At 55.8% G+C, this 57,671-nt stretch carries 42 protein-coding genes and 1 pseudogene (1 of these 43 running past the window's edge); 31 read left to right on the top strand and 12 right to left on the bottom strand.

The window, feature by feature from the left end; all coding sequences use genetic code 11:
- Window positions 1-677, bottom strand: the 5' portion of a protein-coding gene (locus H4Q31_RS12800) for an acyltransferase (protein ID WP_185179451.1). It extends 532 nt beyond the left edge of the window; 677 of the gene's 1,209 nt are visible here — the first part of the coding sequence; the start codon lies at window positions 675-677; its stop codon lies beyond the left edge, outside the window.
- A gap of 230 nt (window positions 678-907) precedes the next feature.
- On the opposite strand from H4Q31_RS12800, the gene H4Q31_RS12795 reads away from it, so the two are divergent.
- Together H4Q31_RS12795 and H4Q31_RS12790 are read left to right on the top strand one after the other, a co-directional pair.
- On the top strand, window positions 908-1,495 hold the full coding sequence (locus H4Q31_RS12795) for a bifunctional transcriptional activator/DNA repair enzyme AdaA (RefSeq protein ID WP_185179450.1): 588 nt from the start codon (window positions 908-910) through the stop codon (window positions 1,493-1,495).
- Between the two features lie 27 nt (window positions 1,496-1,522).
- The gene (locus tag H4Q31_RS12790; RefSeq protein WP_281064877.1) at window positions 1,523-2,083 is read left to right on the top strand and encodes a methylated-DNA--[protein]-cysteine S-methyltransferase; all 561 of its coding nucleotides are present in this window, start codon (window positions 1,523-1,525) and stop codon (window positions 2,081-2,083) included.
- Window positions 2,084-2,359: 276 nt separating this feature from the next.
- Here the strand turns inward: H4Q31_RS12790 and H4Q31_RS12785 are convergent, their stop codons facing one another.
- On the bottom strand, window positions 2,360-3,046 hold the full coding sequence (locus H4Q31_RS12785; RefSeq protein WP_185179449.1) for a DNA alkylation repair protein: 687 nt from the start codon (window positions 3,044-3,046) through the stop codon (window positions 2,360-2,362).
- A gap of 191 nt (window positions 3,047-3,237) precedes the next feature.
- On the bottom strand, window positions 3,238-4,791 hold the full coding sequence (locus H4Q31_RS12780; RefSeq protein ID WP_311771729.1) for an ATP-binding protein: 1,554 nt from the start codon (window positions 4,789-4,791) through the stop codon (window positions 3,238-3,240).
- A gap of 193 nt (window positions 4,792-4,984) precedes the next feature.
- Here H4Q31_RS12780 and H4Q31_RS12775 point away from each other — a divergent pair, with 193 nt between their 5' ends.
- Window positions 4,985-6,256, top strand: a complete 1,272-nt coding sequence (locus H4Q31_RS12775) for an alkaline phosphatase (protein WP_185179448.1) — start codon at window positions 4,985-4,987, stop codon at window positions 6,254-6,256.
- Between the two features lie 111 nt (window positions 6,257-6,367).
- On the opposite strand, the gene H4Q31_RS12770 is transcribed toward H4Q31_RS12775, so the two are convergent.
- The 4 genes from H4Q31_RS12770 to fadR all read right to left on the bottom strand — a co-directional run bounded on the left by H4Q31_RS12770 (window position 6,368) and on the right by fadR (window position 10,304).
- A complete protein-coding gene (locus tag H4Q31_RS12770; protein WP_185179447.1) occupies window positions 6,368-7,735 on the bottom strand; it encodes an MATE family efflux transporter in 1,368 nt (455 codons plus the stop codon).
- A 192-nt stretch (window positions 7,736-7,927) separates the two neighbouring features.
- Window positions 7,928-8,911 carry an electron transfer flavoprotein subunit alpha/FixB family protein gene (locus H4Q31_RS12765; protein ID WP_185179446.1) on the bottom strand — a complete coding sequence of 328 codons (984 nt, stop codon included), beginning with the start codon at window positions 8,909-8,911 and terminating at the stop codon, window positions 7,928-7,930.
- A gap of 21 nt (window positions 8,912-8,932) precedes the next feature.
- On the bottom strand, window positions 8,933-9,700 hold the full coding sequence (locus H4Q31_RS12760; protein ID WP_185179445.1) for an electron transfer flavoprotein subunit beta/FixA family protein: 768 nt from the start codon (window positions 9,698-9,700) through the stop codon (window positions 8,933-8,935).
- A 22-nt stretch (window positions 9,701-9,722) separates the two neighbouring features.
- Window positions 9,723-10,304, bottom strand: a complete 582-nt coding sequence (gene fadR, locus H4Q31_RS12755) for a fatty acid metabolism transcriptional regulator FadR (RefSeq protein ID WP_185179444.1) — start codon at window positions 10,302-10,304, stop codon at window positions 9,723-9,725.
- A 280-nt stretch (window positions 10,305-10,584) separates the two neighbouring features.
- Here fadR and H4Q31_RS12750 point away from each other — a divergent pair, with 280 nt between their 5' ends.
- From H4Q31_RS12750 to H4Q31_RS12700, 11 genes are all read left to right on the top strand, one after another.
- A complete protein-coding gene (locus tag H4Q31_RS12750; protein ID WP_185179443.1) occupies window positions 10,585-12,858 on the top strand; it encodes a heterodisulfide reductase-related iron-sulfur binding cluster in 2,274 nt (757 codons plus the stop codon).
- Entirely contained in the window at window positions 12,855-15,257 is a 2,403-nt protein-coding gene (locus H4Q31_RS12745; RefSeq protein WP_185179442.1) for a 3-hydroxyacyl-CoA dehydrogenase/enoyl-CoA hydratase family protein, read from the top strand. The genes H4Q31_RS12750 and H4Q31_RS12745 overlap by 4 nt, the downstream gene beginning before the upstream one ends.
- Window positions 15,258-15,787: 530 nt before the next feature.
- Complete coding sequence (locus tag H4Q31_RS12740; protein ID WP_185179441.1) at window positions 15,788-16,972, top strand: acetyl-CoA C-acyltransferase; 1,185 nt, start codon at window positions 15,788-15,790, stop codon at window positions 16,970-16,972.
- Window positions 16,973-17,238: 266 nt separating this feature from the next.
- Window positions 17,239-19,074 (top strand): acyl-CoA dehydrogenase FadE, encoded by a 1,836-nt coding sequence (locus tag H4Q31_RS12735; protein ID WP_185179440.1) that lies wholly within the window; start codon window positions 17,239-17,241, stop codon window positions 19,072-19,074.
- Window positions 19,075-19,116: 42 nt separating this feature from the next.
- Window positions 19,117-20,796: a long-chain-fatty-acid--CoA ligase gene (locus H4Q31_RS12730; RefSeq protein ID WP_185179439.1), complete on the top strand. Its 1,680-nt coding sequence runs from the start codon at window positions 19,117-19,119 to the stop codon at window positions 20,794-20,796.
- 62 nt (window positions 20,797-20,858) lie between these two features.
- Window positions 20,859-21,281, top strand: a complete 423-nt coding sequence (locus H4Q31_RS12725; protein WP_185179438.1) for a PaaI family thioesterase — start codon at window positions 20,859-20,861, stop codon at window positions 21,279-21,281.
- Window positions 21,282-21,384: 103 nt separating this feature from the next.
- A complete protein-coding gene (locus tag H4Q31_RS12720; protein WP_185179437.1) occupies window positions 21,385-22,620 on the top strand; it encodes an MFS transporter in 1,236 nt (411 codons plus the stop codon).
- 270 nt (window positions 22,621-22,890) lie between these two features.
- Complete coding sequence (locus H4Q31_RS12715) at window positions 22,891-26,355, top strand: carbohydrate-binding domain-containing protein (protein WP_185179436.1); 3,465 nt, start codon at window positions 22,891-22,893, stop codon at window positions 26,353-26,355.
- A 143-nt stretch (window positions 26,356-26,498) separates the two neighbouring features.
- The gene (locus tag H4Q31_RS12710; RefSeq protein ID WP_185179435.1) at window positions 26,499-27,089 is read left to right on the top strand and encodes an XRE family transcriptional regulator; all 591 of its coding nucleotides are present in this window, start codon (window positions 26,499-26,501) and stop codon (window positions 27,087-27,089) included.
- Between the two features lie 27 nt (window positions 27,090-27,116).
- On the top strand, window positions 27,117-27,896 hold the full coding sequence (locus H4Q31_RS12705) for a Cof-type HAD-IIB family hydrolase (protein WP_185179434.1): 780 nt from the start codon (window positions 27,117-27,119) through the stop codon (window positions 27,894-27,896).
- Between the two features lie 258 nt (window positions 27,897-28,154).
- The gene (locus H4Q31_RS12700; protein ID WP_185179433.1) at window positions 28,155-29,057 is read left to right on the top strand and encodes an SDR family oxidoreductase; all 903 of its coding nucleotides are present in this window, start codon (window positions 28,155-28,157) and stop codon (window positions 29,055-29,057) included.
- Window positions 29,058-29,121: 64 nt separating this feature from the next.
- Here the strand turns inward: H4Q31_RS12700 and H4Q31_RS12695 are convergent, their stop codons facing one another.
- Complete coding sequence (locus H4Q31_RS12695) at window positions 29,122-31,452, bottom strand: helix-turn-helix domain-containing protein (RefSeq protein ID WP_185179432.1); 2,331 nt, start codon at window positions 31,450-31,452, stop codon at window positions 29,122-29,124.
- Between the two features lie 115 nt (window positions 31,453-31,567).
- Between H4Q31_RS12695 and H4Q31_RS12690 the strand changes: the two genes are divergently transcribed.
- From H4Q31_RS12690 to H4Q31_RS12665, 7 genes are all read left to right on the top strand, one after another.
- A complete protein-coding gene (locus H4Q31_RS12690) occupies window positions 31,568-33,082 on the top strand; it encodes an extracellular solute-binding protein (RefSeq protein WP_185179431.1) in 1,515 nt (504 codons plus the stop codon).
- A 182-nt stretch (window positions 33,083-33,264) separates the two neighbouring features.
- Window positions 33,265-34,818 (top strand): extracellular solute-binding protein, encoded by a 1,554-nt coding sequence (locus H4Q31_RS12685; protein ID WP_185179430.1) that lies wholly within the window; start codon window positions 33,265-33,267, stop codon window positions 34,816-34,818.
- A gap of 74 nt (window positions 34,819-34,892) precedes the next feature.
- Complete coding sequence (locus H4Q31_RS12680; RefSeq protein WP_185179429.1) at window positions 34,893-35,840, top strand: ABC transporter permease; 948 nt, start codon at window positions 34,893-34,895, stop codon at window positions 35,838-35,840.
- 24 nt (window positions 35,841-35,864) lie between these two features.
- Window positions 35,865-36,740, top strand: a complete 876-nt coding sequence (locus tag H4Q31_RS12675) for a carbohydrate ABC transporter permease (protein WP_185179428.1) — start codon at window positions 35,865-35,867, stop codon at window positions 36,738-36,740.
- Between the two features lie 38 nt (window positions 36,741-36,778).
- Window positions 36,779-37,891: a glycoside hydrolase family 88/105 protein gene (locus H4Q31_RS12670; RefSeq protein ID WP_185179427.1), complete on the top strand. Its 1,113-nt coding sequence runs from the start codon at window positions 36,779-36,781 to the stop codon at window positions 37,889-37,891.
- Between the two features lie 33 nt (window positions 37,892-37,924).
- Window positions 37,925-38,053 (top strand): hypothetical protein, encoded by a 129-nt coding sequence (locus H4Q31_RS21655; protein ID WP_260440155.1) that lies wholly within the window; start codon window positions 37,925-37,927, stop codon window positions 38,051-38,053.
- A gap of 66 nt (window positions 38,054-38,119) precedes the next feature.
- Window positions 38,120-38,824, top strand: a complete 705-nt coding sequence (locus H4Q31_RS12665) for an HAD family hydrolase (RefSeq protein ID WP_221626830.1) — start codon at window positions 38,120-38,122, stop codon at window positions 38,822-38,824.
- Window positions 38,825-39,697: 873 nt separating this feature from the next.
- Here the strand turns inward: H4Q31_RS12665 and H4Q31_RS12660 are convergent.
- Entirely contained in the window at window positions 39,698-40,195 is a 498-nt protein-coding gene (locus H4Q31_RS12660) for a GrpB family protein (RefSeq protein ID WP_185179426.1), read from the bottom strand.
- Window positions 40,196-40,260: 65 nt separating this feature from the next.
- On the opposite strand from H4Q31_RS12660, the gene H4Q31_RS12655 reads away from it, so the two are divergent.
- Complete coding sequence (locus H4Q31_RS12655; protein ID WP_185179425.1) at window positions 40,261-41,082, top strand: hypothetical protein; 822 nt, start codon at window positions 40,261-40,263, stop codon at window positions 41,080-41,082.
- A 308-nt stretch (window positions 41,083-41,390) separates the two neighbouring features.
- Here the strand turns inward: H4Q31_RS12655 and H4Q31_RS12650 are convergent, their stop codons facing one another.
- On the bottom strand, window positions 41,391-42,137 hold the full coding sequence (locus tag H4Q31_RS12650; RefSeq protein WP_185179424.1) for a MerR family transcriptional regulator: 747 nt from the start codon (window positions 42,135-42,137) through the stop codon (window positions 41,391-41,393).
- 128 nt (window positions 42,138-42,265) lie between these two features.
- On the opposite strand from H4Q31_RS12650, the gene H4Q31_RS12645 reads away from it, so the two are divergent.
- A complete protein-coding gene (locus H4Q31_RS12645) occupies window positions 42,266-43,489 on the top strand; it encodes an MFS transporter (protein WP_185179423.1) in 1,224 nt (407 codons plus the stop codon).
- Window positions 43,490-43,530: 41 nt separating this feature from the next.
- On the top strand, window positions 43,531-44,274 hold the full coding sequence (locus H4Q31_RS12640) for a hypothetical protein (protein WP_185179422.1): 744 nt from the start codon (window positions 43,531-43,533) through the stop codon (window positions 44,272-44,274).
- A gap of 232 nt (window positions 44,275-44,506) precedes the next feature.
- Here H4Q31_RS12640 and H4Q31_RS12635 read toward each other — a convergent pair whose 3' ends face one another.
- Window positions 44,507-45,034, bottom strand: coding sequence for a hypothetical protein (locus H4Q31_RS12635; RefSeq protein ID WP_185179421.1), 528 nt, complete (start codon window positions 45,032-45,034; stop codon window positions 44,507-44,509).
- Window positions 45,035-45,461: 427 nt separating this feature from the next.
- On the opposite strand from H4Q31_RS12635, the gene glmS reads away from it, so the two are divergent.
- The 7 genes from glmS (at window position 45,462) to H4Q31_RS12600 (ending at window position 56,689) form a co-directional block, all read left to right on the top strand.
- A complete protein-coding gene (gene glmS / locus H4Q31_RS12630) occupies window positions 45,462-47,294 on the top strand; it encodes a glutamine--fructose-6-phosphate transaminase (isomerizing) (protein WP_185179473.1) in 1,833 nt (610 codons plus the stop codon).
- 296 nt (window positions 47,295-47,590) lie between these two features.
- Window positions 47,591-48,445: a TnsA endonuclease N-terminal domain-containing protein gene (locus H4Q31_RS12625; protein ID WP_185179420.1), complete on the top strand. Its 855-nt coding sequence runs from the start codon at window positions 47,591-47,593 to the stop codon at window positions 48,443-48,445.
- Window positions 48,446-48,448: 3 nt separating this feature from the next.
- The gene (locus H4Q31_RS12620) at window positions 48,449-50,632 is read left to right on the top strand and encodes a TnsB C-terminal domain-containing protein (protein WP_185179419.1); all 2,184 of its coding nucleotides are present in this window, start codon (window positions 48,449-48,451) and stop codon (window positions 50,630-50,632) included.
- Window positions 50,625-52,370, top strand: a complete 1,746-nt coding sequence (locus H4Q31_RS12615; RefSeq protein ID WP_185179418.1) for an ATP-binding protein — start codon at window positions 50,625-50,627, stop codon at window positions 52,368-52,370. Before H4Q31_RS12620 ends, H4Q31_RS12615 begins: the two co-directional genes overlap by 8 nt.
- A 27-nt stretch (window positions 52,371-52,397) precedes the next feature.
- A complete protein-coding gene (locus H4Q31_RS12610; protein WP_185179417.1) occupies window positions 52,398-54,323 on the top strand; it encodes a TnsD family Tn7-like transposition protein in 1,926 nt (641 codons plus the stop codon).
- A 92-nt stretch (window positions 54,324-54,415) separates the two neighbouring features.
- A complete protein-coding gene (locus H4Q31_RS12605; RefSeq protein ID WP_185179416.1) occupies window positions 54,416-56,263 on the top strand; it encodes a TnsD family Tn7-like transposition protein in 1,848 nt (615 codons plus the stop codon).
- A gap of 45 nt (window positions 56,264-56,308) precedes the next feature.
- Entirely contained in the window at window positions 56,309-56,689 is a 381-nt protein-coding gene (locus tag H4Q31_RS12600) for a hypothetical protein (RefSeq protein WP_185179415.1), read from the top strand.
- 148 nt (window positions 56,690-56,837) lie between these two features.
- Here the strand turns inward: H4Q31_RS12600 and H4Q31_RS12595 are convergent.
- A pseudogene (locus H4Q31_RS12595) lies at window positions 56,838-57,648 on the bottom strand (transposase family protein); the annotation flags it as partial.
- Window positions 57,649-57,671: the final 23 nt, after the last annotated feature.

Here is a 57,671-nt window from a genome sequence, read left to right as displayed (position 1 = left end):
TGTGCGGCCAGATATGCCCCGAACATGAAGTAGGCAATGTAGGAAGTGAAGAAGTCGCCGGTCTGGTGGAGCACTTCGGGAATGTTGGTCAGCTTCACGATCACTTCGCGATTGACGAAGTAGTAAGCCCACTGTACCAGCACGCCGGCCAGCAGGATGATCAGCGGGCGTTTGATCTTCTGCATCGCGTACAGCAGAAGCGGGAATAGCAGATAGAACTGGATGATGACAATCATATAGTACAGGTGTGTGTAAGCTTGGCCCGTCAGCAGCAAATAACCGAAGTGCTTAAGGTTCGGAAGCGTTAAGAGATCCGGATCGTTCCGATGCCGAACAAGGTAATAAATCACAGAGAACGCAATGTACGGCACGACGGCGGTCAGCATTCTTTTGCGATAGAAGGTGCCGAGCAGGCGCGAGGTAATTGGCTTTTCCAGATACGAATAGAACAGAACGAATCCGCTGATGAAGATAAACACGGGGACGGCGAAGGCCGATAGGTTCTGCAGGGCGCTGTACGGTAGATAATAGCTGGACGCCTTGTCAAGCTTAGAGAGCATGAATCCGGTCGCGTGAATCATGATGACGGCTAGAATCGCCATCGTCCGAAGAATGTCGATCTCAGGAATGCGGGGCTTCTTGGCTGCAGGTTGGACGCCGGACGGCGATGACGACATGTTGGCAACTCCTCTAATCGGATAGGCTGAATGTGCGGGTAACGGAGACCGTTTGATCCTCATCTAAATTTACTATAATTGCGGGTAGATGAGAATAGAGTTAAAGTCGAATCTGATCGAAAATAATCAGGTTGGCCCGCGTGCTTGATTTCGTTATCTTGCGGATCCATCCCGCAGCCTGCCGCGCGGGCCGCCTTTGGGGTTATACTGTTCGTGGAGGTGAAAGCGGGATGGCAAATACGGATTCGGATGCTGATGTGTTGCCGCTGACCGATGAGAGATGGCGGGCGATCCTCGCGAACGACGCCGCCTATGACGGCCAGTTCTGTTACGCGGTCCGCACGACGGGCATCTTCTGCAGGCCGTCCTGCAAGTCGCGTCCGCCGAATGCCGGGAACGTGCGGCTGTTCCGCTCCGCCGAGGAAGCGCTGAGCGAGAGCTTCCGCCCGTGCAAACGATGCAGGCCGACCGGCCGGCGGCTGCCGGACGACGAATGGATAGCCTCGGTCGCAGCCTACATCGACAGCCGGTTCACGGAGCCGCTCTCGCTGGAGCGTCTGGCGGAGGCCGCTCACGGCAGCCCGTATCATTTGCACCGCACGTTCAAGAAGGTTATGGGAATGACGCCGGTTGAGTATATCCAGCGCAAGCGGGTCAAGCTGGCCCGGAAGCTGCTGCGGGAGACGGGCCTGCCGGTCGCGGAGGTCGGGCTGCGTGCGGGCTGGGCTAATACGCCGTACTTCGTCACCTTGTTCAAGAAGATGACCGGCGTGACGCCGGCTGCTTATCGGGAGCGGCAGAAGCTGGATTCGCGATAAGGATGCTAAGAGAAGGGGGAGCCGACTATGACTAATCTATCCGAGAATACGGAGAAGATGCCAATCTACTGGACGCTGCTGGCCCAAGGGGAGTGGCGGCTTCACGTTGCGGCGACGCCGAGCGGACTTTGCTTCATCGGCTCGCAGAATGGGGGACTGGAGGAGCTGGCGGATTGGTCGCATGCGCGGATGCCGGGCAGCGAACTCGTGCGCGATGAGGACAAGCTTCGCCCCTATGCCGCTGAACTGGAAGAGTACCTGCTAGAGAAGCGGGAGCGGTTCACCGTTCCATTCGATCTGAGAGGAACGAGCTTCCAATTGGCGGTCTGGGAAGCGCTCGGCGGCATTCCTTACGGACAGACCCTGTCCTATTCGGATATTGCGGAGCGCATCCGGCGGCCGTCTGCCGTGCGGGCTGTCGGTGCGGCCATCGGCGCGAATCCCGTCCTGATCACGATTCCCTGCCACCGCGTCGTCGGCAAGAACGGCGCCTTAACCGGCTACCGCGGCGGGCTGGAGATGAAGGCGAAGCTGCTCCAGCTGGAGCGAGGGGGCGGACGGGAGCGAGGGAAGAGCGGCGGAAAGTAGGTAAATAGATTACCTACATTCGCGAGAATCCGGGAGAATGGCGGAAAGTAGGTAAATAGATTACCTACATGTGCAGGAATTCGAGAGAATGGCGGCAAGAAGGTAAATAGATTACCTACATGCGCGGGAATCCGGGAGAACGACGGCAAGAAGGTAACTGGATTACCTACATGTGCGGGAATCCGGGAGAACGACGGCAAGAAGGTAACTGGATTACCTACTTGCGCGAGAATTTCCGGACAGGCGAGGGTAGCCTGTCCGGCTGCCGTTATGCCCTTATTTGCGCCTCATCCCGCGAATCATCGCCTTCGTCTCCGGATCGGTGCGGGATAACTCGGTTATTTTCTGAAGCGCCTTGTTGTAGGTGAACTTGTCGAGAGAGTTGTCGCTGCGCAAATAGCGAAGAGTCGGCTCAGGCAGCTTGGAGAAGCAGATCGACAGCGCCCAAGCGACGGCCATCTTCACGTAATACGCATCATGATCGATTCGGTCGAGCAGCTCCAACACCCGCTCGATATGCGCCTCGTCCACATAATGCATCAGCAGCATGACGGCGCCGAACCGAATCTCATACTCGGCATCGGAAGCCAGATACGGCTGCAGAAATTCCCACACCCGCTGTTGATTCGTCCTGGCGAACTTCAGACCCTGGCAGAAGCTGTCGCATACGGACCAATTGTCAATCTTCGGCACGAAGCTCGCCGCATAACGAAGCTGCTCCTCCACATCCGTCTTCGCATAGCCAATCACCATGCCTTGCAGCATGATCTCCTCGAAGTAGTCGTTCTCCGCCTCCGCCAGATACGCGCGCCAATCGCCCTTCGCCATCTCGATCGCCAGCTTGCGCAAAGCAGGCAGCCGAACGCCCAGCAAATTGTCGATGTTCGGGATGAGAGACGAGGCGAACCGGCGATAATCCTCTTCGGCAAGCTCCTTCAATCGGTCGCGCAATGACATCTCCATTATCACGCCTCCTCATGGTAACGTTGGCGGACAAGCCGCGTTTATAGTCTTACTATACTTTATCCGAAGCTGTAGGTGGCGCTTATCGGCGCATCATCGAATATGAGAGCAAGATAGCGTAACCATAAACAACGTTCGCGGCGATAGCATTGTGCGACGCTTGATTGGAGAATAGCGGCCTTCGGTTGCCTTCAAGTCGAAGCGCTCCACTGGGCGAGATGATCGATCAGCGCATGCTGCAGCGTTCCTTTGGTCGTCGCCTTCGTGCCGAACGTCAGCCCATGACGAATCATCGTCTTGACGATCTCCGGCCGGATTCCCGTGATGACGCTCTCGCATCCCATCATCTTGATGCCTTCCAGGAGGCTGATGAGATCCCGAATCACCCCCGGGCTCATCTCGATGACGCCGGACAAATCAATAATGAGCGTCTCGATCCGGTTGTTGCCTATTTGGCTCAGCACCTTCTCTTCGATGATGGCGGATCGGGACTCATCAACGGCGCCGATGAGCGGCAGAATGGAGATTGACGGCGTCAGCGGGATGATCGGAACGGACAGGTCCGCCATCAGTTCCCTTTGCGACCGGATCAGGTCATCCTTGAACTGCGAGAAGCTCAAGAAGAAGTGGCTGAAGAATAGATCCATCAGATCGTTGATTTGCTTCTCAAGTCCGTAGAACTCCTCTTTGTTCGACAGGTGGTTCGTGATGCGGTCGTAATTGTAGAGGAAGTCCCACATCACGCGCCGGACGGCTTGAATCCACTCGAGCTTGAAGGCGACCGTCAGCGAATGCTTGGCCCAGGCGACACCCTCCGTTCGGGCGAAGGAGATCACATCGTGCTCCTTGCCCTCCACGACGTATAGCACGAGCCGGTACGCATTATCGAGTAGGTTGATGTTGCCGACCGCGAGCAGCTCGTCGATTCGCTCTCTAACGTTTACAGCTTCCGACAGCAGCCTTTCCTCGAACGTATCTCGGTTGTCCGCGAAGAATTCAACTAGATTGGCCGAGTTAGAGACATCTAATTCCAAGCGTAGCACCTCTTTGTTCTTCTTCATTCCAGTCTCGCGCGGGAGGGTGATCGTGAATCGGGTTCCTCGCTGCTCTTCGCTCTCCACATCGACGGTTCCGTTGTGTTGATAGATAACTGAGAATACGAGAGGTAAGCCCATACCGGTCCCATCCTCTTTGGTCGAAAAAAACGGTGTGCCCAGCATGCTGAGCTTGTGCTTGGGAATGCCGGTGCCGCTATCTTGTATATAGACGATCACTTCGCTGTCCGTAGCGTCATGCCCGACCGTAATGGCGCCTTTACCCGGAATCGCCTCGAATGCATTCTTCAGCAGGTTAAAAATAGCTTTCTTCAACTGGTTCTTCTTGCCCCGTATGTATTGCCCCGGGTTGCGGAAGTCGCGAATCAGCTCCACCCGGTAGAATTGATCCTGGAACAGCAGAATCAGAGATTCCAATTCCGCAGATAAGTCGATGGACTCGAACGGCTCCTCCTCCGAATCCGGCCGCGATACTTGAAGCAGATTCTGCAGAATGCCGATCGCGTTCTCGAGCTCCGACTGGGCGATATCGATGTACTGCGGCTCATTGCGCTCCTTCAGCAGCTGAAGGAACCCTTTGACCGCCGTCAGCGGGTTCTTCACCTCATGCGCGATGCCTGCGGCAATCTGGCCGACAGAGGCCAGTTGATTCAAGTGGGCGTTCGTCCGTTGATGGTGCTCCGATTCCACTACTCGACACCTGCCTTTAACTGAAATGATCTTGAAGTAGAATAGGCTATTTCCGCTATATTCTTAATATACAATATTTTCTTAAATGATAGATGCGATTTAACCAAGCGATTACGCTAGACTAATTTTCCGTTTAAAGTAGTAACTTACCATCTATGTGAACAAGAAGACCCAAAGTGAGAAGGAGCGATGGATGGTGAGTAAAGTTCAAACGGCTTTGAAGGCAGCGGCGGTAACGACAGCGGCAGCGGCTCTGATCGCGTCTGGCACGCCAATCTTCCCGGGATCGCATGCGAATCAAGCATCGGCGGCGCCCAGCAAAACGAAGAACGTCATTCTGTTCGTAGGCGACGGTATGGGCTTGTCCCAGCGCAGCGCGATCCGTCTGGCGACGGTAGGCGAGACGGGCAAGCTGGAGATGGACGATATGCCTTACACCGGCATTTTCCGTTCGAGCTCGACGGTTCCGGTCACGGACTCTGCGGCAGCGGCTACAGCTTTCGCGAGCGGCGTGAAGACTTATAACGGCGCGATTGGCGTAGACAAGGACAAGAAGCCCGTCAAGACGATTCTCGAATATGCGAACGAAGCCGGAATGGCAACGGGACTAGTCACGACGAGCCAAGTGACCGACGCTACCCCTGCGGCGTTCGGCTCGCACGTCGAAGACCGTTCGAAGCAGAGCGACATCGCGCTTCAATATTTGACGCAATCCAAGGTAGACGTGCTGCTCGGCGGCGGCGAAGACTTCTGGTATCCTGCGGGCAACCCTGGCAAATACCCGGACGAACCGGCGGAAGATCCAAGCGAGAAGAGCAAGGGTACGCAGGGCAATCTGGTCGAGAAGGCGCAGTCGCTCGGCTATACGTACGTGAACGATCAAGCCAGCTTTCAAGCCGCGAAGAGCGGCAAGGTTCTCGGCCTGTTCTCGAATGAAGAGATGTTCCAGCAGAGAGAAGAAGGCAAAGGCGACATCTATGCTCCTGTCGTCTCGCTGTCCGATATGACGAAGAAGGCGATCGGCCTTCTTGATAAGACCAAGAAGGGCTTCTTCCTGGTGATAGAAGAAGAGGGAACGGATGAGTTCGCGCATAGCAACAATGCGGAGAAGACGATCCAGACCGGCCAGGAGCTGGACAAGGCGGTTAAAGCGGCGAAGCTCTACGCGAAGTCCCACCCGGACACGCTGGTGATCGTGCTCGCCGACCACGAGACAGGCGGCTTCTCGATTGAAGAGTCCGATGACAAGGATGAATCGGGCGACGCGATCTCGAAGGAAGACGGCCCGTTCAAGATAGCGAACTCCGATGCCATGTTCTATGTCGATTGGACGACATCCGGCCATACGGCATCGGACATTCCGGTGACGGCCATGGGTCCCGGCGGCGAGCTGTTCAGCGGAATCTATGAGAATACGGAAGTATTCACGAAGATGATGCAAGCGCTGGGCTTGAAGGCAAAGTAAAATAGAAAGTACTTAAGAGAGCGCGCAAGACAGCACCCCTTCGAAGCATCATGGAATCCCTTGCGGGGAATCGATGAGCTCGAAGGGGTGCTGTCGGCATAGAGGAGTCCCTTAAGTCTCCAACGCGGCCGCCGGCTTCCGCTCCGCCGAGACGAGCGCCTTGCCTTCCCACCTGCGGCTGCGCCAGCGGAAGAACATGATGATGCCGCGCGCCCATTCGTCGGCAGCGATCGCGAGCCAGATGCCGGCCAGTCCCATGTCGAACACGAAGACGAGCACGTAGCCGAGGGGCAGGCTCATGCACACCATCGAGACGATTCCCCAATAGACGGTATACTTGGCGTCGCCTGCCGCCCGCAGCGCAGGGACGAACAGCATATTGAGAGACCGCCCCGATTCCAGCACCAAGCTGAGCACGACCATCTGGGCCGCCAGCTTCAGAATATCCGGATCTTCGGTGAACAAGCCCATGAGCGGATGGCGGACAGAGATGGCGATCAGGTCGATGACGACGGTGATGGATACGCTCCAGAATGCGCTCTTCCAGACTCGCTTGTAGGCTTCCTCCGGCCGTTCGCCGCCGACGAGCCGCCCAACGAGAATGGCCGTGGCCGTTCCGCAAGCCAAGCTGAAGAGGTAGACGTAGCTGGAGATGTTCATGGCGTATTGCCGCGAAGCCAGCGCCATGTCGCCCAGGAACGAGGCGTAGTAGAGGAAGACGGACTGGCAGCAGTGGTACAGGACGGACTCGAGCGCCGTCGGAACGCCGATCGTGAGAATCTTGCCCAGATACTCCTTGCTGATGGTCAAGTAATCCTTCATCCGAATGCGGACATCCACGACCTTGTACATCATCCAGAGGAAGACTACAATCGCCGCGCCGCGGCTCATAACCGTCGACAGGGCGGCGCCCTCGACGCCGAGCGCAGGCATTCCGGCCTTGCCGAAGATCAGCGCGTAGTTGAGCGCGATGTGCACGACGTTCATGCCGAGCGAGACGAGCATCGCTTCTTTGGCATAGCCGTAAGTTCGGATGATGCCCGACAACGCGTTGATGATCGCCTGGAAGAAGATCCAGCCGCCGACAATTCGGAGATACGTCACCGCCATGTCCATCGTGTCCGGCTCGAGATTCATCAGGCCCATGAGCGGCTTGGTGAACGCGATGAACAGCAGGCTGATCGTCAGGCCCGCGAGCAGATTCATCGTCACGGTCAGCGCGGCGATCTTGGAGGCTTCGAATCTTCGGCCGGAGCCAAGGTATTGGGAGATCACGACGTCCGCGCCGTTATTGATGACCCCAATGAGAATGATTGCGATGAAGACGAACTGGCCGGCAACTCCGACTGCAGATACGGCTTTATCAGACACGCCGCTGAGCATCAGCGTATCCGCCGTGCTCATTAGCATAAACAGCAAATTTTCCAGCAGAATCGGCCAGGTTAGCTTGAACAATCTGAGCTCCCGATTCTTGTCCATAGTAGTCACCTCTTGTTGTCGCTGCACTAAACCATACTAGATTAGCATGAACGCGTGTTCACAACAAGAGGGAAATGCAGCCGGAAGAACCTGCACCGAGTCTGACGAGCGCACATCCAGATGGTCGAAAAAAAGGCCTTCCCGCCAGCATGACAATGCCGAGGGAAAGCCCGAATGCCCGGAGCGAAGATATTAGACCAGCACTTTCCTGAACTCTGCCGTCAGCAGCGGAACAACCTCGAACAGGTCGCCGACGATGCCGTAGTCCGCGACCTTGAAGATCGGCGCCTCCGGGTCCTTGTTGATCGCGATGATGACGCGCGATTGGCTCATCCCTGCGAGATGCTGGATCGCGCCGCTGATGCCGCAGGCGATGTAGATCTCCGGCGTGACGACTTTGCCGGTCTGGCCGATCTGCAGCGCGTAGTCGCAATAGCCGGCGTCGCAGGCTCCGCGGGAAGCGCCGACTGCCGCGCCGAGCGTCTCGGCCAGCTCCTCCAGCGGCTTGAAGCCTTCGGCGCTCTTCACGCCGCGTCCGCCGGAGACGACGATCTTCGCTTCGGTCAGGTCGACCTTGCCGCTCATCTTGCGAACGACGTCCTTCACGACCGTGCGCAGGTCGGAGGGAGCGGAGTAGGCGACGCTCACGACCGCTCCCGGCGCGGGTGCGGGCTCCGCCGCCGGAAAATTGTTCGGCCGAACCGTCACGACCCGAACGCCGTCTCCAACGAAGCGCTTCGTCTCGAATGCCTTGCCGGCGTAGAGCGGACGCGTGAACGAAGCTTCCTCGCCGCCGCCGTCCCGCTGAATGGCGATGACGTCGGAGATTTGGCCCGCGCCGAGCCGAGCGGCGATCGCCGGCGCCAGATCGCGCCCGATCGCCGTATGGCCGAGGAACACCGCGCTTGGAGCCAGCGATTCGAGAGCTGCTTCCAGCGCTGTCGCATAGGTTTCGGGATTGTAAAGCTCCAAATCTGGATGGTCGACGACATGCACCGGTCCGTCCGTATAGCCGGCCAACTCGGCCGCCAGCGGCTCCACCGCATGGCCAATCAGCACCGCCGCGACCCGATCCTCTTCCCGCTTGGCGGACCGCGCCGCTTGAACCGCTTCCAACGTTACTTGCCGCAGCTTCCCGCCGCGCGCTTCCGCGACGACAACGTATGTTTGGCTCATCCGAGGTTCCCCCTTATCGGCTTAAATAACCTTCGATTCCGTGCGCAGCAGGTGCACGAGCTCCGCCGCCTGCTCGGCTGCCGAGCCCTTCAGCAGCCTTCCCGCTTGGCGCTGCGGCGGCAGCGAGAGCTGCTCGCGAGCCGTCCGCGGCTCGAGCTCCGCTTCGCTCAAGCCGAGATCGTCCAGCGTCAGCTGCGCGAACGGCTTCTTCTTCGCCTTCATAATGCCGGGCAGTGACGGATAGCGCGGTTCGTTCAAGCCTTGCTGTGCGGTGAACACCGCCGGCAGCCGAACCTCCACCGTCTCGGTGTCGCCCTCGGCATCGCGCAGCGCCGTAGCTGATGCGCCGTCCACTGTCAGCTTCGTGACGGAGCTGACGTGCGGCATTCCGAGCAGCTCGGCTACGCGCACGGCGACCTGGCCGGCGCCGTTGTCGACGGAGAAGTTGCCGCCGAGCACAACGTCGAACGAATGCCTGCCGATATAAGAGGCGAGCGCCTTCGACACGGCGTGCTCGTCGCCGCCGATGCGCTCGTTCGCGATGAGCACCGCTTCGTCTGCCCCCATGGCGAGCGCCGTGCGCAGCGCTTCGGCTGTCCGCTCCGGCCCGACGGAGACGACGACGATCGTGCCGCCCGCCTTGTCACGAAGCAGGATCGCTTCTTCTACCGCATACTCGTCGTACGGATTGATGACGAACTTGACGCCGTCCTCGGATACCGCGCCGTCGCGAAGGACGACCTTCTCCTCGGTGTCGAACGTTTGCTTCAATAAGACGCAGATGTTCATCGAAGAAAACCCCTCTCGCAGGTTATTTGAGACCCCTCAGGAAAAACTCGACCGTCTTATCCACTTGCGCGCTTAGCGAATACTTGCGCCCGGCGATGAGCCAGGACGTGACGACTTCGTCCATCGCCCCGAAGATGAGCAGCCGCGTCAGCTTGACGTCAAGGTCGGGACGGAACGACTTCTCTTCGACCCCCTTTCGGAGGATATGCTCGATTAATTCAATATAGGGCTTCACCGCGAGGCCGATCGCTTTGCGCAGCTCCAGCGAGCTCTGGCGGAGCTCGATCTGGGTCACGTAGGCGAGATCGACGTTGCTCTCCAATTCGCGATAGTGGAGCTCGCACACTTTGCGCAGCGCCGCGTCCGCCGAATCGGTCTCGCGGATGCTCTCGTTGAACAAGGCGACCAGCTCGCCGAGCCGGTTCTGGAACAGGGAGATGAGAATATCCTCCTTGTTCTTGAAGTAGAGATAGATGGTGCCGTCGGCGACGCCGGCTTCCTTCGCGATCCGCGACACTTGCGAGCCGTGGAAGCCGTTCTCGGCGATGACTTTCTCAGCGGCACGCAGGATAAGCGCGTATTTTTCATTTTTTCTACTTGTCATGTCGGCACCCCAGTGATAAAATTCACAGTAACTGAATGAATGATCATTCATTTTTCCTCCATCTTATGAGAAACCTATCCGAAAGTCAAGGATCGCCTCATAAGATTTATATTACGGAGCGGTTGTAACCGTTTACAGACTTCGCAGACGCAACTCCGCAGTCCATCAGCATCGCCACAACACAACCTTATATCCGCGGCAACTTCTCGCAATTGGCTTGACGAAGAACCTGGCATGAAGCTATCGGAACTCGCAGCAGAACGGGAAAGGACGGATGTCTATGGCGTGGCAGATCGCGAATCTCCTCTTATTTCTGGCGGCAGCCGGGTATGCGCTCTACTTGTTCTACCGGGCCGTCTACCACCGCTATCTCTATGTCAAGAAGCTAGGCCAGCCCGCCTCCTTCAGCGGGGGCGGCGAAGGGAGAATGGCCGAATTCCTCTCGCAGGTGTTCGGTCAGAAGAAGCTCCTGAAGGATCCCCGCAGCGGGATGATGCACATCGTCATTTTCTACGGCTTCATTATTGTGCAATTCGGCGCGCTCGATCTCATCGTCAAGGGCTTGACGGACGGCAAGCACGTTCCGTTCCCGGCCTACGGCCTGTTCGGGCTCATGCAGGAGGCGGTCGTCTTCCTCGTGCTCGCCGCCATGGGCTACGCCGCGTACCGCCGCTACGGGGAGAAGCTCCCGCGGCTGAAGCGGGGCTGGAAGCCGAGCCTTGTTGTTTATTTTATTTTCACTCTGATGCTGTCGGTGCTGTTCGCGCTTGGCTTCGAACGCGTCTGGCTCGGCCTTGAGCCTTCGGGCTACGCGCCGATCTCGTCGGCGATCGCGGCGATCTTCTCCGGCATGCCGGTAGGCGCGGCGGAAGCCGTCTTCTATGTCTTCTGGTGGGTGCACCTGCTCGTGCTGCTCTCCTTCCTCGTCTACGTCCCGCAGTCGAAGCACTTCCACCTGTTGACCGCGCCGCTGAACATTTGGCTGCGCCGCCGTGAGCCCGTCGGCCGATTGAGCAAGCTCGACTTGGAGGACGAGAACGCGGAATCGTTCGGCGCCGGCAAGATCGAAGACTTCACGCAGAAGCAGATGCTCGACTTCTACGCCTGCGTCGAATGCGGCCGCTGCACGAACGTCTGCCCGGCGTCGAACACCGGCAAGGCGCTGTCGCCGATGCACCTGATCACGAAGCTGCGCGACCATCTGCAGGAGAAGGGCGCCGCCGTCACGAGCAAGTCGCCTTGGGCGCCGGCGTTCGCGTTCCCCGCGTCGGCGTCGGCCGGAGCGCACGCGATGGCTCCGGCAGCCGTCGCTTCGGGCGTCGCGTGGCGCGAAGCGGCGTCGGAGGCCGGGGAGCGAGAGGCCGCCGCGTCGAGCGCCGACAATGCGGGCGGTCGCAAGGCGGCTCGGGAAGGCGCCGTCACCGACATTCGCCCGACGCTGGACTGGCAGAAGTCCGCCTGGCATCGAGATCCGGCGAACAATCCGCTGGAGCTCGAGCTGATCGGCGACGTCATGACCGAGGACGAGATCTGGTCGTGCACGACGTGCCGCAACTGCGAGGATCAATGCCCGGTCGGCAACGAGCACGTCGACAAGATCATCGACCTGCGCCGCCATCTCGTGCTCATGCAGGGCAGCCTGCCGCACGACGGGCAGCGCGCGCTGCAGAACATCGAGCGCCAAGGCAATCCGTGGGGTCTGAGCCGGGGTGACCGCGCGAATTGGACCGCCGAGATTGAAGGCATAAGCGTGCCGACGGTCAAGGACAATCCCGGCTTCGACTACTTGTTCTTCGTCGGCTCGATGGGCTCCTACGACCAGCGCAGCCGCCGCATCTCGCGGGCGTTCGTCCGCCTGATGCAGGAAGCGGGAGTCAGCTTCGCGATTCTCGGCAACGAGGAGAAGAACTCGGGCGACACGCCGCGCCGGATGGGCAACGAGATGCTGTTCCAGCAGCTCGCCGCCGAGAACATCGAGACGTTCAAGAAGTACGGCGTTCGCCGAATCGTCACCGCTTGCCCGCACACCTTCAACACGCTCAAGAACGAATATCCGGATTTCGGTCTGGAAGGCGTGGAGGTGCTTCACCATACCCAGCTTCTGGAGCAGCTCGTCCGCGAAGGCAAGCTGCAGCCGCGACACGAAGTGCAGGAGCGGATCGTCTACCACGATTCGTGCTACCTCGGCCGTTACAACGGCGTATACGACGCGCCGCGCAACGTGCTGAAGGCGATCCCGGGCGTCCGGCTCGTCGAGATGGCGCGCAATCGGGAGAACGCCATGTGCTGCGGCGCCGGCGGCGGAATGATGTGGATGGAGGAGACGGCGGGCAAGCGGGTCAATCTGGCGCGCACCGAGCAAGCATTGGCCGTGGGTCCCACGGTCGTCAGCAGCGCGTGCCCTTACTGCCTCGCTATGTTTGAAGACGGGACCAAGATGAAGGAAGCTGAAGAGGACGTCCGGGCGAGGGACGTCGCGGAGCTGCTGGAGCACGCCGTGTTCGGCGACCGACCCGTTCGCACATCTGAACCATTAGAGGAGGTCAGAGCATGAACCAATCGATTCGCAAGGCGGCCGTCATCGGCTCGGGCATTATGGGCTCGGGCATCGCCGCCCACCTGGCCAACGCGGGCATCTCTTGCCTGCTGCTGGACATCGTTCCGAGCAAGCTGACCGATGAAGAAGCGGCCAAAGGGCTGACGCTGGAGCATCCCGCCGTGCGCAACCGGCTCGCGACGGCAGCGATCGCTAAGCTGGCGAAGATCAATCCGGCCCCGTTGTACGATCCGGACTTCGCGAAGCGCATCACGCCGGGCAACCTGGAGGACGATCTGGCGCGAGTCGCGGACGTCGACTGGGTCATTGAAGTCGTCGTCGAGAACCTGCAGGTGAAGCGCGAGCTGCTGCGGAAGGTCGAGGCGCATTGGAAGCCCGGCCTCGTCGTCAGCTCCAATACGTCCGGCATCTCGATCGACGAGATGTCGGCGGAATGCGGCCCCGAGTTTAGGAAGCACTTCATGGGCACGCACTTTTTCAACCCGCCGCGTTATATGAAGCTTCTGGAGATTATCCCCGGACGGGACACGGACGCCGCGCTCGTGCGGCGGATGAAGGACTTCTGCGAGAACGCGCTCGGCAAGGGCGTCGTTATCGCCAAGGATACGCCGAACTTCGTCGCCAATCGGATCGGCACGTACGGTCTGCTCGTGACGCTGCGGGAGATGGCCGAGAAGGGCTACACGGTCGAGGAGATCGAAGCGGTGACGGGACCGGCGATGGGCCGGCCGAAGAGCGCCACGCTGCGCACGCTCGATCTCGTCGGGATCGATACGTTCCTGCATGTGGCCGACAACGTGCATCGCAACGTCATGGATGGGGCGGAGCGGGCGGTGTTCGAGCATCCGGCGCTGGCGAAGGAATTGGTCGCGAGAGGCTGGATCGGCGAGAAGGCCGGCCAAGGCTTCTTCAAGAAGATCAAAGGCCCGGACGGCAAGAGCGAGATTCTCGCGCTGGACCCGGCGACGATGGAATATCGGCCGCAGAAGAAGGTGTCCTCCGGCTCGCTGGAGGCAGCGAAGCTGGCCAAAGGCGCGCGTGAGAAGACGAAGGCGCTGATCGCGGGCGGCGACCGCTACTCCGAGCTGGCGTGGAGCCTGCTTAGCCAAGTGCTCGTCTACTCGGCGGCCAAGGTCGGCGAGATCGCCGATTCGATTGAAGAGATCGACAATGCGATGAAGTGGGGCTTCAACTGGGAGCTCGGACCGTTCGAGGCGTGGGACGCTATCGGCTTAGCGACGTCCGCCCTCCGAATGGAGCGCGAGGGGCTGGCGGTCCCTGGCTGGGTGAAGGAGTGGATCGCACAGGGCAACACGTCCTTTTACCGGAAGGGGGAGGGCGGCCGGAAGTTCTACATTCATGAGGGGCGTTACCGCGAGGCGGAGGAGAAGCCGGAGAACATTTCGCTGCGCGCGCTCAAGGAGAATGGCCGCACGATTATCGGCAACAGCGGGGCCAGCCTCGTCGATCTCGGAGACGGCGTTGCCTGCCTCGAGTTCCATTCGCCGAACAATGCGATCGGTTCCGATATTCTGAGCCTCATCTCGCAAGGTGTAGAGGAGGTTCGCCGCAACTACGAAGGGCTGGTCATCGCGAACGAAGGCCGCAACTTCTGCGTCGGCGCGAATATCATGCTGCTGCTGATGGAGGCGCAGGACGAGGAGTGGGACGAAGTCGACGGCATCATTCGAATGTTCCAGAACGCCATGCTCAAGATCAAGCGGCTCGAAAAGCCTGTTGTCGCAGCGCCCCATCGCATGACGCTGGGCGGCGGCGTGGAGGCTTGCCTTCCGGCGGACCAGGTCATCGCTTCGGCCGAGACGTATTACGGTCTCGTCGAAGTCGGCGTCGGCCTCATCCCGGCAGGCGGCGGCTGCAAGGAATTCGCGCTGCGGATCAGCCAGAGCGAGCGTTCGCCGGATGCGGACCTGCTGCCGCGGCTTAGCCAAGCGTTCGAGACGATCGGCATGGCCAAAGTATCGACGAGCGGGCACGACGCGAAGAAGCTCGGCTACCTGAAGGAGACGGACCGCGTGCTGCTGAACCAGGACCGCCGCATCTATGAGGCGAAGCAAGCGGTGCTGCGGATGGCGCAGGCCGGCTACGAGCCGATTCCGGAGGAGCGCGTGCGCGTCGCGGGCGCCGAAGGCAAGGCGGCCTTGACGCTCGGCGCGATCGGCATGCGGCAGAGCGGGTGGATTAGCGATCACGATCTGAAGATCGCGAAGAAGCTCGCGCATGTGCTGGCCGGCGGCGACGTGCCGGCGGGGACGCTCGTCAGCGAGCAGTATCTGCTCGACCTGGAGCGCGAAGCGTTCCTTAGCCTGTGCGGCGAGCCGAAGACGCAGCAGCGCATGCAGCACATGCTGACGAAGGGCAAGGCGCTGCGGAATTAGCTGGCGTATGGCCGGCCGGGCGATGTTCGGTTGGTGCATACGGCGGGAGTTAGTTCGCGAACGAACTAACCCGGCGCACGGGTGATGCATACGGCGGGAATTAGTTCGCGAACGAACTAACCCGGCGCACGTGTGATGCAATCGGCGGGAATTAGTTCGCGAACGAACTAACCCGGCGCACGTGTGATGCATTCGGCGAGAATTAGTTCGCGAACGAACTAACTCGGCGCACGAGGGGTGCATACGGCGGGAATTAGTTCGCGAACGAACTAACTCGGCGCACGAGTGGTGCATACGGCGGGAATTAGTTCGCGAACGAACTAACTCGGCGCACGGGTGATGCATACGGCGGGAATTAGTTCGCGAACGAACTAACTCGGCGCACGGCTGGTGCATACGGCGGGAATTAGTTCGCGAACGAACTAACTCGGCGCACGGCTGGTGCATACGGCGGGAATTAGTTCGCGAACGAACTAACTCGGCGCACGGGTGTGTGGTTGGTCGGAAATAGTACGTTGGGAGGAAGAGCCATGAGAGAAGCAGTAATCGTCACGATTGCGCGCACCGCGGTCGGCAAAGCGAAGCGGGGCAGCCTCGTTCAGACGCGCGCAGACGATCTGGGCAAGGCGGTGCTCGAGGCGGTCGTCGAGCGAACGCCGGGGCTGAAGAAGGAGGATGCCGAAGACGTCATTATCGGCTGCGCGATGCCCGAAGGGGAGCAGGGGCTTAACTTCGCCAGAATTATGTCACTCTATGCCGGCTTTCCGAATACGGTGCCGGCGCTGACGATCAACCGATTCTGCTCGTCTGGACTGCAGGCGATCGCGTTCGCCGCGGAACGCATTATGCTCGGTCACGCAGACGTCATTGTCGCCGGCGGGGTCGAGAGCATGAGCCACGTCCCGATGACGGGCTTCAAAGTGTCCCCGAACCCGCGCATCGTGGAAGAGATGCCGGAAGTCTATATCAGCATGGGGCATACGGCTGAGAACGTCGCGGAGCGGTTCGGCGTCTCCCGCGAGGACCAAGACCGCTTCGCGCTGCGCTCGCATGAGAAAGCGGCGAAGGCGATCGCAGAAGGCAAGTTCAAAGACGAGATCGTACCGATCAATGCGACGCTGAGAAATGTAGACGAACGCGGCAAAGTCTTGACGCGCTCCTTCACGTTCGACACGGACGAGAGCGTCCGCGCCGATACGACGCTTGACGCGCTCGCCGGTCTTAAGCCGTCGTTCAAGCTCGGCGGCTCCGTAACGGCGGGCAATGCTTCGCCGCTCAGCGACGGCGCCGCCGCTGCGGTGCTTATGAGCCGCGAACGCGCCGAAGCGATGGGGCTGAAGCCGCTAGCGACATTCCGTTCGTTCGCGCTGGCTGGCGTAGAGCCGGAGATCATGGGCGTCGGCCCGGTCAAGGCGATCCCGAAGGCGCTCCAGATGGCCGGCATCGGCTTGGACGACGTCAAGCTGTTCGAGATCAACGAGGCGTTCGCATCGCAGTGCCTGCACGTCATTCGGGAACTCGGCATCGACGAGGAGAAGGTGAACGTCAACGGCGGCGGAATCGCGCTCGGCCACCCGCTCGGCTGTACCGGCACGAAGCTATCGGCGACGCTCATTCACGAGCTGCGCCGCCGCGGGGGCGGCTACGGCGTCGTGTCGATGTGCATCGGCGGCGGAATGGGCGCGGCTGGCGTCTTCGAAGTTCACGCCGGGTAAGGAGCGGGGGACTTGCAGAGTTGACGCCCCAACAGCCGGAGAAACTCGAAAAAATCAAGTTTCTCGGTCGCGCGAAGCACAAACAGCCGAAGAAACCCGAAAAAATCGAGTTACTCGGCCACGCGGGGAATGAGTGTTGTGCGGGGAATGAGTGTTGTGCGGGGAGTGAGTGTCTAGCGGGTATGAGTATCTAATTGTATATGAGTATCTAACGTAAATGAGTGTCCATCGTACATGAGCATCCAATCGTAAAGGAGAGATCGGCCATGAGCAAAGTGTTAAACAGCTCCAAAATCCGCGGAGGCAGCTTCATTATCGACGACATCGATGCGGCGCGCATCGTAACGCCGGAAGACTTCACCGAGGAACAGCGCATGATCGCGCAGACGACGGAGGACTTCGTCGACGCGGAGATCGTGCCGCATGACGCCGAGATCGAGAAGCTGAACTACGAGCTGACCGTCTCCAAGCTGCGCAAAGCCGGCGAGGTTGGTCTGCTCGGCGCGGACGTGCCGGAAGCCTACGGCGGCCTCGGCCTCGACAAGATCAGCTCGACGCTGATCGGCGAGAAGATGGCGAAGGCATCGTCCTTCGCCCTGTCGCTCGGCGCGCACGTCGGCATCGGCACGCTGCCGATCGTCTACTTCGGCACCGACGAGCAGAAGCGCAAGTACTTGCCGCAGCTGGCGGCGGGGGAGAAGATCGCCGCCTATTGCCTGACGGAGCCGACCTCCGGCTCCGACGCCCAAGGCGCGCGGACGACCGCGATCCCTACGGAGGACGGCCAGCACTATGTCCTCAACGGCACGAAGCAATTCATTACCAACGCGGGCTTCGCGGACATCTTCATCGTCTACGCGAAGGTGAACGGCACCGACTTCAGCACGTTCATCGTCGAGCGCGGCATGCCGGGCGTCAGCATCGGACCGGAAGAGAAGAAGATGGGTATCAAGGGCTCGTCCACCTGCCCGCTCATTCTGGAGGACGTGAAGGTGCCGGCGTCCAATCTGCTGTGGGAGATCGGCAAAGGCCATCTGATCGCGTTCAACATTCTGAACATCGGCCGGTTCAAGCTGGCGGCAGGAGCCGTAGGCGGCACGAAGGAGACGATCGCTGCCTCGGCGAAGTATGCTAACGAACGCCATCAGTTCGGCCGCCCGATCTCCTCGTTCCCGCTCATCGGCAAGAAGCTGGCGGAGATGAACACGAAGACGTTCGCGCTGGAGAGCATGGTGTACCGCACGGCCGGCCTGTTCGACGAAGGGCTCGCGGAGCTTGAAGGCGAGAACGCCGCCAACAATGCCAATAATGCCAACAACGCCTCCGCCAACGCCGCCAACAACGCGGGCCTGCAGGCAGCGAAGGCGATCGCGGAATACCAGCTGGAATGCTCGATCAACAAAGTGTTCAGCTCGGAAGTGCTGGACTTCGTCGTCGACGAAGGCGTGCAGCTTCACGGCGGCTACGGCTTCATTCAGGAGTACAGAGTCGAGCGCAGCTACCGGGATTCGCGGATCAACCGGATCTTCGAGGGAACGAACGAGATCAACCGGCTGCTCATTCCAGGCACGCTGATCAAACGCGCGATGAAGGGCGAGCTGCCGCTCATGCAGAAGGCAATGGCGCTGCAGGCCGAGCTGATGGAGCCGATGCCTTCGCAAATGTTCGAGGGAACGTTGGAACAGGAAGCTCATATGCTTGCAATGGCGAAGAAAATCTTCCTGATGGCCGGCGCGCAGGCGGTGCAGAAGTATCAAATGAAGCTCGAGCAGGAGCAAGAGGTGCTTAGCAACCTGGCGGACATCATGATCTCCGTCTTCGCGATGGAGAGCGCGCTGCTGCGCACCCGCAAGCTGATCGCCGGCAGCGGCGAGGACAAGGCGCAGAATGCGATCGACATGACCGTCGTCTTCATTCACGAAGAGTTTAGCAAGATTGAGAATTGGGCTCGGGAGGTTCTCTCCGCGATGGAGACGGGCGATACGCTCCGGACGCAATTATCGATCCTTAAGAAGCTAACCCGCCATTCCCCGGCGAATATGGTGGGATTGAAGCGGAGCATCGCCGCCCGCGTCATCGCAGCCGAGCAATACGTCGTGTAACCGAAGGTCTGCAATACACTTTGCGCAAAAGAGGTGTCGGCCATGCCGAATAAGCCTTGGCTGCAACAGTATCCTGCCGAAGTTCCACCGACGTACACATATCCGCTGCAGAATCTTGCTTCATTCCTCCTAGACGCGGCCGCGAATAACCCGCAGGGTACGGCCATTGATTTTATGGGCTTCCGCATGACTTATCGGCAGCTGTTAGCTTCGACGCGCCGCTTCGCGAACGCTCTGCTTCGGCAGGGCGTCCGCAAGGGCGAGCGCGTCGCCATCATGCTGCCCAATTGCCCGCAGACCATTATCGCCCATTATGGCGCGTTAATGATGGGCGCCGTTGTCGTCATGACGAACCCGATGTACATGCCGCGCGAGCTGGAGCATCAGCTGGAGGATTCAGGGGCGACGACGATCGTCGTGCTCGACCAACTGCTGGAGAGGGTTCGCAAGTCGACGGAGCGCCATCCGCTTGCGCGAATTATCGTGACGGCGATTCGGGACTATCTTCCTTTTCCGAAGAATGTGCTGTTCGATCTGAAAATGAGAAAGGACGGCCAGCGCCCCAAGATCGAATACGGCGGCCCAGTGCTATCCTTCCGAGAGCTGCTGAAGGGAGCTTCGGAGGAACCGGTCGAAGCGATCATCGATCCCATGAACGATCTCGCGCTCATTCAGTACACCGGCGGCACGACCGGCCTCGCGAAGGGCGTCATGCTGACGCACCATAATCTGGTCGCCAATGCGATTCAATGCCGGCTCTGGTTCTACAAGGCCGAGAACAACAAGGAGACCTTCCTCGCGGCGCTGCCGTTCTTCCATGTGTTCGGGCTGACCGTTCTGCTTCATCTCGGCATCTACTCGGCAGGGACGCTGGTGCTTCTGCCCCGGTTCGAGATCGGCCAGGTGCTGCGAACGATCCACGGCAAGAGACCGACGGTATTCCCCGGCGCGCCGACGATGTATATTGCGATCATTAATCATCCTGACGTAGGCAAATATGATCTGAGCTCGATCAACATCTGTATTAGCGGGGCGGCTCCGCTGCCGCAGAACGTGCAGGAGAGATTCGAAGCGCTGACCGGCGGCAGGCTGATCGAAGGCTACGGCTTAACCGAGGCGTCTCCGGTGACGCATGCGAACAACATTTGGGAGAAGCGCAAGAACGGCTCCATCGGACTGCCGTTTCCGGATACGGACGCGCGGATCGTTCATCCCGACACGTTCGAGGATGCGGAGCCTGGCGAGATCGGCGAGCTGGCCGTTCGGGGACCGCAGGTGATGAAGGGCTACTGGAACCGGCCGGAGGAGACGGCTCGCGTGCTGCAGGACGGCTGGCTGCTGACCGGCGATCTGGGGTCGATCGATGAAGAAGGCTTCACCTATATCATCGATCGGCGCAAGGATCTGATCATTGCAGGCGGCTACAATATCTATCCTCGCGAAGTCGAGGAAGTGCTGTTCGAGCATCCCGCCGTCGAGGAAGCGGCCGTCGCGGGCGTCGTCGATCCGTACCGGGGAGAGACGGTCAAGGCATACATCGTGCTTCGCAAAGGGGCAACAGCCGGCGCGGACGAGATGAAGCAGTGGTGCAAGGAGAGGCTGGCGGCCTATAAAGTTCCGAAGATCATTGAATTTCGGGAAGCGCTTCCGAAGACGATGGCCGGCAAGGTGCTGCGGCGCAAGCTGATCGAGGAGGAAGAGGAGAAGGCTAGAACCTCATAACTTTGCTAATATAGAGATAGGTATTTAGAGATAGAGAGCAGGGATGGGAGGATGGAGTAGACATGGAAGAGTTGGCGGAGAAGATTAAGCAATGGGAAGAGATGGGGAACAAGTCGTTCTGGGGCCATCTGGGATGCCGGCTGGAGGAATGGAGCGACAGGGAGGTCACCATCTCGATGGAGATCAAGCCCGAGCTGCTCAATCTGGCCGGCATTCTGCACGGCGGCGTTCATGCTTCGCTGATTGACACGGTCATCGGCATTCTGGTCATGATCGTGCGCGGGGAAGAGAACGTCGTGACGACGAATCTCAACATGCATTTCCTGGAATCAACCTCTTCCGGGCGTGTGTTCGCTACAGCTGAGATTGTCCATATGACGCGCCGGTCGATCACCGCAACCGGTTATGTGCGAAGCGAAGACGGCGACAAACTAGCATTCGGAACGGCGACGTTCCGGTCGATCGGTCAGCGGCCTCAGACGTAGCGTCTGGCCGCTTTTTTTTATTTTCACCGTTGCGCTTGGTCTCGATCTTCCCGATAATGAGGAGGTTGCATCCTACGGTTGTTACTGCTGCGGAGGTATCCTCATGAGCGAACGTTCCCGGGCGAACGGCATCTTGCTGCTGCTCGTCGTATTCGGCGGCTTCCTAATCTTCGGCTTCTCTGAGAATATTAAAGGTCCGGCCATCCCAAGAATGCAGGGCGAGTTCGGCTTGGACGAAGGACAGCTCGGCGTTCTGCTCGCCTTGAACTCGTTAGGCTACTTGGCGGCCTGTTCGTTCACCTCGGCATTGGCGGCGCGAATCGGCGTCAAGCTGACCGGCATTCTCGCGTTCGGTTCCATGGCCTTGTCCGGCCTCCTTATCTATTACGCCGCGAATTATACGTATTTGACAGCCTCTTATTTCCTGCTGTACATCGGCAACGGGATGCTGGAGATCGGTCTTGCGATTATGGCCGCCCGCATCTTCGTCAAGAATACAGGAACGATGATGAATGTCGCCCACTTCTTCTACGGACTCAGCTCGACGGTGGCGCCTCTGATCGCGGCTTCGATGATGGGATGGCACATAGGCGGGGGCGAGCTGGGCTGGCGGGGGATGTATCTCCTCATGCTGTCCTTGTCGATTCTGCCGATCCTACCTTCACTGTTTGGGCGGTTCCCTGGCGACGGCGATCATCCGCAGGAAGAGCGCATCTCCTACCGCCTTCTCTTCCGCGATCCGATCGCTTGGCTCATCGTGGCCATCCTCTCGTCCGGCGTCATCTCCGAGATGGCGGTCGGCAGCTGGCTGGTCAATTTCCTGGAGAAAGCGTACGGCTGGAGCACGGGGGACGCATCCGGCATGCTGTCGCTGTTCTTCGTATGCTTCATGCTGGCGCGATTGTTCCTCGGCCCGATCACGGACCGAATCGGTTATACGCTGTCGGTGCTCCTCTTCTCCGCCTTCTCGGGCTTGTGTACGCTCGCGGCGATATTCGCCGGCGAACCGGGTGCCTGGCTGTTCGCGGTCGCCGGTATCGGCATCGCGCCGATCTATCCGACCGTGATGGCGATGATCGCCAGGCGCTTCCCGAAGGGGACGGATACGGCGATCACGTTCACGGTCACGCTCATGGGAATTGCCGGCGTCATCGGCAATCTGTGCATCGGCTACATCATCGACTTCGTGCGCGCGCTGTTCGAGCGGGAAGGCGCGGACAGCAGCCGCCTGCTGGGCCTGCAAGCCGGCTACGGCTTCATCGCCTTCATGGCGCTGCTCTGCTCGGCATGCTGCGCCGCGTTGTATAGTATTCTTCGGAAGAGAGACGAGAGGCTCTGAGAGATGCTGGACAATCTCTAGTCAAAAATGGAAAACGGATGATATAATGGAAAAGGAAAACGTTTTATTTGACGGAGGAGGTGGCGGTGGATCTGACATGGTTAATGAGGGTCGCGTCGTTAGTTCGGCAAGATGCTCTCTTTTTTTGTTGAAAAAAGAAAACGTTTTCTGTCATCAGGTGTTCCATGGACTCGCACACGATCGAACTCTTGCGATGGGGTGATTGAATTGGCAAAGAGACAACGGGCTTTGCGACGGATAGCCGCTCTGATGGCGGTAATTGTATTTGTTGCTGTGATGCCGATGTGGGCTAACGCGGACGAGCCGGCTCCCGCTCTGGATCCGTTGCTGGCGGCTCCGGGGGAGAAGCCTTCCGTCGGGGGACACTTGCAGCTGATTGATGTGGAAGGCCGCAAGACGCTTGCAGACGAGCGAGGGAATCCGATCCAGCTGCGCGGCATGAGCACGCACGGGCTGCAGTGGTTTCCAGAAATCTTAAATGAGAACGCTTTCGCAGCGCTTGCTAACGATTGGGATGCGAACCTGATCCGACTCGCGATGTACGTCGGTGAGAACGGATATGCCGCCGATCCGTCGTTGAAGGATAAGGTCATTCAAGGCATCGAGCTCGCGATCGCCCATGATCTGTATGTGATCGTGGATTGGCACGTGCATCAGCCCGGCGACCCGAACGCGGATACATATGCGGGAGCGATGAATTTCTTCCGGGAAATCTCGGAGAAGTACCCGAACGATCCGCACATTCTGTACGAGCTGGCCAATGAGCCGAACAACGCCGAGCCGGGCGTGACGAACGATGCGGCCGGTTGGGCCCAGGTCAAGTCGTACGCGGAGCCGATCATCCAGATGCTGCGCGACAGCGGCAACGAGAATATCGTGATCGTCGGCAGTCCGAACTGGAGCCAGCGCGCCGATCTGGCGGCCGATGATCCGATCGATGATGAGGGCACGATGTACACGGTTCACTTCTATACCGGCACCCATATGCCGGCGGCAGACAGCACGGACCGCGACAACGTGATGAGCAACGCCCGGTACGCGCTGGAGCATGGGCTTGCCTTGTTCGCGACGGAATGGGGAACGAGCGAAGCCAGCGGCAACAACGGCCCGTTCCTCGAGGAAGCCGATCAGTGGCTCACGTTCTTGAACGAGAATAACATCAGCTGGGCGAACTGGTCGCTGACGAACAAGGCCGAGACGTCCGCCGCCTTCCTGCCGTTCGAGCTGGGCAAGCATGACGCGACAAGCCTCGATCCAGGCGACGACCAAGTGTGGGCAGCCGATGAGCTGAGCGTCTCCGGCGAATATATCCGGGCGCGGATCAAGGGCATCCCTTACGAGCCGATCGACCGGACGGAGAGGGAAGACTTCCAGACCGTCGTCTGGGACTTCAACGACGGCACGACCCAGGGCTTCGGCATTAACGGCGACAGCCCGGTCAAGGAAGACAATGGTATTGAGGTCCAGAACGTCAATAACGCGCTGCAAGTGAGCGGACTTAGCGTCAGCCGCAACGTGTACGGGGACGGCTTCTGGGGCAACCTTCGCCTGTCGGCGGACGGTGCCTCCGCCCGTCCGGATATGCTGGGCGCGCAGCAGCTGACGATGGACGTCATCGCGGCGGAGCCGGCGTCGGTTGCCATCGCTGCTATTCCGCAGAGCGCTTCGGCGGGCTGGGCGAACCCGACGCGCGCGGTGACGCTGACGCCGGACGACTTCGCGCAGCGGGAGGACGGGGCCTTCCAAGCAACGCTGACGATCACCCGCGCGGATTCGCCGAATCTGGAGGCGATCGCGGCCAATGCAGACGACAGCACGATGACGAACTTGATCTTATTCCTTGGCGCAGACCCGGCGGAGGCCATCTCGATTGACAACATCACCGTATCGGGATCGCGGGCTGTCACGGAGCCTCCGGTCGTGCACGATCCAATCGGCGCGCCGACGCTGCCGTCTACATTCGAAGACAGCACCCGCCAAGGCTGGAACTGGGATCCCGGCTCCGGCGTGAAGAGCGCGTTGACGCTCCAGGAGGCGAACGGATCGCCTGCGCTCTCTTGGGAGACAGCCTATCCGGAGGTCAAACCGTCGGACGGCTGGGTGTCCGCGCCCCGTATCGTCTTGGGCAACATCAATACGACCCGCGGAAGTAACCGATATCTAACGTTCGACTTCTATCTGAAGCCTGTGCGGGCATCTCAAGGGACGCTGTCGATCAACCTGGCGTTCGCGCCGCCATCGCTCGGCTATTGGGCGCAAGCGGCAGATACGTTCAATATTGCGCTTGACCAACTTGACCAAGCGGCGAAGACGGAGGACGGACTGTACAAGTTCAAAGCCGCCTTCGATCTGGAGAAGATCAACGAGGGGAAAGCGCTCGAGGCGGATACGCTGCTGCGCGATATTACCGTCGTGGTCGCGGACGGCGAGAGCGACTTTGCCGGACGGATGTACATGGACAACGTCAAGTTCTCGGCGACGGCGGCAGAGAATCCGACGACTCCAACGAATCCAACGAGTCCGACCACGAACGCGGAACCGTCCGAGCCTGCCAGCTCGATCGTAACGCTCGAAGCGAAGCTTGGCGCGGATGGATGGGCGAAGGCTTCGGCTACGGCCGAGCAGCTGAACGCCGCGATTCGTCAAGCTCGCGCCGACGGAACGGCTCTCGTCATTCAATTGTCGGCTGGCGCAGCTGAAGATGGCGCGCAGGCAGCGGGCTTCGAGCTTGCGCTTCCGCAAGCCGCGCTGAGCGCGATCGCGGAAGGGCAGCTCGATAAGCTAACCGTGTCGACGCCGCTTGCGTCCGTCGCCTACGGTCCGGAAGCGCTGGCTGCCCTTCGCGCCGCCGGAACGGGCGACGCGATTCTGACGATCAGCCGGGCCGATGCGGCGGCTGACGGTACAGTGCTGCGCCTTGCCGCCTCCGTCGGAGGCGAAGCAGCCAAGATTCCTGCAGGCGGCATCGCGCTGTCCATTCCATACGCCGCGGGATCGGATCAGGACGCGCAGTCCGTCGTCATCTCCGCGGTGAATGCCGACGGCACGTCCAACATCCTGCCGGCGGGCATCTATGATCCGGCGACGGGCCGCGTGAACCTTGGGGCAGCTACTCTTGGGGATTATGCGGTGAGCTACCGTCCGTCCAGCTTCAACGATATCGTCTCGGGCTGGTACGCCGACTCCGTCCGCTTCCTCGCTGCCCGAGATATCGTAGAAGGCAACGAACAAGGCGGCTTCTCTCCGGCGGACAGCCTTACGAGAGCGCAATTCGTACAGATGCTCGCCAAGCTCGCCGGCGCGGATCTGAGCCTATACGCGAGCGGCGCCGCCGGTTCTGCCGGCCTCGCGGACGTGGACGCGGACGCCTGGTACGCCGGCGCAGCGCTGTGGGCGCGCGAGCAAGGCATCGCGAACGGTTCGGGAGACCTCTTCGAACCGGATATCGCCATCGCTCGCCAGGAGATGGCGGCGATGTTGAGCCGCTTCGCTGCTCAAACAGCCGGCGTCGACCTGACGGCCGCATCAAGCGCGCCGGCTCCGTTCGCGGACGAAGACGCGATCGCGGCCTACGCCCGCGAGGCGGTGTCGGCATTGCGGCAATCCGGCATTATCGACGGGAAGGGAGACAATCGCTTCGATCCTGCAAGCGCCGCAACCCGCGCGGAAGCGGCGAAGCTGCTCGCGGAGTTCATTCGGTTCGCGGCGAAGTGACCGTAACCATCTGAGCCCTCATTCCCAAGAACCGTCCGGCCCTCGAAGGCGCCGGGCGGTTTTCCGTTTATTTACATTCGTGCAGAGATGGCCGGTTATAGTAATATAGAAGAAATGATCGGTAAAGGAAGATGCAAGACCACATGCTGGGACATCAAGAGAAACATCGAATTGAGCAGCTGGCGCTCCGCAACCGGGACAAGATCGGCAAGGGCATCCGCAAACCCAGATTCCGCAAGCCCAAGAGCTGGACCGTGCGCAATCGGGTGCTGATGGCCGTGCTGATCGTGGAAGACGTGAAGCTGTCGGAGCTGGCCGAAGAGCTGGGCGTCGCGCCGCGTACGGTCGCATCCTGGATCTACGAAGGCGTGCATCCGACGGAGGAGTATCGGGCGGCCATCGCGCATAAGTTCGGCTTGCCGCAACACGTTCTTTTCCACCTGGATGAGCATGGATTGGAAGCTGCCGAAGCTATTGCCGCCGCCTTCCAAGGGGAAGGGAAGTTCTACAAGCGGGCGCTGCTCGGCGCGAAGCGCAATCGGATTCTGTCGGGCCTGTTCGCCGTCCACGGCGTCTCGCCTGCTGCCTTCAGCCGCAAGGCAGGAATCGCTCCCGCCACGACTCGCAAATATATGCACCAGGGCGCGCTCCCGGACGCCGGGTACCGGGAATTGTACTGCGACTTCTTCGGGCTGCCCGAGGACGTCTTGTTCTACGAAGCCAGAGAGAGATAAATAGAGGATAGGATAGGAGAATGCTGGATGTCTTACCGAATTGTTTTCTTCGACATTGACGGTACGTTGTTGGACGAGGAGAAGCGCGTGCCGCCGGATGCCGCCGAAGCCGTGCGCCAATTGAAGGCCAGCGGCGTCGAGCCGGTGATCGCGACGGGCCGCGCGCCTTACTTCATTAAGCCGGTAGCCGACGAGCTTGGCATCGAATCATGGGTTAGCCTTAACGGCGGCTATGTCGTGTACCAAGGGAAGGCGCTTCACGAGCTGACGATCGATCGAAGCGACCTGGAGAAGCTGGTCGAGCTGGCGGACCGCAATGGCCATGCGCTCGTCTTCGAGGGCAGAGAGTGGTATTACGCCAACCGCGAAGGCGATCCGTTCGCCTTCGATGCGGTCGAATCGCTGAAGGTGGCGCACCCGGGCGTGGATGCGGACTTCTGGAAGAAGGAAGCCGTCTATCAAGTGTTCCTGCATTGCGAGAGCCATGAGGAGCAAGTCTATGAGGATGCGCTCCCTGCGCTGCGCTTCATCCGCTGGCATTCGAAGGCGCTGGATGTGCTGCCGAAGAACGGCTCGAAGGCCGCAGGCATCGCGGCTCTGCTGGACGTGCTCGGGCTGACGAAGGAAGAGGCGGTAGCCTTCGGCGACGGGCTGAACGACAAGGAGATGTTGGAGTATGTCGGCCTCGGCATCGCGATGGGCAATTCGCACCCGGATGTGCTGCCGTATGCGGATTACGTCACGACTCGCGTCGAAGCAGGCGGCGTCCGCAACGGGCTCATCTATGCGGGGCTGCTGAAGGACTGAGAGTTGCCGTTGCTCGCCGAGGAGAAGTTCGAAGAAATCGAGTTACTCGGTGAGATACGCATCGTTGTTGGAGAGAACCTCGATTATATCGAGCTTCTCGGTGCAGTTAGCGCTACATCCAGCAGCATAATCAGGACAAGTCAACGAGAATAACACACAACGGGTAACCGTTGCGCGTTATTCTCGTTTTTGGTTGTCGACTTCTGGGCGGATGCCGAATATCCTGCTATGAGCATTGCGAATGAAGGAGGATATCCGGTGGTTCCGACTTATCCGTACGTGGGACAAGAAACGAAGTGCAAGCAAGTGCCAATAACGTTCCCGCCGCAGCATCAGAATCAGCAGCCCGGCTTGCAGACGCTGATGAACCCGCAGCCAATCTCCGAGAATCCCGCTTATCGGGGCAGCGGCAAGCTGAATGGCCGAGTTGCGATCGTCACCGGCGGCGACAGCGGCATCGGCCGCGCGGTCTCCATCGCTTGCGCGAAGGAGGGGGCGGACGTTGTCATCGTCTATATGACGCGAGAACGAGAAGATGCGCTCGCCACGCAGAAGATGGTGGAGGGCTGCGGCCGCCGCTGTCTGCTGATCGAAGGCGATCTGCGCCATTCGGCGTTCTCGCAAGAGATCGTCGCCAGAACGCTCGGGACGTTCGGCCGGCTGGACGTGCTCGTGCTGAACCAAGGCGTGCAGTTCCCCCAGCACAGCCTGCTCAACATCAGCGACGAGCAACTGGAGGACACGTTCCGCACGAACATCTTCCCGATGTTCTATCTGACGCGGGCTGCGCTTCCTTATCTGCAGCCAGGCAGCTCCATCATCAGCACGGCCTCGGTAACCGCCTATGCGGGAGCGCCGCTGCTGATCGACTACTCCTCGACCAAGGGAGCGATCGTCTCGTTCACCCGGTCGTTGTCCATGCAGCTGGCCGAACGGGGCATCCGCGTCAACGCCGTCGCGCCCGGGCCGATCTGGACGCCGCTCATCGTCTCCAGCTATTCCGCAGACTACGTGAAGACGTTCGGGCTCGACACGCCGATGAAGCGGGCCGGCCAGCCGTTCGAGCTCGCTCCCGCCTATGTCTATCTGGCCTCCGACGATTCCTCGTACATGACCGGCCAAGTGCTGCACGTCAACGGCGGCACGATGACGGAGACTTAAGGTCACCGCCAGCTTCTTATGCTGCACTTCTGCCAACACTCCGGCCGCATCGGCCGGAGTCTCGTTATGACCCAAGGGACATGCCGCTGTCCTTGGCGAATTTGTCCCGGTACTGTCCCGGCGTCAAGCCTTCCAGCTTGCGGAAGGAGCGGATGAAGTTCTGCGGATTGTTGTATCGGAGCCGCGCGGCGATATCCTTAACAGGCATGCCGGTGTCCGTCAGCCATCGCTTCGCCATGCCGAACCGGTAGGCGGTCAAATATTCGCTGAACGACACGCCGGTCTCTTTGCGGAAGACGCTGCTTAAATAGTTGGCGTTGTAATTCAGCCGCGTAGCGCATTCCTCCAGCGACAGATCGGTGTCGTAATGCCGCTGGACCAGATCGATGATCTTCTCGGAGATGTTGTGATACTGCGACTGCTGACGATCGCGGAAGATGCGGATCAACGGAAGGACGATGCCGGTCCAGAACCAATCTTCGATCTCGGGGACGGTGTTCAGCTTGATCATCTCTTCGAAAATAGAGCTTTGGTCATGCCGAATCTGATGCAGGCCAATACCCGACTCCTGCATTGCCATCAGCAGCGCGTTCAACAATCGGGCTAGCGGAATCTGGTACTCCTGCGGCGACAGATCGGCGTCGAAGACGGGGCGGAGGACGCGCTCCAGCAATTCCTTCGCCCGCTCTCTGTCAGCCAGCTTGATCGCGTCGATCAGCTCGCTCTCCGCGAGGACCGGGTAGTTGTTCTTCATGTAATGCTTGCCCGCGTTGACGTTCCCGTATTGAATGACGATGCCCTCGCCGAGCTTCAGGCGGTGCTTGAGGGCGTCTAACGCTTCCCGGTAAGCGATGGCGAGCTGCTTAACGGATTCGAACGGGAGACTCATTCCGATGCTGACCGTAAGCTCGAGAATCTCCTGAATGCGGCTCTGCAGACTCTCGGTCACCCTATACAAAGTCGAGTTGAAGGCGCGCGATTCATTGGCAGCGCTTCCATACAAAAGCACAACCGTCTGGTCAATCACGACGGGAGCCAGTCGATCCGGGGGCTTAATCAGTTCCTCGATCATATTGCAGACAGCGAACAGCAGCAGGTCGCCGTCCGACTTGTCGTAACGGGTGCCCTCGAGCGAGTCGATCTGCAGCGTAATGACCGCCATTGCCTGCCATTCATCCAGCTGCTGGCGATAACCGAACCGCGAGAGCTGTTCGGTTAACTGGCTCTTCTTAACAGAGCCCTGGAACGCGCGGATCAGATAGAAGGTGCGGACCTGATGCAGATGCTGACGGATCTCCCCTTCCAGCCTTGAATGGGATTGGAAGAGCCGTTGAATCTGTTCTCCGATGACCTGGAATTCGTCCGAGCCTGCGCGCTTGGCGCCCGGCAGCCAGTCATCGATCTGCTTCAGCAGCTTCTGAATGGGGGAATAGATTCGACGGGAGCCAAGCCAGGCGAAGAGCATCATCATCAGCAGCATGAGCAGGCAGACGCTTAGCGTGTAGAGCCCGATCTTGTCCGATTCCTTCGTCAGCCCGGCTATTGACGTGAAGGAGAGATAGGTCCAGCCATTATAGGGCGATCGATAATAAGCGACGGAATAAGATTGATTGTCGACTTCCGCCTTGAATTGTCCGGATGTCGGGCCTATGGCATCAATCCGGTCGAAGCCTGCAGCAGATACAGGCTGGCCGATCAGCGAAGAGTCGGGATGAAGCAGAATGCGGTTCTGGTCGTCCAGCACCATGATGGTGTCCGATCGGCCATCCGTCTCGTTCTGCAGAACCGACTGCAGGCTGCAGGCCGGAATGTTGGCCATTATCAGGCTGCTCGGCGCCAGGCTGTTCACTGGCAGGCGCTTGACCAAGCTAAGGTCGAACGGGCAGCTGACGCTGTTCGCATTCTCCTCGCTGTAGAACCAATTGGACGGGGTGAGCAGCCAAGCGTTGTTGGTCTGGCCGTGCAGAAGCTCGGACAGCTCCTTGTTGTAAGCGTATTCATCAAAGCGGTACAAACCAGAATTTTTGACCATCCAATTCTGCTTCTCATTCAGGAGCACGACGTCCTCCAATTGCGTATCGAAGGACTGCATGTGGCGAAGCTCGTTGCGGAGATCGTTATACAGCTTGAAGTCATTGACCGTCAGCGGGCTTCTCATCGCATTCTGGAGAACGGTGGAGTTGATCACCTGATTCAAGGTGTGATTGACAGTCGTTACGATTTGCTCTACATTGGCATTAATTTGAATCAATAGCTGTGTGTTGCCTTTATTTACATGTTTTTGAATTTCGCTTGAGGATGTCGCATAGGAGAAGTAGCCGATGAACAGTACGGGAAGCGTGCAGAGCAGGAATCCGAATACGGTAAGCTTGGTTAGGAAGCTTCTGGAACGCATCTGTCGTTCCCACCTTCAGCTAATGGTTTCTTCCATTGTAGGATACCGGCTCCGCAAGGAGCAATAATCATTGCTTCATCTCATAATCATTTTAACAGATTCAGGAGGGGACGCCATGATTCGCTTACGGATCGGACGCATGGCCGGGGCGAGCCTAATCGTCTCGTGCGCGCTTCTATTGGTTCTGCTCCCATCGTGCGCCCGCTCGGATCAGTCTCAGCAAGCGATGGCAGGCGGGAATGCGCCGACGGTGACCATCATGGCGCCGCTTCATTTCCCGAACGAACCGGATCCGGGCATCATCCGCAGCATCGAGCAATTGACCGGCGTTCACCTGTCCATCGAGTGGGTGCCGGATGAGATCTATGCGGACAAGATGAGTACGGCGCTCACCTCGGATTCCCTCAAGAAGGCGACGTTCGTGAAGTACACAGACTATATTCTCATGAAGAATGCCATTCGGTCGGGAGCGTTCTGGGAGATCGGCGGCTATCTGAACGACTATCCGAATCTGAGGCGCTTGAGCGAGAGCATTCTGAAGCAGACGGCTGTGGACGGCAACATCTACGGCTTGTACACGGAACGCCCCTCCTCCCGCCAGGGAATCATCCTGCGTCAGGATTGGCTCGACGAACTGCAGCTTCGGAAGCCGGCAACGCTGGACGAGCTGTATGAGGTGCTGCGCCAGTTCACCTACGGCGATCCGGATCGGAACGGGCGGGAAGACACGATCGGCTTGACGGATCGGGACGATCTCGTATTCGGCGCGTTCAAGACGCTGAGCTCGTACTTTGGGACGCCCAACAATTGGGGTGTGGAGAATCGGAAGCTCGTACCGGAATTCGAGACGAAGGCATATGTGGACACGATGAATTACATGCGGCGGCTCTACGAGGAGAAGCTCGTCAATTCGGACTTCGCCGTCACGAGCAAGGATGTTCAGCGGAACATGCTCATTCAAGGCAAGGCCGGCGCTTATATCGGCAGCATGACGGACGTGCAGCGATTGTCGATCGAAGCGAAGCGGGTGAATCCGAAGGCTTCCTTCACGCTGGTGAACCGGGTCGAAGGGCCTGACGGTTACCGGGTCTGGTCGATTCCGAATTTCAACGGCTTATTCTTGTTCTCCAAGAATGCGATCAAGACGGAGGAGGAGCTGAAGCTCGTCCTGCAGTTCTTCGACCGGACCATGGATTCGGACGTCGCCAATCTGATGAAGTACGGGGTCGAAGGCCGGCATCATGTGAAGGAGGGCGACAAGGTATATTTGCCGGAGGAGACGACCCAGCTGCGGGTGGACGAGATCGGTTCGCTGTATACGTTAATGATCGCGGATCTTAGCAATCCGAATCTCATGAAGGTGGCGGGACAGGACCCGCTGCTGGAGGAAGCCGAGCGGCTCGTGTCGGATAACGAGAAGTTCCTCGTCCGGGATCCGACCGCCCAATTGGATTCGCCGACCTACGACGAGAAGGGGACGGAGCTGTACAGAATCGTGACGGATGCGACCTATCATTATATCTTGGGACAGATAGACGAAGCCGGCTTCCGGAAGGAGATCGACAAGTGGAAGCGCGCCGGGGGCAGCCAGATCATTCAGGAATACGAGCAGGCCTACTTCGGACCGTAAGCGTCGGGACATCCCCGACGCCTTTTTTTTTGTCTGGCAGCCCAACATTCTCCTCATAATCATTTGTTCAGATAGGCCGCCGGCGGGCGAGTTCTAACGGAATGATTATATCGGTAATTCCGGCAGCCTCGTATGCTGTGGATTGAATACGTTCTCACCACAACTATATGGAGGTCATGCGAATGTCAAGAAGAGGGTTGCCGCTGCTGCTCAGCGCCGCGATGATAACCGCGTTGCTGGCAGGATGCGCGAGCAAGGAGAACAACGGGCAAGAGGAGCCTTCCGCAGGCGGAAGCTCGTCTTCGCCGGAGTCTTCGGCCGCAGCGCCTTCTCCATCGGAGGAGAAGCCGACGGAGATTACGATCATGCTCCCGCTTAATGTGGCGGAGACGCCGCCGGATACGATCAAGAAAGAGCTGGAGAAGCTGACCAACACGAAGCTGACCTATCAATTCTTCCCGGCCGACACCTATGAGGAGAAGCTGGCTTCTACGCTCGCTACCGGATCGCTGCCCGATGTGACGTATTTAAAGAATCAAGCCACGTTCGTCCAGATGAAAGGAGCGATTCGCGACGGGCAGTTCTGGGAGATCGGCCCTTACCTGAGCGAGTTCCCTAACCTGAGCAAGCTGAAGCCGCAAATACTCGACAATACGAAGGTAGACGGCAAGCTGTACTCGCTGTATATCGGCAGGCCGCTGGCCCGGCAGGGGCTGATCTACCGCAAGGATTGGGCAGACAAGCTGAACTTGAAGGCGCCGGAGACGGTCGACGAAGTGGTCGCGATGGCGAAGGCGTTCACCGAGAACGACCCGGACGGCAACGGCCAACCCGACACGATCGGCCTGACGGACCGCAACGATCTCATCTACGGCGCGTTCAAGACGCTTGCCTCCTGGCTCGGCACGCCGAACAACTGGGGGGAGAAGGACGGCCAGTTGCAGCCCGAATTCATGTTCCCGCAATATGTTGCCGCCATGGATATTATGAAGGAGATTCGCGACGCGAAGGCAATGAATCAAGACTTCGCCGCGACGAGCAAGACGGATTCGGTTAACCTGCTGACGAGCGGCAAGGCCGGCCTCTATATCGGCTCCATGCAGGATATCGATTCGCTGAACAAGGACTTGATCAAGAATGTCCCGACCGCCGTGCTGGATACCCAAGCGTTAATTAAAGGTCCGGACGGCAAGGCGACCACCTGGGCGATCCCGGGGTATAACAATGTGCTGCTGTTCCCGAAGTCGGCGATCAAGGATGAGGCGGAGCTGAAGAAGGTGCTCGCGTTCTTCGACAAGATGATGACGCCGGAAGTCGCCAATCTGATGTATTGGGGAATCGAGGGCACGCACTACACCGTCGTCGACGGCAAGGCCAAGGTGTCGGACGACAAAGACCTGGTCGAGCGCGAAGTGAAGGGCTATAAGGACAGCGTCATCGGCGAAGCGGAGACGAACGGCATGTACGAGAGCTACAACACGCTGGAAGGGCGCATTCACGCGGAAGAGTTCATTATCGAGAACGAGAAGATCGCGATTCACGATCCGACGACCGCGCTCGACTCCGAGACCTTCACGGAGAGAGGGCAGGAGCTGCAAACCCTGATAACGGACGCGACCTACCAGTACATCTACGGCAATCTGGATAAAGCCGGCTTCGACAAGGCGGTCGAGGAGTGGAAGAGCCGCGGAGGAGACAAGATCATCGAAGAGTTCAACGCGGCTTATAAGCAGTAAGCGCACCGGCTGACGGCAGGCGGCCTTCCTGAGGCGGCCTGCCGGTTCACGCGGGCACAGAGAGGAAGATCGCCATGCGGGAAGCGAACGTCCGGCAGGGCCCGGTCCACGGGACGCAGAGCCGGTTATCCAAGCGGCTCGCTCGCAATAAGTGGCTGTATGTCATGATACTGCCGGGCCTGCTTTATTTTCTTATTTTCAAATATGCACCGATGTACGGTCTGATCATCTCGTTCCAAGATTACAAGCCGTTCGACGGCATTCTGGGCAGCGAGTGGGTCGGCTTCGAGCACTTCAAGCGTCTGTTCACCGAGCCCGACTTCGTCAACATTCTGACGAATACGCTCATTCTGTTCGGGATGAATCTCGTCTTCTACTTTCCGATTCCGATCATCCTGGCGCTCATGCTGAATGAAGTTCGGCTTCAATTGTTCAAGCGATTCTTCCAGACGCTGATCTACTTGCCGCACTTCATGTCATGGGTCATTATCGTCTCAATCAGCTATGTTATGCTCACGATGGACGGCGGCATGATCAATGAACTGCTGGCGAGCCTGGGGCTCCAGAAGGTCAACTTCCTGCTGAGCGCAGAGTGGTTCCGTCCCATGTACATCATTCAGGTGATCTGGCGGGAGGCCGGCTGGGGAACGATCATCTACTTGGCGGCCATCGCTTCTATAGACCCGCAGCTGTATGAGGCAGCCAGAATGGATGGAGCGGGGAGACTGCGCCAGATCTGGCATATCACGCTTCCGGCGATCCGCAGCGTTATTATCGTCCTGCTCATTCTGAAGATCGGCGATGTGTTGGAGCTCGGCTTCGAGCATGTCTACCTGCTGCTGAACTCGATGAATCGCAGCGTCGCGGAGATCATCGATACGTACGTATATACGGCGGGTCTGCAGCAGATGAAGTTCAGCTACAGCACGGCCATCGGCTTCTTCAAATCGATCGTCGGCCTCGTTCTGGTCGTGCTGGCGAACCGGCTTGCGAAGCGAATGGGCGAAGAAGGCGTCTACTAAGACAGACAGAGAGGAGGGAAGCGGATGGTGGAGGATCGCACGATCGGCGGCAGAGTCTTCGGCATCGTGAATTTCGGACTGCTGACGCTGATTGCCCTCATAACCGTGCTGCCGTTTATTCATGTTCTCGCGGGCTCCTTCACGACGAACGCGGAATTGGCGGTTCGCAGATTCATTCTGATACCGACGGACTGGAGCTTGGAGGCTTACCGATTCATCTTCTCCACGTCCACGATCTTCCGGGCGATGGCGGTCTCGATCGGCGTCACGGTGTTCGGAACGCTGTTCAGCATGCTGATCTCGTCGATGATGGCCTACGGCCTGTCCCGCAGAGATCTGGACGGACGCCGGGCGCTCATGTTCCTCGTCGTGTTCACGATGCTGTTCAACGGCGGGCTCATCCCGACATTCCTCGTCGTTAAGGAGCTGCATCTGATCGATAACTACGCAGCGCTGGTGCTGCCGCTGACGATCAATGCCTTCAACATGATTATCTTAAAAAACTTCTTCCAGAACATCCCCGAGGGGCTGGAGGAGTCGGCCAAAATCGATGGGTGCAGCGACTTCGGCATCCTGTTCCGCATCGTGCTGCCGCTCTCGATGCCGGCAATCGCGACGATCTCGCTCTTCTACGCGGTCACGTACTGGAACACGTACTTGAATGCGATCTTGTATTTGAACGATAGCAAGATGTGGCCGATTCAAGTGCTGCTCCGGCAGATCGTCGTGCTGGCCAGCGGCTTCGAGTTCAGCTCGGATCTGGATTCGGCAGTGCCGCCTCCGGATCAGGCGGTGAAGATGGCGGTTATTGTCGTCGCCACGCTGCCCATTCTGCTCGTCTATCCGTTCTTGCAGAAGCACTTCGCCAAGGGCGCGCTGCTCGGCTCGGTGAAGGGCTGACAGCCAGTCTGCCGGAGTGGAAGGTGGAGGTATTGGAGATGGAGAGAGAATACACGGCGAAGAATGCAAGCACGCCGATTGAATGGGCGCGAGCCGCCTGCGATGCCTTGATGCGAGACTATGCGCCTGGGGAGCTGCCTCCCGCGCATCGCTGGCATTACCATCAAGGCGTGTTCCTGTGCGGGATGGAGCAGCTGTGGGGGGTCGTGCGGGAAGACCGCTACGACGATTACATTCGGGGGTATGTCGACGGCTTGGTGGACGACTTCGGTAACTTCCACTTTGCTCGGGACGAGCTGGACGCCGTTCAGGCGGGACTGCTGCTGTTCCGGCTGCATGAACGGACGGGCCTCGCCAAGTATCGCGCGGCCGCCGGCAAGCTGAGGGCGCTGTTCGGCACGCTGAACCGGACGAGCGAGGGCGGATTCTGGCACAAGGATAAGTATCCATATCAGATGTGGCTGGACGGGTTGTACATGGGCGGCGTGTTCGCCTTGAAGTACGCGCGCATGTATGGAGACGCAGAGCTGGCTGCGACGGCGCTGCACCAGGCGAAGCTGATGCGCCGGCATATGCGCGATCCTCGAACCGGGCTGCTGTATCACGCCTGGGACGAGAGCCGGCGCATGTCTTGGGCGAATGCGCAGACCGGCTGCTCGCCCGAGTTCTGGGGAAGATCGCTCGGCTGGTACGGGCTGGCGCTCGCGCACATGCTTGAGCTGCTGCCGGACAATATGGGCCCGGGGCAGCGTTCGGAGCTGGAGGAGGCGCAGCGGGAATTCCTGAGGGCGATTGTCCGTTATCAGGATGGGAAGAGCGGCTTGTGGCACCAGGTTGTAGACAAGGGAACGCTGCCGGACAATTGGCTGGAGACGTCCTGTTCGAGCTTGTTCGTCTACGCGCTGGCCAAGGGGGTCAAGCAAGGCATTGCGGGCGGCGAGTGTCTGGAGGCCGCGCGTCTCGGCTACCGCGGATTGACGGATGCGATCGCTGCGGCGAGCGGGGAGGTGGCGTTCACGCTGCCGAACATCTGCATCGGCACCTCGGCGGGCGACTACGAGAACTATGTCACCCGGCCGACCAGCCGCAACGATCTGCACGGCGTCGGCGCGTTCGTGATGGCCAGCGTGGAGATGCGGGATTTGGTCTAGCGATTAGATCAAATAACGTGGAGAAGCGGGAATATGGTCCAGTTATTTGAATTGGATGAGGAAGCCGGGCTTGCGGGTGCTATTCCGCAGCTCGGCTTCCTTGGGTTGGAGGCGAGCCGCCGCTGGGCGGGGGGAAGAAGATGCAGCGGAGATGTCTGCTAGTGGTGTGGTAGAATGTGGATGTGAATGTGAATTAGGCTCTTGACGGGAGGAGAAGAAAGTCTAAGGATGGCACGAATCTACAAAGCAGTATTATTCGACCTTGACAACACGCTACTTAACTATTCGGCGTCCGAATTGGAGTCGATGAAGCGGACGTGCAAGGATCATGACTTGTTCGAAGACGACCCGGCTGGCTGGAGCTCGTTCTGGCAGGCCTACACGGAGCATAACGCTCGGCATTGGTTCGACTTCGTCGGCGGAGGCAGCGTGAAGTCGATGCCGGACGTGCTGAAGTTCTCCTTCCGGGACGCGCTTGCGGGGACCGAAGAGCATCTGCACGAACGGCTCGCGGCGACCTATTGGCAATACTTCTGCGGCTCGAGCATCTTCGAGGATGGCGCAGAACATCTGCTGTCCAAGCTAGCCGGCGATTACGCGCTCGGGATCGTCAGCAACGGAATCGGGGAAGCGCAGCGCGGCCGGCTTCAGGCGGGGCGAATCGCCGATCGCTTCCACTCGGTAATCGTATCCGACGAGATCGGGATTCGGAAGCCCGACGCAAGAATATTCCAGCAAGCGTTGAGGGAGCTTGGCGCCAGCCGGGAAGAGACGCTGTTCATCGGCGACTCGCTCCAGGATGATTACCGCGGGGCGGTTCAGGCGGGAATCGACTTCTGCTATTACAATCGAAGCGGGAGCGTCTTGCCGGCAGGCGTCAAGCCAACATACGCCGTGACGCATCTCTCGCAGGTTGCTGAATTGATTATGTGAGCTGCTAAGGGGAATGGCCGGGGCGTTCGGCGACCGGCCATTTGCTTGTCCGCGTGCGAGAGCATCAGTTGATCGCTTGCGTGCAGGTCGCTGCGGGAGCTCGACCGCGTCGGTTCATCGTTCTCGCTCCTTCCACATTCGCAATAAGAAGAGAGCGAATGAGCGAGTCTCACGTTCGGGGGCTCCGTAAGCTCTCGATGGAAGGCTTGTGGAGGGCGAATGCACGTCGCTCCACATGTAACCGGTCCAAGCCGGGTTACATGGGGCGGGAGAGCGCAGGTGAGCTCTGTAACCGGTCCAAGCCGGGTTACATGGGGCGGGAGAGCACAGGTGAGCGCTGTAACCGGTCCAAGCCGGGTTACATGGGGCGGGAGAGCGCAGGTGAGCGCTGTAACCGGTCCAAGCCGGGTTACATGGGGCGGGAGAGCGCAGGTGAGCGCTGTAACCGGTCCAAGCCGGGTTACATGGGGCGGGAGAGCGCAGGTGAGCGCTGTAACCGGTCCAAGCCGGGTTACATGGGGCGGGAGAGCGCAGGTGAGCGCTGTAACCGGTCCAACCCGGGTTACATGGGGCGGGAGAACACAGGTGAGCGCTGTAACCGGTCCAAGCCGGGTTGCATGGGGCGGGAGAGCGCAGGTGAGCGCTGTAACCGGTCCAAGCCGGGTTACATGGGGCTAAAGAGCGCAGGTGAGCGCTGTAACCGGTCCAAGCCGGGTTACATGGGGCGGGAGAGCGCAGATGAGCGCTGTAACCGGTCCAAGCCGGGTTACATGGGGCGGGAGAGCGCAGGTGAGCGCTGTAACCGGCCCAAGCCGGGTTGCATGGGGCTAAAGAGCGCAGATGAGCGCAGTAACCGGTCCAAGCCGGGTTGCGTCACAGCTTCTCGAACTCAGGCGTCTGCATCAGCCATTCGAAAAACACATTTTTTGCCTCGCGGTAGGACTCCATGTCTTGCCCTTCGAAGCGCTTCTTCAACGCATCGTACTTCCGCCGATAGTTATCATTGCCCCGCAGCACGTCCCGGAACTTCCAGAAGAAGTCGAATTCGGAATTCACCACGGTCAGCTGAATCCCAAGCGGAGGCACTGCCGAATCGTCCTTGAACGCTCGGAATTCCGCCGTCTGCACGCTCCCTTCGTTGCTCTCGTAGAGTTCGGACAGCGCGAGAATAGCCTGCTCGAACATCTCCGGTTGCACACGAATTTGAATGTCCAAGTCACCCTTCGTCAAGCTGTTCGGAACGGCGGTGCTTCCCACATGCTGAATATCCGCCCCCGGCAGAATGGACTCCAATAACGCCTTCTGCTCCGAGAACAACTTATGCACCGCGGTTCCGATAGCAGCGCCTTCCGCGTAACGAACAATATCCAACTTTGTCCCTCCATGACACGTTATAATAGAGCAGGTGTTATTAGCCAATAAGGAGACTTCAACGCTTGAGACGAATTTCGCTTCCCAACATCCGAATCCCTGCCAGACCAACCCTCGCCGTACTTGCGGCGTTGTTCTTCCTGCTGTGTATCGGCTCGACTGCACTCCTATTCATGAACAAGGAACCTGCGCCGGCGCCAGATCCCGAACTGGATATGCCTTTCGACTATACCTATGGAACCGCGTTGGCCTCCAACGGCATGACGATTCATTATTTGAAGACAAGGCCTTCCAATCTGTCGCTTGAAGCGGTTCATCAGAACGTTACGCTGTCTCCCTTCTATGGCGTCAACGGAGGTTTCTTCTATCATGAGGACTTGCTCAGCATGGCTGTCGTCAATGACCGGCCGGCGAATGGAGAAGCGGGCGGATACGGATCCGGCTGGGAAAATGCGAAGTACGCGCGAGGCACGTTAGTGTGGGACGGCTCGGCGGACCGGCTGAGCGTGCAAGTCGTGCGTCAGGCGTCTGAACTGGACGTGACGGATCGCGCGAACTATTGGGCACAAGGCGGCATCAGCATGAGCCTTGGCCGCGACGTGTCGTGGGAGGAGCAGGCGGCTGCGGAGAACGCGCCGTATCCGTATGATCGCAGGCTGCGTTCGGCCGCCGTCTACGATCGCGAGGGCAATGTTTATCTTGTGGTCAGCAGCTCGATGGGGATGCTGGCTGATTTTCGCGCGGCGATCGTGGAGACGATCGCGCCGGGGAGTCTGGCGGACGGCATCTTCCTGGACGGCGACGGCTCATCTCAGCTTCGGAGCCGGGAGATGAAGCTGCGCGGCGACAGCCGCCCCGTCGTGCAGATGATCCGGATCGTGCGGTAGCGCGGCCGGGGCCGCGCATGAGGGGGAATCCCCCGCAAACGCGCCGAAGAGGTCGATCAGATCGACCTCATGGGGGGAATCCCCCGCGAGCGCCGAAGAGGTCGAATAGATCGACCTCTTGGGGGGAATCCCCCGCAATCGCGCCGAAGAGGTCGACCAGATCGACCTCATGGGGGGAATCCCCCCGCAATCGCGCCGAAGAGGTCGACCAGATCGACCTCATGGGGGGAATCCCCCGCGATTGCGCCGAAGAGGTCGAATAGATCGACCTCTTCCGGACAATCCCCGCCCCCCCTGCGCCGGCTTCCTCAACCCGCGCAGGCATCCGCCGCCGCGGCCAAGTAGTACGCGAGGCCGGTCTGCTGCGACTCCAGCATGCTACGGTGGAAGTCGTCGCTCAAGAAGAAGCGGCACTGCGCCGCGAACGTCCCCGCATCCGTCTCATGCCCGTGCTCGCGCAGGAACGTGATGTGCCGCTCGATCAGCAAGCGCACCTCCTCGCCGCTATGCTTCTTCCCCGATCGCAGCGCCTCCGCCATCGCAGCCATGAACGCCGCGGCTTCCGCCGCTTGCTCGTTCATCTCCGGCACGTCAATTGGCGCGCCGCCCTCCATCAGGTCGAAGCCATAGGTTCCCTTCAGATGCTCGTTCTGCTCGCTCAAGGCTTCCTTCCACTCCGATTCGCTGCCGAAGCCAACAAACATTTGGTCCATATCCATCTGTTCTCCCTTCTTGGCGCTGTCCATCGTCTCATCCATCGTGCGCAGGAGCCGCTCCAGCCGCTCTCTTCGCTCTAACAGCAGCTCCCGCTGCTCGGATAGGAGCGCCAGCCGATCCGGCTCTGCGGACAGCAGCTGCTTGATCTTCTCCAAGGGGAAGTCGAGTTCCCGGTAGAATAAAATTTGCTGCAGCCTCTCCAATTCTCGCCTGCCATACAGCCGATAGCCGGCAGCGCTGATCTCGCTCGGCGACAACAGCCCGATTCGGTGGTAGTGATGCAGCGCCTTGATCGTAACGCCGGACATGTCGGACACTTCCTTGACCGTATGAAGCATGGCTTTATCCTCCTTTCGAACTTAGCTTATTGCCTCCTCCAAGGGGAGAGTCAATCGTTGTTCGCTAACGAATTGTGCTATGATGAGATTGCCCGCACATATGGGACAATTCATGGGAAGTGAAGGCAATGGAGTTTCCTTGGCGCAAGAATCTATATATTCTCTGGCTCGGCGTGTTCTTCTGCAGTTCGGCATATTCGATCTCGATTCCTTTTATCCCGCTGTTTCTACATAACGACCTAGGCGTAGACAGCCATCTGGAGCTGTGGTCCGGCTTCGCGTTCGGCATCACGTTCCTGGCGAGCGCGCTGATCGCGCCGTACTGGGGGTCGCTCGCCGACAAGTATGGCCGCAAGCCGATGCTGATCCGTTCGGGATACAGTCTGGCCGCGCTGTATATGTTAACGTTCTTCATCCATAATCCATACGTGTTCCTTGTTCTGCGCATCTTCCAAGGCTTGCTCGCCGGCTTCGTTCCTGCATCGATCGCGCTGGTCGCGACGAACACGCCCGAGAAGCATACGGGCTACGCGCTCGGCATTATGGCGACGGCCGGCGCTACGGGCGGCATCGTCGGCCCGCTGATCGGAGGCGTCGTCAGCCACTGGACGAGCAACCGGCAGGCGTTCCTATTCTCGGCCGTCGTCGTGCTCGTCGCCGCGTTGATCGCGACCTTCTTCGTCCGAGAGGAGAACTATGACCGCAAGGCGGTGCGTTCCTCGATCCGCCATGACCTGAAGACGGCGTGGTCGAACCGAACGTTCGTCACGCTGCTCCTGCTCGTTGGCATCGGCACGTTCTCCGTCATGATTCTCGAACCGCTCATTACGGTTTACGTGCTTCAGCTTGGCGCTGACAGCGACGATGCGTCTTGGCAGTCGGGCCTCATATTCTCGGCTGTCGGCATCGCCACGCTGATTGCCGCGCCCCAATGGGGGCGTATCGGCCAGAAGATCGGCTTCGTTAAAGTGCTGATCATTGGTCTCGTTGGCGGAGGCGTCGGCAATCTGCTTCAATTCTTCATTGGGAATTACGCGGAATTCGGCGTTCTGCGGTTCGTATATGGACTGTTCTTCGCCGGCGTCTATCCGTCGCTGAACGCGATGATCGTCCAGGTGACGGAGGCGGACTTCCGAGGCAGGGCGTTCAGCTTGAACCAGTCGTCGACGCAGCTGGCCACGATGCTCGGGCCGATGATCGGCGGCGCGCTTGGCGGCTGGATTCCGATTCGGTGGGTGTTCGTCATTAACGGCGCCATGCTCATCGTCTGCGCGCTGATGCTGCTCCAGAAGCGGCGCAGCATTGAGACGCCTGTCGCGCAAGCCTCAGCCGCATCGACCTTATCGCCATGAGGCGCTTCATGAAGACCGATGAAGAATAGAATAGGTGACTTATGTTAATTCCCAAAAATATGGTTCGCTGGCCGCTGCTGTCAGCGGCGCTCATATTGCTCTCTGCTCTGCTCGCCTCCTGCGCGCAGGGTGAAGCCCATGTGACCATCCATCGCAACGGCACGGCTGATCTGGATCTCAGCGCATCGGTCAGCCGCCGGACGCTGGAGCTGATCGGCCAGCCCGATCTGCCGAAGCAACTGTCGGACATCCTTCAGCGCAATGGGATGGCAGCGGCTGTCGAGGACGATGGAAGCCAGACCGGCATTCGCGCGACTCGGCATCTGAATCTCAAGGACATGGCGGACCGGCCGATTACGCTGCCCGAAGGGATGGAGCTGGAGCAGTCGACGGAGCGGAAGTTCTTCTACACCCGCTATCATGTCGCCGTGACGATGGATATGGTCCGGCTGCTGAGAGGAAGCGGCGAAGGCAACGATTGGAGCCAGTCCATCGCCTCGATGCCGGCGCTAGCGAAGAAGCTGGTCGAGCGGCAGATGGACCTCGACTTCCTGCTCACATTCCCGATTAAGCCGGGGGCGAACAACGCCGACGAGATACAGGATCGCGGCCGTACGCTCGTCTGGCATCTGAATCTGTTCAGCGACAACCGCTTCGAGACGAGTCTCGCCGTGCCGAACGTTCGCCATATCGCCTATACGGCTGGCCCCGCGCTGCTGCTCTTGACCGCGGGTATCGTGATCGCGATCGTCCGCGCGCGTAGGCGGGGACGCAGGACGCGGTAGCGGCCCCGCGCCTGCCGTTCATAGCTCGTTGGACGGCTGGCGATGCCGGCTGTCAAACCGCACGGTCGGTGCCCGGCTATCCACTGTTCGCTGTCCGACGGCCGCCGACTGCCATCCCGCATCCCACCCATCCGCCTCCATGCCTCGCAACCAACGAAAGGGCGCAAGCCGATCCCAACGGACCGGCTTGCGCCCTTTTATCCTTTTCGCGCTTGCCGCGCGGTGATTGCTCTTACGGAATGAACTGCTGCACGAGCTTCACAATCTTCCCATTCTCGACCGTCACATGGTACGGGAACCCTTCCATGATCTCCTCATCGTCCGGGGTGAACAGCGAGACGAACGCCGGCGCATCGATCTTCTCATCCCATACAGCAACCGCTTCGGTCCAATCGCCTGTGCGATTGTAGAATTGCATATGAATGTCCGCGTCTGGCGCCAGCTCGTACGTATGCCAATCCTCGGCGTCGTTCACGATGTAGTAGCCGTCCGGCGCTTCTGTCACGTCCGGATCCTGCTCATGCTCACGGAACGCCTCGTTGGCGGCCTCTCCTTCGTACCACTCGATGCTGTCCACCTTGAGGTAGGTTCGTCCGCCGCGGTTCTCCACGTCCGCAATATAAACCGTCTGCATTCCCTCGCTCTTCGGTACAGGCTCGTACCGATTCTCGTCCGCGTTCACCGCTTGAAGCGGAAGCACGCAGACAACCGCCAGCAGAAAAGCCCAAGGTGCACTTCCTTTACGCATCGTATCTCTCATTCCCTTCCCGGCTTCCTTATCTATTAAGACGAATGGCCAAGCCTATTGGTTCCTGCATTTGAGCCGCGTTTGCACTTTTTTTTTGAAGCGCGATTCGCAAGCATTCGCCCGTTTCGGTCCGTATCTTCGCTCTTGTCCGCCGAACCGTTCCGAATCTTAGATTTGGGATGATAAAAATGTTAGATTCCCTCAGCCGCCGCCGACGGGAATCGGGGTCGTATCCCGAACGCTGTCATACGGCGCGGATCAAGGGGAGCCGGTCTCCGGCTACATTGTCCTCCGCCAATCTCAACTGTGGGAAGCTTAACCATTCGCCGCCCAATTCTGAGAGCCGGCCGCGCCGAAGTTAAGATTCTTTAAGGTTTAGCGGGATGTCCCGGGTTTATAGTGAATACGTCGACAGACATAGACAAGGAGTTGATCGATGGTGTGCGGCATTATGGGTTATATAGGCGACAAGCCATCCGAGAGAATTCTATTAGATGGGCTGAAGAAGCTGGAATATCGGGGATACGATTCCGCCGGCATTGCGATTGGCACCGAAGCGGGGCTTCGCGTGGTCAAAGCCCAAGGGAGAATCGCGGAATTGGAGAAGCGGCTCCGGGAGCAGGCGCTTCCATCGGGGGCGATCGGCATCGGCCATACGCGCTGGGCTACCCACGGCAAGCCTTCGGATCGGAATTCGCACCCTCATACGGACAACGAGATGAACATATCCGTCGTGCATAACGGCATTATCGAGAATTACATGGAATTGCGAGAAGAATTGGAGGCGAGGGGCGCGCGCTTCGTCTCCGAGACGGATACCGAGGTGATCTCGCATCTGATCTCTTCCGAATACGAAGGAGATATCGTCTTCGCGGTTCAACAAGCGGTCAAGCGGCTGAAGGGCGCTTACGCGCTCGCCGTGTTGGCGGGACGGGAGCCGGACAGGCTCGTCGCGGTTCGCCAGCACAGCCCGCTGATCATTGGCGTCGGCGACGGCGAGCACTTCATCGGCTCGGACATTCCGGCCATTCTGGAGCATACGCGCAGCGTCTACATTCTCGACGACGGCGAGATGGCCGTCTTGACGCGGGATGGCATCCGGCTTATGACAACCTCCGGGCAGCCGGTCGACAAGAAGCTGTTCCGGGTCAAATGGGACTTGGCCGTCGCCGAGAAGGCAGGCTTCGAACACTTCATGCTGAAGGAGATTCACGATCAGCCGCAGGCATACCGAGATACGCTGAGCGGACGGCTCATGGGCAGCTACCCGTGGGTGTATCTGCCCGAGCTGAAGCTGAAGCCGAAGCGGCTCAGGCAGATCCGCAACGTGCACATCGTCGCCTGCGGGACCGCTTATCACGCCGGCCTCGTCGGCAAGCAGGCGATCGAACGCTGGTCGCGCTTGCCCGTGGAAGTGGATGTCGCATCGGAGTATCGCTACCGCCAACCGCTGCTGACGCCGGATACGCTAGTCATCGTCGTCAGCCAATCCGGCGAGACGGCGGACACGCTGGCGGCGCTTCGCGAAGCGCGGCGCCACGGCGCGCATGTCCTCGCCATTACCAACGTCGTCGGCAGCACGGCGGCGCGCGAGGCCGACGACGTACTGTTCACGTGGGCGGGGCCGGAGATCTCCGTCGCCTCGACCAAGGCTTATACGACGCAGCTGCTGACGCTCTACACGTTCGCACTGCATCTCGCCCGCGTCCGCGGGACGATCGCGGACGCCGAGATCGCGTCAGCCGTCCAAGCGCTGAACCGCTTGCCGGATCAAGTCGCCAGCATTCTGGAGAATGCCGAGGAGATTCGCTCTTATGCCGAAGAGATTGCGCAGCATGAGCATCTGTTCTTCATCGGACGGGGGATGGACTATGCGGCCGCCCAAGAAGGCTCGCTGAAGCTGAAGGAGATCTCCTATATCCATTCGGAAGCCTATGCCGCCGGCGAGCTGAAGCATGGGACGCTCGCGCTCATCGAGGAGGGCACGCCGGTCGTGGCGCTGGTCACGCAGCCGGAGCTGTACGAGAAGACGGTGAGCAACATCCGCGAAGTGATGGCCCGGGGCGCGAGCGTCTTCGGCATCGCCTGCGAGAATACCGCGAATCTGGCGGAGCAGGCCGGCCGCATGCTGCTGCTGCCCGCCACCCATCCGATGCTGACGCCCGCCGTCTCCGTCATTCCGCTGCAATTGCTCGCCTACTATGCGTCCGTCGCCAGAGGGTACGACGTGGATAAGCCCCGGAATTTGGCCAAGAGCGTCACGGTCGAATAGGGGAATATCCGATGAGCGATAGACTGTCTGGTGACATTATAGTTAGTGCCTAGACATTATAGTTGGTTCCTTTACACCAAAGATAGTGCCTTTACAATAGAGTTGGTATCTAAAGGTTTATTTAACAACAGTTCTTGGTTAAAATGGAATTAAGACGGTCTATTTTTACAGCGAACATTTATATCTAATGGCTTTGCCCTTTGTTAACAGGGGGCGAAGCCATTAGTCGTTTTTGGGGATTATAACGGACAGCTCGCTATAGGCCGTTTTATGGAAACCGAAATGGAGGTGTTATATTGTCCAAACGAGGTGCAAGAAAAGAAAAGCTGCAAAGCAACTACATTAAAAAGGGAAGGGGCCAAGGTGCTGGAGAGAACTATCAGCCGTTTATTCAAGCACATGATAATAAAATCGCTTCAGAAGGCTGGTTAACGCGGCACAAAGGATGGAAGACCAGAAGAATTCATCATACCCTGTCCGAACATGAGAGGAAATATTTATACTACTGTGAATGGCTTAATGGAGTAACTGATATCCGCGAACAGTGGCCATTGTTACCTTTAGAAAGAACAATGGAGATTGCTGAAGAACTTGGTATTAAACATCCACATTTAGATGGTACCCCTGTAGTAATGACAACCGATTTCAGGCTCACTTTGGAAACAAGAAACGGCAGCCGCGATGTTATACGAACCGTGAAACCTAGAGAAAAATTATCTGACCGTACTTTGGAGCTTTTTGAAATCGAAAGGGTTTACTTTGCAGAGCAAGGAATCGATTGGTGCATTATTACAGAAGACAAAATTCCTATAAACCTTGTGAAAAACGTAGAGTGGATGGCAAATGCAAAGTATCTTGAAAATCAACCCGGTGTGAATGGAGAACTGGTCGAGTTGGTATCTGAAGGGCTATATGATGTCTTTATGAAAGATGCCGGGCAAACGCCTCTAATTAACCTGTGTTTGCGGACAGATAATGCATATCACTTAGAAAAAGGGACATGTATGTTCGTACTGCAATATATGCTAGCAAACAAATTTTGGGGAACAGAAATGAGCAAACGAATAATTCGGGAAAGGGAACCATTGATTATTTATGAAATTCAGCCGGTACAAAAATCGATTCACTTAGTTAAAAGAGGAGGTGCTTAGAATATGTTAATCGTGGTCAATTCAATAATTGAGCGATTGAATGAAGATCTTGAAGTAGTAGAAATGCTACGAGTCTTGTGGATGGATGACGTACGAGAACAAGTTGTAGTAGTCAATATCGATGATCACCGTAATATGTCGTACCCTTACTTTATAAGGTATGAAGAGATTGTGAGAGAGATACAAGAGAAAAAAAGTAGATTATCAGAATTAGAGACTGACATGCGGCTCTTGTCTCCGGACGAGATTTATTTGAACAAATACAAAGAGAATCGAGATCGCCGCTGGAACTTAATTAAAGATATTGCTATACAAGAACCGGAAATCTACATATCGGAAAGCAGAGGGAAATTAATACACGAAGTTTATTCGTTGTCGGGAAAATCAAAGAAGGTTATAAGAGATTATTTAAAAAAGTATTGGTTCTATGGCAAATCAATAAATGGGTTGCTCGATAATTATTTTGATTGTGGTATACCTGGCGAGCAGAGAGTGTATACACAAAAACCCGGCCCTGAGTCTACTAATAGAACTATGATTACGGAAAGTGACGTTGAAATCTTCAAATCTGCTATTCGGATTTTCCATATTCGTAGAAAAATGAGTATAGTCAAAACACACGAGAGAATGTGCGAGACTTTTTATAAACGTGGATTTTATCGAAAGTATGGGGTAAAGGTACCTATTGTTGATCCAGATAGAAGTCCCACTCTTCGACAGTTTCGTTACTGGTATACGAAGAACTATTCTGCCTTTGACCGTTATTCTAACAGGCGCGGCAAACGACGTGCAACGATGGATGCACGCCCGATGCTTGGAAATGCTTCAGAAAAAGCTTTATGTGTTGGAGCAGTATTTGAAGTAGATGCAACCAGATCGGATATTATTTTAGTTTCATTTGACCGAACGAAGATATTGGGAAAGCCGACACTATATGTTGTGATTGATGTGTTTAGCAGATTAATAGCTGGTTATCATGTAAGTTTGGCTCCCGAATCATGGTTCGAAGCGATGGTAGCTATTGAACATGCTGCTACAAATAAGGTTGAGAATTGTGCGCGTTACGGTATTTCAATTCAAGAGGAAGATTGGCCATGTAGGTATTTACCGCAAAACCTAGTAGGTGACCGTGGAGAATTAAAATCACAACTTTCAGAGAGGTTTGTAAACCTTAATGTGGATGTATTAAATGCTCCCTCTTATCGTGGAGATCTAAAACCATTTGTTGAATCAAACTTTCGTATAACAAATGAAATGATAAGGGAATTACTCTCCGGTTCAACAGAGGCAAGGCAACTTGTAAGAGGAGATTATAATCCTGCACGTGATTCAACTTGGACCATAGAAGAGTTTAATCGTTTTTTGATTGTATATTTTTTGACATATAACAAAAGTGCTTTGAGCAGAGATTTCCTTCCAACAAAAGATATGTTCAGTGACCAAGTTGAGCTTACCCCATTAAAAGTTTGGAACTGGGATAAAGGAAAAAGATTACTTCATGAAAAGCGGAGAAAAGAGTTGCGTTATAATTTATTACCGCGCGAAGAGGCGAAGGTAACCCGCTTTGGGGTTGAATTCCGAGGACTCACCTATACATGTAGCATTGGAGTTGAAGAAGGATGGTTCGAGGGGAATGGTAATGGAATTAATGGTAGAACAAAAATAGAGATCACATATGATCCAAGAAATTGCAGCAGTATTTTTTTGAAGCATAAAAATGATCTGCTATCACTTTTACTTACAGGAAGGTCAAGAGAATTTGAAGGTTTGCATTTTGACGAAGTTGCGAAAATTATGGAATATCGAGACTCTCAAATCAAAGAACAAGAAAAACTGGAGAAGCAGCATCGAGCTGAGCTTCACGCTTTTGCTGATGTGCTTGATATAACAGCAACGGAGAAGACGAAAGAGGCTACGAAAGACAAAAGTTTTTATTCAAGAAATCAGAACAAACGTGAAGCCAGGGGTGCGGACAGTAAGGTTTGGGGAGCGATCGGAGCGATGTCGAACGTCTCGTCCGAGTCGGTTAATACATCAGAAGTTCAAAAGTCAGTTGAAGAAAACATCGTTAAATTTCCTACTACTAACGAGATGAGAGAAACGAATCAACCTAGTATTAGCGATATACAAGCGCTCTTCTCTAGAAAAAGTCAAGAAAGAAGGAGGAGAAACGAGACCAATGAGTAACGAGCAAATTGCTGGACTAAACGGGACACATATTTATGCAAAATATAATGAACAAGTGATTCCCAAGAATCAGGGGAATCCATTTATCGAAGCATTACCTGAGCGAATAGATTTAAGCACTTTTATTGATGCACTTTATTCAGTTCCGCCTCTGGACTCCAAGTATAACAATTTATGTGTTGAAGATCGACTCGAGTTTGTTCAACAAATCAGGCCAGATTTTTGGCTACCGCTACCTTCTCATTATGAAAAGTATCGAAACCTATATTCTATGATCAAAATAGGGTATCAATCAAGAAATCCAATGCATGCCATCTTTAATCGTCAGTTTGCTATTGGATGGGAGGAGATATTTAAGGCAGGTACTGATGAGAAAGCTGCAAATTTAGCCGGAAATATGCATACTGCACAGAGTCTGGCCGAAATTGCTATTAATGGCTATGGAAAAACTCAAATGTATGAGCGTATGTTAACCCGATTGTTTCCACAAGTCATTCATCATAAGGAATATCAAGGGAGAATGCTAACGCAGAGTCAACTGGTGTGGTTAAAAGTGGAATGTCCATATAATAAATCGGTCGGTACATTTTGCAAGAGCTTCTATGCTGAAGTAGATAAATTATTGGGGACCAAATTCTATGAAAAATTCGCTGAAAAGCCGGGAACAATCGATAAGCTGGTAATCAGGATGATTAAGACTGTAGCTCAAATTAATCTTGGTGTACTGGTTATTGATGAAATTCAAAGAATCCAGAAGGCCTACTCCGGCGGGGAAGATAACATGATTGATTTCATTACTCAACTTGTAAATACGCTCGGAGTACCGGTTATTTTAATCGGATCATTCAAAGCATTATATTTATTTAAAGATTCACTGGCTAATACTAGGAAGTGCCTACCAAATGGCTACGCTGAAAATATATCAGGGTATATGCTTGAGGATAGCTGGGAATGGAATCACTTTATCGAAAATCTGTGGGATCTTCAATATACCAAAACATATACTGAAATTACACAGGAAATAAAAGATTTAATGCATTATTACTCCATGGGGATTCCTGATATTGCCGTAAAGCTATTTATGCATGTCCAATCCCGAACCATTGTAAATGGTGGAGATGAACGGATTCGTTTGTCTGACATTCGCGAGGTTGCAGAAAGAAGCCTTAATATGGTTCAACCCATTTTTAACAGAATACGCACAGGTGACCCATCGGCATATAAAGACTTGGATGATATTAAGCCGGATTGGGTTCCGTTGAACGGCTACATAAAAGAGGCGTCTCACAGGATTACTGTACACGGAAGCTTGGCGGAAGAACATGCACGGGTTCTTCAGGAAAAAAGAAGAGAAGAAATCTTGGCTAAACTAACGGAGTTTGCACTGCAGCTTGTTCATTCTGCAACTGATGCAGAAGTTATAGCGAATAAGGTTTATGATGCAAGTTCTGGAATGGGCGATATTGCCTTAATGTTTGGTCAGATCGCGCGGCTTGTTGTAGATAATGCTGAAAATATGGGCAGCAGTACTCATGTAGTGACTAATAACAATATTAAAACATCAACAGGAATACTTCCGAAAAAGAAAGTAGGAAAAAAGTTAAAGCCTGTCTCGAAGCCTGATGATATTCGAAATGTTGTTCAAGTTGGACACAGTAAAGGACTAACTACGGAAGAGGCACTTGAGGAAAAGGGGTATATAAGAGGAGTAGATGAGTTGCTAGATATCATTTCTTAAATTCGAAGTCAATGATGGGGGTGTTGTATGTCTCAAATGATCTTCTTCCCTGAACCATTACCCGATGAAGATTTCCGAAGCATTGTTTGTCGCTATCACCTTATGTCCTCCAATTCCATATTTTCAGAAACAAAGGAAGAACTGTTCGGTATAAGGTCCCATAAAAATCTTATGTTTCCGATGAAACTTGAATATTTTTGTTGCAGACTTCCGATTGGGCATTCTCTTCGACTTAATACCTTCATTGAAAAGCATACATGGGTAGGGTTAATATTCTGTTTCCTTACAAAAACAAATCAAGAAAAAATACATATGCTCATGAAATTCGGTAATGAAAAATTATATCAAACAACTCTACTCCATATAGCAGGGCTATTCTCAAAGCAGATACGATATTGCCCTGAATGTTTGAAAGTTGATGAAGAACAATTCGGGATTTGTTATGTACATCGCATTCATCAACTATCGTTCCTAGATCATTGTCCGGTTCATTATACGAAACTTATTAATGCGTGCCCAAATTGTAATCATCCTCTGAGTAAAGACTATGCAGAAGAGCTCATTTATCAATCGAAATGTAAAAAATGTAAATCAACAATAGGAGCTTTACTAATTGATAAGAAAAACTCCTTAACTATGTTCAAAGATAAACTGCTGCAGGATTTATGCAAATTGCGGGATTGCTCTGAAAAACTTAGTGCTGAAATTATTCAATTAAAGTTAATGATGAAATTGTGGGAACTAAAATATATTCATTACCGTGGCCGTATTATGAAATTGGAATTTTTGACTGAAATGGCATCCAAATATTCGCTAGAACAACTAGAAGCAATAGGCTTAGAAAAGGCTGAATTAGTAACGAAGTATTTTGTTTCTCGATTCCTGACGTTGGATCATCTGAGAACACATATCTTGTTTTACACCGTGCTAATTCAGAATCTCTTTCATTCTGTTGATGAGTTTCTTAGTTATAGTCATCCTATCGCAAATCAAGTTCCTTTTGGCATTGGACCTTGGGAGTGCTATAACACAATATGTAAAGGCTATAATCGGAAGGTGATTAACCGTTGTATTCGCAAATCGAAGGGATCAGGTGGTTCCACAATATCAGTTGAATTTGTTTGTCCTCTTTGTGGTTATACTTATTCACGGTTGTGGCAACCGGAAGGAGATGAGTCACGCAAACCTTTGGTCGTTAGTATGGGGCATATATGGCAAGAAAAAGTGATGGCGCTTTATTGCGCGGGATATTCAATATATCAGATACGAAATGAGACCGGCTTCTCCGAATCTGCGTTAAAAACCTATGTAAATCAGTTGAAATACCAGATGGAAAAAGTATCAGAACTAAAAATCCCTTTGGATACTTCATTAGCAATAAGCGAAACTGCAACTATTGGGGTATTGGAGAACAAGGATATATTTCGAAATATATTGTCAGATACGGCAAGAGAAAAGAAGACCAGAAAGCGATTAATGATGCTTCGTCTACATCCAAGAGAATATAATTGGTTATATCGACATGATTCGGATTGGCTAAACAAGCATTTTCCTAGACAGCCAAGTGTTAAAGGAAAGATTGATTTAAAGGATTTTGATATTAAATTGGCAAAGAAAATTAGGGAAGTAACTAATCAATTGGAAACAACTTGTAACACCAGGATAAGGAAACATACAATATTGAATCAATTAACCCCTTTGGAAAAATCAAGGATAACCAGTATGCAAGAACGCTTACCAGAGAGCGCAAGAGTATTGAATCAATCAATTGAAGACTTGGAGTCTTTTTTAATTAGAGGTCTTAGCCGAATATTTAAGAAGTTGAGGATGAAAGGATATCGGACCGTAACATTCGGAGCTGTTGTAAGTTATTCTAAGCAATATGGTAGATGTGGAGACGAAACAAGGACAAGAATTGAGATGATATTAGACCAACTCAATCGAGAATTCTAAAGGAAAAAATAGATTAAGTACAATGTTGGGAATATCCTTATTGGAAAAGGGAAAAATAATCATATTGCCAATTAGTTTGGAGCGAGGGCAGTATGATATATTTTCCTTCTTTATTCCCGGATGAAATACTATATAGTGCTTTTGCCAGATATCATAGAGATTCAGGAAACGAGAATTATAAACTGACGATGGAAGAATTATTTGGGAATACAAGTGTTTGTGCATCATTATTATTCCCATCCCATTTGACATCTCTATGTGATAGGATGCCTCCTGGAAATCTGTATAGTCCAGAAGATTTAATTAATAATCATACATTTCTCCCATACTATACACCCTTTATTCCGGAGAAAAGATATTTTGACATGAAAGAAATAATGAAATCGAGTAAGGGGACTTCTGCTTACATGCAGATTGGTAAACCGGCCTCGACGGTTAAAACACAACAAGGATTAAGGTATTGCCCGGCTTGTGTTATTAGAGATCGAGAAATCTATGGAGAAGCATATTGGCATAGATCCCACCAGGCCGAGGGGGTATTTGTATGTCATTATCATCCTAATACGCTTATCACTACCAATGTGACGCTTACCAAGCAAAGAAATAAGCACGAATTTGTATCGTTAGAAGTTACTTTGAGGAATGAGGACTTACAGTACAATCCAGCATCCCCTCAATCTTTTAGTATCCTGAAGTTTATTGCTGAACAGACAAATCTTCTATTGAGCAGTGGTTGGAATCCACTCGGTCTGCTTAAACTGAATCAATTTTATGTATCAAAGTTGCAAAATATGGGATTCGCCAATCATACGGGAAGAATCAGGTGGTCGGATCTAATACCTGCATTTAACCGATTTTTCGGCAAACAATTGCTAATAGAACTTCAAAGTCATAATGAACCTTCGCTAGAGGCAACATGGCTACATAAATTACTAAGGAAACCGCGTGTTACGTGCCACCCCTTAAGGCATCTATTGGTTCTTGGTTTTCTAGGTGAGACTATCGAAAGCATGACTAATCAAATATCTGAATATAAGATATCTTATGAACCCTTTGGGAAAGGTCCATGGCCATGTCTCAATAAAGCTGCAGATCATTATAAAGCTCCAATGATATCATCATGCGAGATTACAAGATGTTCGAAAACAGGACTCCCTGTAGGAACTTTCTCCTGTACTTGTGGGTTTGTCTATTCGCGGAAAGGACCGGATCAATCCATAGATGATCGCCTTAAAATTGGCCGAATAAAAAACTTTGGTGAAGTATGGTACGAGAAATTGCGAATTATATCTCAACAAGATATATCACTGAGAGAAATGTCCAGAAGGCTTGGTTGTGATCCAAAAACAGTGATAAATAGGCTTTCCAATAGCAAAACACCCATTCCAACTGCGGTTGATCAAGAAAGCATAAGCTACAAGAAAGAATGGAGGGAATTGGTAAGTAGTAATAGTGAGTTGTCAGTAACCGAGCTTAGAAAACTAAATCAATCTGTTTATGCTTGGCTTTACAGACATGATAGGTCGTGGTTACATGAACATTCGCCTGTTAATAGAAAGAGTTCTACAAAGCGTGAACGAATCAATTGGGCAGAAAGGGATCATCAAATTGCTAAAGAGGTTCAATTAGCGGCAAATGAAATTTTACATGGAAAATCGGATAAACTTATTAGGGTAACGAAAACAGAGATCGGACGAAGGATCGGTAAGTTACCTCTTTTATTTAATATGCTACACAAGTTACCTGAAACGGCCAAACAATTAAATGTTGTATTGGAGACAGTTGAAGAATTTCAAAAAAGACGAATTAATCACAAGGCAGTACAATTAAAGAATACGAATGCAATTGTTAAGCGTTGGGAACTGATTAAGGTTTCCGGCTTAAGGGAGAAGTTTATTGAAAGTCATCATGATGTAATTAGTGACCTCTCTGAAACGTAGTGGTAGAGATGAATGTGCGAAAACATGCCAATGGAGAAGATAATAATGACTCTGCTTAATGATGAAGAAAAAGTCGCTTTTTTAATCGAACTATTAGATCGCCAAATTGATAATCTTCCGGGTGAGAACAGCTTTGCAAATTATCTTGAATCAATCCGTAGTTTTTTAAAGACTAAAGATCCAATTCTTCAGAAGGCGGCAATCTCTAATTGTGAGTTATTTATAGATAACATTTCTCATGTTTTAGTTAACTGTAATACTTCTAAACAGGCGGTAGGTTCACTAATAGCTGCATTCGATAAAGTAGGATATGCTGATTCAATGGATGCTGCTGCGATTATTATTGAGTTTGAGGAACTTCTAAAACAAATGTCTGAAGAAGAAGCAGAGAAATTATATAGGGAACGTTGGTTGGCTGAAAAGTAGAAATTTGAGAATGAAGTATCCGATATTACTGGAGTTATTAGCAAGTTTTTCGAGGATTGAATTAACTGGCTGGCTGTCAATTTTCTGAGATAATGTCACCATAACTCGTCTGTGAAAATGTCACCTTCGTAGTGTTCCGAAGCCACCGTTAGGTGGCTTGGACTGCCGTTGATTGTGTGCTATTCTTAAATTGGTTTTTTGTTCCGATACATCCTCCAAGGATGATCGGCGGCGGGTTTGCGTGGCGACGCAGAACTCGCCTTTTTTGTTGCTACGGACTTACGTTCAGGCTTCTCCGTCGCCTTAAGCGCCAGTGCCTGCCCTTGATGCCATAAGAGAACTTCACCAGACAAAGTCTCACGCACCTCAACTGTCGTCTTCGCGTCAAATCGAAATGGAGCCGACTTGGCTAGCGTGTAGATGGTTCCGTTGTACGAGAGCGTATTGCCATGCCCGAGCTGACGATACTCGCGAATCGTGAACACGTGATTCAGATTGATCGATGGATCAAGCGGTATGTAGGCCGATTCCGCCATTTTGGGCTTCACCGCAAATTTGCGATTGTGCTTCTGCAATAGACCGGGCAGCGCCGCATTTGCTTCCTCCAGCGTCTTGACGCCGAGCAGCCGCAGTTCGATGACCAGGCGATCCTGGAACGTCTTCCAGAGCCGCTCCACTCGTCCCTTAGCCTCAGGCGTAATCGCCTTGATGTGTTCAATATGCAACTCGGCCATCGCCTTACCGAAGTGAGACAGCGGCTTAGTCTCTCCAGCCAGTTCTTGCTCAATCGTCAGTTTCTCGTTGGGCGAGCGGAAGATGGTGTGGCGGTCGCTGTACAGGCCGAGCGGTATGCCGTATTTCTGGATCCCTTGCTGCATGACAAGCGAGTAGCCTTCCCGGCATTCCGTAGGTCGAAAAAAGGCGCCGACAACGATGCCTGTCGCATCGTCGATGGCAGCGTCTGTTTATCGCATAATAGAAA

This window comes from Cohnella lubricantis, from assembly GCF_014212015.1.
Lineage (GTDB): Bacteria > Bacillota > Bacilli > Paenibacillales > Paenibacillaceae > Cohnella > Cohnella lubricantis.
Note: the sequence above shows the minus strand (reverse complement) of the source record. Positions and strands in the feature narration are given on the sequence as shown.

Coding starts and splice junctions, on each gene's coding strand:
- H4Q31_RS12795 (WP_185179450.1), top strand. CDS start 908: ATGGCAAATACGGATTCGGATGCTGATGTGTTGCCGCTGACCGATGAG.
- H4Q31_RS12790 (WP_281064877.1), top strand. CDS start 1,523: ATGACTAATCTATCCGAGAATACGGAGAAGATGCCAATCTACTGGACG.
- H4Q31_RS12785 (WP_185179449.1), bottom strand. CDS start 3,046: ATGGAGATGTCATTGCGCGACCGATTGAAGGAGCTTGCCGAAGAGGAT.
- H4Q31_RS12775 (WP_185179448.1), top strand. CDS start 4,985: ATGGTGAGTAAAGTTCAAACGGCTTTGAAGGCAGCGGCGGTAACGACA.
- H4Q31_RS12770 (WP_185179447.1), bottom strand. CDS start 7,735: ATGGACAAGAATCGGGAGCTCAGATTGTTCAAGCTAACCTGGCCGATT.
- H4Q31_RS12765 (WP_185179446.1), bottom strand. CDS start 8,911: ATGAGCCAAACATACGTTGTCGTCGCGGAAGCGCGCGGCGGGAAGCTG.
- H4Q31_RS12760 (WP_185179445.1), bottom strand. CDS start 9,700: ATGAACATCTGCGTCTTATTGAAGCAAACGTTCGACACCGAGGAGAAG.
- fadR (WP_185179444.1), bottom strand. CDS start 10,304: ATGACAAGTAGAAAAAATGAAAAATACGCGCTTATCCTGCGTGCCGCT.
- H4Q31_RS12750 (WP_185179443.1), top strand. CDS start 10,585: ATGGCGTGGCAGATCGCGAATCTCCTCTTATTTCTGGCGGCAGCCGGG.
- H4Q31_RS12745 (WP_185179442.1), top strand. CDS start 12,855: ATGAACCAATCGATTCGCAAGGCGGCCGTCATCGGCTCGGGCATTATG.
- H4Q31_RS12740 (WP_185179441.1), top strand. CDS start 15,788: ATGAGAGAAGCAGTAATCGTCACGATTGCGCGCACCGCGGTCGGCAAA.
- H4Q31_RS12735 (WP_185179440.1), top strand. CDS start 17,239: ATGAGCAAAGTGTTAAACAGCTCCAAAATCCGCGGAGGCAGCTTCATT.
- H4Q31_RS12730 (WP_185179439.1), top strand. CDS start 19,117: ATGCCGAATAAGCCTTGGCTGCAACAGTATCCTGCCGAAGTTCCACCG.
- H4Q31_RS12725 (WP_185179438.1), top strand. CDS start 20,859: ATGGAAGAGTTGGCGGAGAAGATTAAGCAATGGGAAGAGATGGGGAAC.
- H4Q31_RS12720 (WP_185179437.1), top strand. CDS start 21,385: ATGAGCGAACGTTCCCGGGCGAACGGCATCTTGCTGCTGCTCGTCGTA.
- H4Q31_RS12715 (WP_185179436.1), top strand. CDS start 22,891: ATGGCGGTAATTGTATTTGTTGCTGTGATGCCGATGTGGGCTAACGCG.
- H4Q31_RS12710 (WP_185179435.1), top strand. CDS start 26,499: ATGCTGGGACATCAAGAGAAACATCGAATTGAGCAGCTGGCGCTCCGC.
- H4Q31_RS12705 (WP_185179434.1), top strand. CDS start 27,117: ATGTCTTACCGAATTGTTTTCTTCGACATTGACGGTACGTTGTTGGAC.
- H4Q31_RS12695 (WP_185179432.1), bottom strand. CDS start 31,452: ATGCGTTCCAGAAGCTTCCTAACCAAGCTTACCGTATTCGGATTCCTG.
- H4Q31_RS12690 (WP_185179431.1), top strand. CDS start 31,568: ATGATTCGCTTACGGATCGGACGCATGGCCGGGGCGAGCCTAATCGTC.
- H4Q31_RS12685 (WP_185179430.1), top strand. CDS start 33,265: ATGTCAAGAAGAGGGTTGCCGCTGCTGCTCAGCGCCGCGATGATAACC.
- H4Q31_RS12680 (WP_185179429.1), top strand. CDS start 34,893: ATGCGGGAAGCGAACGTCCGGCAGGGCCCGGTCCACGGGACGCAGAGC.
- H4Q31_RS12675 (WP_185179428.1), top strand. CDS start 35,865: ATGGTGGAGGATCGCACGATCGGCGGCAGAGTCTTCGGCATCGTGAAT.
- H4Q31_RS12670 (WP_185179427.1), top strand. CDS start 36,779: ATGGAGAGAGAATACACGGCGAAGAATGCAAGCACGCCGATTGAATGG.
- H4Q31_RS21655 (WP_260440155.1), top strand. CDS start 37,925: ATGGTCCAGTTATTTGAATTGGATGAGGAAGCCGGGCTTGCGGGTGCT.
- H4Q31_RS12665 (WP_221626830.1), top strand. CDS start 38,120: ATGGCACGAATCTACAAAGCAGTATTATTCGACCTTGACAACACGCTA.
- H4Q31_RS12650 (WP_185179424.1), bottom strand. CDS start 42,137: ATGCTTCATACGGTCAAGGAAGTGTCCGACATGTCCGGCGTTACGATC.
- H4Q31_RS12645 (WP_185179423.1), top strand. CDS start 42,266: ATGGAGTTTCCTTGGCGCAAGAATCTATATATTCTCTGGCTCGGCGTG.
- H4Q31_RS12640 (WP_185179422.1), top strand. CDS start 43,531: ATGTTAATTCCCAAAAATATGGTTCGCTGGCCGCTGCTGTCAGCGGCG.
- H4Q31_RS12635 (WP_185179421.1), bottom strand. CDS start 45,034: ATGAGAGATACGATGCGTAAAGGAAGTGCACCTTGGGCTTTTCTGCTG.
- H4Q31_RS12620 (WP_185179419.1), top strand. CDS start 48,449: ATGTTAATCGTGGTCAATTCAATAATTGAGCGATTGAATGAAGATCTT.
- H4Q31_RS12615 (WP_185179418.1), top strand. CDS start 50,625: ATGAGTAACGAGCAAATTGCTGGACTAAACGGGACACATATTTATGCA.
- H4Q31_RS12610 (WP_185179417.1), top strand. CDS start 52,398: ATGTCTCAAATGATCTTCTTCCCTGAACCATTACCCGATGAAGATTTC.
- H4Q31_RS12605 (WP_185179416.1), top strand. CDS start 54,416: ATGATATATTTTCCTTCTTTATTCCCGGATGAAATACTATATAGTGCT.
- H4Q31_RS12600 (WP_185179415.1), top strand. CDS start 56,309: ATGACTCTGCTTAATGATGAAGAAAAAGTCGCTTTTTTAATCGAACTA.